Annotated in this window: 55 protein-coding genes and 2 tRNA genes; 15 read left to right on the forward strand and 42 right to left on the reverse strand. The window is 69.5% G+C overall.

Annotated features, from left to right (window positions below; genetic code table 11):
- The first annotated feature begins 27 nt into the window (after positions 1–27).
- The 8 genes from AB3M82_RS11815 (at position 28) to AB3M82_RS11850 (ending at position 8,323) form a co-directional block, all read left to right on the forward strand.
- On the forward strand, positions 28–1,137 hold the full coding sequence (locus tag AB3M82_RS11815; RefSeq protein ID WP_412958140.1) for a Gfo/Idh/MocA family protein: 1,110 nt from the start codon (positions 28–30) through the stop codon (positions 1,135–1,137).
- Entirely contained in the window at positions 1,116–2,651 is a 1,536-nt protein-coding gene (locus AB3M82_RS11820; RefSeq protein WP_412958141.1) for a sugar ABC transporter ATP-binding protein, read from the forward strand. Before AB3M82_RS11815 ends, AB3M82_RS11820 begins: the two co-directional genes overlap by 22 nt.
- Positions 2,648–3,730, forward strand: a complete 1,083-nt coding sequence (locus AB3M82_RS11825) for an ABC transporter permease (RefSeq protein ID WP_412958142.1) — start codon at positions 2,648–2,650, stop codon at positions 3,728–3,730. The genes AB3M82_RS11820 and AB3M82_RS11825 overlap by 4 nt, the downstream gene beginning before the upstream one ends.
- On the forward strand, positions 3,727–4,806 hold the full coding sequence (locus tag AB3M82_RS11830) for an ABC transporter permease (protein WP_412958143.1): 1,080 nt from the start codon (positions 3,727–3,729) through the stop codon (positions 4,804–4,806). The genes AB3M82_RS11825 and AB3M82_RS11830 overlap by 4 nt, the downstream gene beginning before the upstream one ends.
- 2 nt (positions 4,807–4,808) lie before the next feature.
- The gene (locus AB3M82_RS11835; protein ID WP_412958144.1) at positions 4,809–6,017 is read left to right on the forward strand and encodes a substrate-binding domain-containing protein; all 1,209 of its coding nucleotides are present in this window, start codon (positions 4,809–4,811) and stop codon (positions 6,015–6,017) included.
- A gap of 87 nt (positions 6,018–6,104) precedes the next feature.
- The gene (locus AB3M82_RS11840) at positions 6,105–6,956 is read left to right on the forward strand and encodes a sugar phosphate isomerase/epimerase family protein (protein WP_412958145.1); all 852 of its coding nucleotides are present in this window, start codon (positions 6,105–6,107) and stop codon (positions 6,954–6,956) included.
- 36 nt (positions 6,957–6,992) lie between these two features.
- The gene (locus tag AB3M82_RS11845) at positions 6,993–8,000 is read left to right on the forward strand and encodes a sugar phosphate isomerase/epimerase family protein (protein WP_412958146.1); all 1,008 of its coding nucleotides are present in this window, start codon (positions 6,993–6,995) and stop codon (positions 7,998–8,000) included.
- Between the two features lie 14 nt (positions 8,001–8,014).
- Positions 8,015–8,323, forward strand: coding sequence for a Dabb family protein (locus AB3M82_RS11850; protein WP_412958147.1), 309 nt, complete (start codon positions 8,015–8,017; stop codon positions 8,321–8,323).
- Positions 8,324–8,375: 52 nt separating this feature from the next.
- On the opposite strand, the gene rsfS is transcribed toward AB3M82_RS11850, so the two are convergent.
- From rsfS to rplU, 9 genes are all read right to left on the reverse strand, one after another.
- Entirely contained in the window at positions 8,376–8,759 is a 384-nt protein-coding gene (gene rsfS / locus AB3M82_RS11855) for a ribosome silencing factor (RefSeq protein ID WP_412958148.1), read from the reverse strand.
- Complete coding sequence (locus AB3M82_RS11860) at positions 8,759–9,979, reverse strand: hypothetical protein (protein ID WP_412958149.1); 1,221 nt, start codon at positions 9,977–9,979, stop codon at positions 8,759–8,761. Before AB3M82_RS11860 ends, rsfS begins: the two co-directional genes overlap by 1 nt.
- Positions 9,976–10,578: a nicotinate-nucleotide adenylyltransferase gene (gene nadD, locus AB3M82_RS11865; RefSeq protein WP_412958150.1), complete on the reverse strand. Its 603-nt coding sequence runs from the start codon at positions 10,576–10,578 to the stop codon at positions 9,976–9,978. Before nadD ends, AB3M82_RS11860 begins: the two co-directional genes overlap by 4 nt.
- A gap of 6 nt (positions 10,579–10,584) precedes the next feature.
- Positions 10,585–10,809 carry a hypothetical protein gene (locus AB3M82_RS11870; RefSeq protein ID WP_412958151.1) on the reverse strand — a complete coding sequence of 75 codons (225 nt, stop codon included), beginning with the start codon at positions 10,807–10,809 and terminating at the stop codon, positions 10,585–10,587.
- A gap of 51 nt (positions 10,810–10,860) precedes the next feature.
- Positions 10,861–12,114 (reverse strand): glutamate-5-semialdehyde dehydrogenase, encoded by a 1,254-nt coding sequence (locus tag AB3M82_RS11875; protein ID WP_412958152.1) that lies wholly within the window; start codon positions 12,112–12,114, stop codon positions 10,861–10,863.
- A 49-nt stretch (positions 12,115–12,163) separates the two neighbouring features.
- Positions 12,164–12,946, reverse strand: coding sequence for a glutamate 5-kinase (proB, locus tag AB3M82_RS11880; protein WP_412958153.1), 783 nt, complete (start codon positions 12,944–12,946; stop codon positions 12,164–12,166).
- Positions 12,943–14,442 carry a GTPase ObgE gene (obgE, locus tag AB3M82_RS11885; protein ID WP_412958154.1) on the reverse strand — a complete coding sequence of 500 codons (1,500 nt, stop codon included), beginning with the start codon at positions 14,440–14,442 and terminating at the stop codon, positions 12,943–12,945. Before obgE ends, proB begins: the two co-directional genes overlap by 4 nt.
- Positions 14,443–14,552: 110 nt before the next feature.
- A complete protein-coding gene (rpmA, locus tag AB3M82_RS11890; protein WP_314647941.1) occupies positions 14,553–14,810 on the reverse strand; it encodes a 50S ribosomal protein L27 in 258 nt (85 codons plus the stop codon).
- Between the two features lie 18 nt (positions 14,811–14,828).
- On the reverse strand, positions 14,829–15,137 hold the full coding sequence (gene rplU, locus AB3M82_RS11895; protein ID WP_412958155.1) for a 50S ribosomal protein L21: 309 nt from the start codon (positions 15,135–15,137) through the stop codon (positions 14,829–14,831).
- 214 nt (positions 15,138–15,351) lie between these two features.
- Between rplU and AB3M82_RS11900 the strand changes: the two genes are divergently transcribed.
- Positions 15,352–15,618 (forward strand): DUF4031 domain-containing protein, encoded by a 267-nt coding sequence (locus tag AB3M82_RS11900; protein WP_412958156.1) that lies wholly within the window; start codon positions 15,352–15,354, stop codon positions 15,616–15,618.
- Here AB3M82_RS11900 and AB3M82_RS11905 read toward each other — a convergent pair.
- Positions 15,583–18,102: an Rne/Rng family ribonuclease gene (locus AB3M82_RS11905; protein WP_412958157.1), complete on the reverse strand. Its 2,520-nt coding sequence runs from the start codon at positions 18,100–18,102 to the stop codon at positions 15,583–15,585. The two genes, AB3M82_RS11900 and AB3M82_RS11905, sit on opposite strands and share 36 nt — an antisense overlap.
- Positions 18,103–18,383: 281 nt before the next feature.
- On the opposite strand from AB3M82_RS11905, the gene AB3M82_RS11910 reads away from it, so the two are divergent.
- Positions 18,384–18,998: a vitamin K epoxide reductase family protein gene (locus AB3M82_RS11910; protein ID WP_412958158.1), complete on the forward strand. Its 615-nt coding sequence runs from the start codon at positions 18,384–18,386 to the stop codon at positions 18,996–18,998.
- A gap of 84 nt (positions 18,999–19,082) precedes the next feature.
- Here AB3M82_RS11910 and ndk read toward each other — a convergent pair whose 3' ends face one another.
- The 9 genes from ndk to AB3M82_RS11955 all read right to left on the reverse strand — a co-directional run bounded on the left by ndk (position 19,083) and on the right by AB3M82_RS11955 (position 30,805).
- Positions 19,083–19,499: a nucleoside-diphosphate kinase gene (gene ndk, locus AB3M82_RS11915; RefSeq protein WP_067120383.1), complete on the reverse strand. Its 417-nt coding sequence runs from the start codon at positions 19,497–19,499 to the stop codon at positions 19,083–19,085.
- A gap of 1 nt (position 19,500) precedes the next feature.
- Positions 19,501–19,905: a DUF4233 domain-containing protein gene (locus AB3M82_RS11920; RefSeq protein WP_412958159.1), complete on the reverse strand. Its 405-nt coding sequence runs from the start codon at positions 19,903–19,905 to the stop codon at positions 19,501–19,503.
- A complete protein-coding gene (locus AB3M82_RS11925) occupies positions 19,902–21,254 on the reverse strand; it encodes a bifunctional folylpolyglutamate synthase/dihydrofolate synthase (protein WP_412958160.1) in 1,353 nt (450 codons plus the stop codon). The genes AB3M82_RS11920 and AB3M82_RS11925 overlap by 4 nt, the downstream gene beginning before the upstream one ends.
- Positions 21,251–24,565: an isoleucine--tRNA ligase gene (gene ileS, locus AB3M82_RS11930; protein WP_412958161.1), complete on the reverse strand. Its 3,315-nt coding sequence runs from the start codon at positions 24,563–24,565 to the stop codon at positions 21,251–21,253. Before ileS ends, AB3M82_RS11925 begins: the two co-directional genes overlap by 4 nt.
- A gap of 312 nt (positions 24,566–24,877) precedes the next feature.
- Entirely contained in the window at positions 24,878–25,573 is a 696-nt protein-coding gene (locus AB3M82_RS11935) for an endonuclease domain-containing protein (RefSeq protein ID WP_412958162.1), read from the reverse strand.
- A 314-nt stretch (positions 25,574–25,887) separates the two neighbouring features.
- A complete protein-coding gene (locus AB3M82_RS11940; RefSeq protein ID WP_412958163.1) occupies positions 25,888–27,408 on the reverse strand; it encodes an ATP-binding cassette domain-containing protein in 1,521 nt (506 codons plus the stop codon).
- On the reverse strand, positions 27,405–28,217 hold the full coding sequence (locus AB3M82_RS11945) for an ABC transporter permease (RefSeq protein ID WP_412958164.1): 813 nt from the start codon (positions 28,215–28,217) through the stop codon (positions 27,405–27,407). The genes AB3M82_RS11940 and AB3M82_RS11945 overlap by 4 nt, the downstream gene beginning before the upstream one ends.
- On the reverse strand, positions 28,214–29,158 hold the full coding sequence (locus tag AB3M82_RS11950) for an ABC transporter permease (RefSeq protein ID WP_412958165.1): 945 nt from the start codon (positions 29,156–29,158) through the stop codon (positions 28,214–28,216). The genes AB3M82_RS11945 and AB3M82_RS11950 overlap by 4 nt, the downstream gene beginning before the upstream one ends.
- Before the next feature lie 33 nt (positions 29,159–29,191).
- Positions 29,192–30,805 carry an ABC transporter substrate-binding protein gene (locus AB3M82_RS11955; protein ID WP_412958166.1) on the reverse strand — a complete coding sequence of 538 codons (1,614 nt, stop codon included), beginning with the start codon at positions 30,803–30,805 and terminating at the stop codon, positions 29,192–29,194.
- 169 nt (positions 30,806–30,974) lie between these two features.
- On the opposite strand from AB3M82_RS11955, the gene valS reads away from it, so the two are divergent.
- Together valS and AB3M82_RS11965 are read left to right on the forward strand one after the other, a co-directional pair.
- Entirely contained in the window at positions 30,975–33,569 is a 2,595-nt protein-coding gene (gene valS / locus AB3M82_RS11960) for a valine--tRNA ligase (RefSeq protein ID WP_412958167.1), read from the forward strand.
- Positions 33,569–33,784: a hypothetical protein gene (locus AB3M82_RS11965; RefSeq protein ID WP_412958168.1), complete on the forward strand. Its 216-nt coding sequence runs from the start codon at positions 33,569–33,571 to the stop codon at positions 33,782–33,784. Before valS ends, AB3M82_RS11965 begins: the two co-directional genes overlap by 1 nt.
- 67 nt (positions 33,785–33,851) lie before the next feature.
- On the opposite strand, the gene AB3M82_RS11970 is transcribed toward AB3M82_RS11965, so the two are convergent.
- Together AB3M82_RS11970 and tdh are read right to left on the reverse strand one after the other, a co-directional pair.
- Positions 33,852–35,030: a glycine C-acetyltransferase gene (locus AB3M82_RS11970; RefSeq protein WP_412958169.1), complete on the reverse strand. Its 1,179-nt coding sequence runs from the start codon at positions 35,028–35,030 to the stop codon at positions 33,852–33,854.
- Positions 35,030–36,073 (reverse strand): L-threonine 3-dehydrogenase, encoded by a 1,044-nt coding sequence (tdh, locus tag AB3M82_RS11975; protein WP_412958170.1) that lies wholly within the window; start codon positions 36,071–36,073, stop codon positions 35,030–35,032. Before tdh ends, AB3M82_RS11970 begins: the two co-directional genes overlap by 1 nt.
- Positions 36,074–36,161: 88 nt before the next feature.
- Between tdh and AB3M82_RS11980 the strand changes: the two genes are divergently transcribed.
- Positions 36,162–37,067, forward strand: coding sequence for a LysR family transcriptional regulator (locus tag AB3M82_RS11980; protein ID WP_412958171.1), 906 nt, complete (start codon positions 36,162–36,164; stop codon positions 37,065–37,067).
- A 19-nt stretch (positions 37,068–37,086) separates the two neighbouring features.
- Here the strand turns inward: AB3M82_RS11980 and clpX are convergent, their stop codons facing one another.
- From clpX to AB3M82_RS12055, 15 genes are all read right to left on the reverse strand, one after another.
- Positions 37,087–38,355, reverse strand: a complete 1,269-nt coding sequence (gene clpX, locus AB3M82_RS11985) for an ATP-dependent Clp protease ATP-binding subunit ClpX (RefSeq protein WP_412958172.1) — start codon at positions 38,353–38,355, stop codon at positions 37,087–37,089.
- Positions 38,356–38,567: 212 nt separating this feature from the next.
- Positions 38,568–38,798, reverse strand: coding sequence for a hypothetical protein (locus AB3M82_RS11990; protein ID WP_412958173.1), 231 nt, complete (start codon positions 38,796–38,798; stop codon positions 38,568–38,570).
- Positions 38,799–38,824: 26 nt separating this feature from the next.
- Positions 38,825–39,001, reverse strand: coding sequence for a hypothetical protein (locus AB3M82_RS11995; RefSeq protein ID WP_412958174.1), 177 nt, complete (start codon positions 38,999–39,001; stop codon positions 38,825–38,827).
- Entirely contained in the window at positions 38,991–39,410 is a 420-nt protein-coding gene (locus tag AB3M82_RS12000) for a hypothetical protein (RefSeq protein WP_412958175.1), read from the reverse strand. The genes AB3M82_RS11995 and AB3M82_RS12000 overlap by 11 nt, the downstream gene beginning before the upstream one ends.
- Positions 39,411–39,520: 110 nt before the next feature.
- Positions 39,521–40,681: a hypothetical protein gene (locus tag AB3M82_RS12005; protein WP_412958176.1), complete on the reverse strand. Its 1,161-nt coding sequence runs from the start codon at positions 40,679–40,681 to the stop codon at positions 39,521–39,523.
- Positions 40,682–41,309: 628 nt separating this feature from the next.
- Positions 41,310–41,672 (reverse strand): DUF6507 family protein, encoded by a 363-nt coding sequence (locus AB3M82_RS12010; protein WP_412958177.1) that lies wholly within the window; start codon positions 41,670–41,672, stop codon positions 41,310–41,312.
- Positions 41,673–41,808: 136 nt separating this feature from the next.
- On the reverse strand, positions 41,809–42,660 hold the full coding sequence (locus AB3M82_RS12015; RefSeq protein WP_412958178.1) for an aldehyde dehydrogenase family protein: 852 nt from the start codon (positions 42,658–42,660) through the stop codon (positions 41,809–41,811).
- Positions 42,657–44,099, reverse strand: coding sequence for an aldehyde dehydrogenase family protein (locus AB3M82_RS12020; protein ID WP_412958179.1), 1,443 nt, complete (start codon positions 44,097–44,099; stop codon positions 42,657–42,659). The genes AB3M82_RS12015 and AB3M82_RS12020 overlap by 4 nt, the downstream gene beginning before the upstream one ends.
- 13 nt (positions 44,100–44,112) lie before the next feature.
- Positions 44,113–45,114 (reverse strand): deoxyribose-phosphate aldolase, encoded by a 1,002-nt coding sequence (gene deoC / locus AB3M82_RS12025; RefSeq protein WP_412958180.1) that lies wholly within the window; start codon positions 45,112–45,114, stop codon positions 44,113–44,115.
- On the reverse strand, positions 45,111–46,046 hold the full coding sequence (locus AB3M82_RS12030) for a sugar-binding transcriptional regulator (RefSeq protein WP_412958181.1): 936 nt from the start codon (positions 46,044–46,046) through the stop codon (positions 45,111–45,113). The genes deoC and AB3M82_RS12030 overlap by 4 nt, the downstream gene beginning before the upstream one ends.
- A gap of 153 nt (positions 46,047–46,199) precedes the next feature.
- Positions 46,200–46,841, reverse strand: coding sequence for an ATP-dependent Clp protease proteolytic subunit (locus AB3M82_RS12035; RefSeq protein ID WP_412958182.1), 642 nt, complete (start codon positions 46,839–46,841; stop codon positions 46,200–46,202).
- A 20-nt stretch (positions 46,842–46,861) separates the two neighbouring features.
- Entirely contained in the window at positions 46,862–47,452 is a 591-nt protein-coding gene (locus AB3M82_RS12040; RefSeq protein ID WP_412958183.1) for an ATP-dependent Clp protease proteolytic subunit, read from the reverse strand.
- Between the two features lie 81 nt (positions 47,453–47,533).
- Positions 47,534–48,028: a tetratricopeptide repeat protein gene (locus AB3M82_RS12045; RefSeq protein ID WP_412958184.1), complete on the reverse strand. Its 495-nt coding sequence runs from the start codon at positions 48,026–48,028 to the stop codon at positions 47,534–47,536.
- A gap of 70 nt (positions 48,029–48,098) precedes the next feature.
- Entirely contained in the window at positions 48,099–49,559 is a 1,461-nt protein-coding gene (gene tig / locus AB3M82_RS12050; RefSeq protein ID WP_412958185.1) for a trigger factor, read from the reverse strand.
- Between the two features lie 61 nt (positions 49,560–49,620).
- Positions 49,621–49,694 (reverse strand) — tRNA-Pro (locus AB3M82_RS12055).
- 104 nt (positions 49,695–49,798) lie between these two features.
- Here AB3M82_RS12055 and AB3M82_RS12060 point away from each other — a divergent pair.
- Positions 49,799–49,872: transfer RNA gene (locus AB3M82_RS12060), tRNA-Gly, on the forward strand.
- 110 nt (positions 49,873–49,982) lie between these two features.
- Positions 49,983–51,194 (forward strand): hypothetical protein, encoded by a 1,212-nt coding sequence (locus AB3M82_RS12065; RefSeq protein WP_412958186.1) that lies wholly within the window; start codon positions 49,983–49,985, stop codon positions 51,192–51,194.
- Positions 51,195–51,263: 69 nt separating this feature from the next.
- On the opposite strand, the gene AB3M82_RS12070 is transcribed toward AB3M82_RS12065, so the two are convergent.
- From AB3M82_RS12070 to AB3M82_RS12095, 6 genes are all read right to left on the reverse strand, one after another.
- Positions 51,264–51,617 carry an RNA polymerase-binding protein RbpA gene (locus tag AB3M82_RS12070; protein ID WP_412958187.1) on the reverse strand — a complete coding sequence of 118 codons (354 nt, stop codon included), beginning with the start codon at positions 51,615–51,617 and terminating at the stop codon, positions 51,264–51,266.
- The gene (gene secG / locus AB3M82_RS12075) at positions 51,617–51,865 is read right to left on the reverse strand and encodes a preprotein translocase subunit SecG (protein WP_247622132.1); all 249 of its coding nucleotides are present in this window, start codon (positions 51,863–51,865) and stop codon (positions 51,617–51,619) included. The genes AB3M82_RS12070 and secG overlap by 1 nt, the downstream gene beginning before the upstream one ends.
- Positions 51,866–51,946: 81 nt before the next feature.
- Positions 51,947–52,738 (reverse strand): triose-phosphate isomerase, encoded by a 792-nt coding sequence (gene tpiA / locus AB3M82_RS12080; RefSeq protein ID WP_412958188.1) that lies wholly within the window; start codon positions 52,736–52,738, stop codon positions 51,947–51,949.
- Complete coding sequence (locus AB3M82_RS12085; protein WP_412958189.1) at positions 52,729–53,943, reverse strand: phosphoglycerate kinase; 1,215 nt, start codon at positions 53,941–53,943, stop codon at positions 52,729–52,731. Before AB3M82_RS12085 ends, tpiA begins: the two co-directional genes overlap by 10 nt.
- A 10-nt stretch (positions 53,944–53,953) precedes the next feature.
- Positions 53,954–54,958 carry a type I glyceraldehyde-3-phosphate dehydrogenase gene (gap, locus tag AB3M82_RS12090; protein WP_412958190.1) on the reverse strand — a complete coding sequence of 335 codons (1,005 nt, stop codon included), beginning with the start codon at positions 54,956–54,958 and terminating at the stop codon, positions 53,954–53,956.
- Between the two features lie 103 nt (positions 54,959–55,061).
- On the reverse strand, positions 55,062–55,688 hold the full coding sequence (locus tag AB3M82_RS12095) for a superoxide dismutase (RefSeq protein WP_412958191.1): 627 nt from the start codon (positions 55,686–55,688) through the stop codon (positions 55,062–55,064).
- Positions 55,689–55,838: the final 150 nt, after the last annotated feature.

Raw genomic sequence — 55,838 nt, forward strand, 5'->3', positions numbered from 1 at the left:
TTCCGGATGCTGTGTCAGACTCCCCCCATGACAACGGATGTCAGTCACACCGGCCTCGGAACGATCCGAGCCGGCATCCTCGGCGGAGGATTCATGGCGCGGGTGCACCGCACCGCGACCTGCGACGCCGGCGGCGAGCTCGTCGCCGTGGCCACCAGCTCGCCGTCGGGCGGGAGCGTCGCCGCGCGAGCCCTGGGCGCCGCACGTGCCGAGACCGACGCCGATGCCCTGCTCGACGCGCCGGACATCGATGTGGTGCACATCTGCACCCCCAACGCCACGCACGCCGACCTCGCGTTGCGAGCGCTCGCCGCGAACAAGCACGTCGTCTGCGAGAAGCCGCTCGCCACGAGCGCCCGAGACGCGAAGCGTCTGCAGGAGGAGGCGGCCGAGCGAGGGCTCGTCGGCGCGGTCCCCTTCATCTACCGCTATCACCCCATGGTGCGGGAGGCCCGGGCGCGGATGCTCCGCGGCGACATCGGCGAGCTGCTCAGCCTGGACTGCTCGTACCTGCAGGACTGGATGCTCCTGCCCAGCGACGACGACTGGCGCGCCCGGTCGTCGTCCGGCGGCGCCTCCCGGGCGTTCGCCGACATCGGATCGCACCTGTGCGACCTGATCGAGTTCGTGATCGGCCAGCGCATCCACGCGCTCAGCGCTCGCACCCGCCGCGTGTTCCCGGAGCGGGGCGGACGCGCCGTGGATACGGAGGACATCGTGGCCGTGCTCGTGGAGACCGAGTCGGGAGCCCTGGGAACACTGCTGATCTCGCAGATGGCCCCGGGCCGCAAGAACGCCCTCACCCTCGAGCTGCACGGCTCGACGCAGAGCGTGCGCTTCGAGCAGGAGCGGCCGGAGGAGCTCTGGATCGGGGCACGCTCCGAATCCCGCCTGCTGCTGCGGGATCCCGCGACGGCCGAACCGGACTCCGGGCGGCTGCAGCGCGTGCCCGCCGGTCACGCGATGGGCTATCAAGACGCGTTCAACGGCTTCATGGCGGACGTCCATGCCGCCATCGCCGGAGCGGAGCCCGAGGGTCTGCCGACCTTCGCGGACGGATACCGGTCCGCCGTCCTTACCGAGGCCGTGCTGGCTTCGGCCGCGGACGACGGCCGATGGGTGGAGGTGAGCGCGTGAGTACGCAACCCGTCCTCGTCGTCGAAGGGGTGCGCAAGTCGTTCTTCGGCGTGGAGGTGCTGTCGGGCATCGACTTCGATATCCGCCCCGGCGAGGTGCACGGCCTGGTCGGCGAGAACGGAGCGGGCAAGTCGACCCTGATGAAGATCATCGCGGGCGTCCAGCCGGCCGACGAGGGCACGATCCGCTACCGCGGCGAAGAGGTGCACCACACGCACCCCCGCCAGGCGATGGATGCCGGTATCGTCACCGTCTTCCAGGAGTTCACCCTCCTCCCCGAACGCACCGTGGCCCAGAATGTCTGGCTCGGTCGCGAACCGCGACGAGCGGGCTTCGTGGACCGCGCCGCGATGAACGCGCGGACCGCGCAGCTGCTGGACGATCTGGGCGTGTCGTTCATCGAGCCGCAGGCGCGGGTGGGCTCGCTCACCGTCGCCGAACAACAGATCGTCGAGATCGTGAAGGCGCTGTCGTTCGACGCGCAGGTGATCTCCATGGACGAGCCTACCGCCGCTCTGAGCGAGCACGAGGTGGAGCTGCTGTACGCGATCATCCGCAAGCTCACCTCCCGCGGCGTCGCGGTGATCTACGTCTCCCACCGCCTCAAGGAGATCTTCGACCTCTGCGACCGGATCACGATCCTGAAGGACGGCGCGCTGGTCTCGACGGACGACCGGGATGCCCTGCGCCCCGACGAGCTGGTGCGACGGATGGTCGGCCGGTCGATCCAGTCCTACTTCCCCGACCCTGTGGAGGGCACCGTCGTCGGTGAGCCCGTGCTCGCGCTCGAGGAGTGCGGGAACGCCTTCGTCGACGGGGTGTCCCTGACTCTCCGCGCCGGCGAGATCGTCGGGATCGCCGGACTGCAGGGTTCCGGACGCACCGAGCTCGCCGAGGGGGTCTTCGGCATCGACCCCTTCACCCGTGGCACTCTGCGCATCGACGGCGCCCCCGTGCGGATCACCAGCGCCCGCACCGCGGTCCGGCACGGTCTGGCGCTCGTGTCGGAGGACCGCAAGGCGCAGGGACTCGCCCTCCGCCAGTCCGTGCTCGACAATGCGCTGCTGGTCGTGCGCAGCGTCTTCGCCGGCCGCACCGCCGCCTCCCGCCGCGAGGTGCCGGGGGTGCTGAGCACGCTCGAGATCAGCTCCCGCGGACTCGACCAGGAGGTCCGCTTCCTGTCCGGTGGGAACCAGCAGAAGGTCGTGCTCGCCAAGTGGCTGCTGACGCAGCCCCGCATCGTGCTCTTCGACGAGCCCACCCGCGGCATCGACGTGGGCGCCAAGTACGCCGTCTACCAGCTCATGCGCGAACTCGCCGCCTCCGGCAAGGCGGTGCTCATGGTCTCCAGTGAACTACCCGAGGTGATCGGCATGAGTGATCGGATCCTGGTCATGAGCGACGGGGAGCTCGTCGCCGAACTGCCCGCGGGATCGTCCGAACAGGAGATCCTGGGCGCGGCGACCGGCGCGGGCGCCCCGCACTCCGTGCCGATGGACGGAGGTGCGCGATGAAGCGCCTCCGCCTCGACTCGACGATCATCGTCCTCGGCATCCTCCTCCTCGTCCTGATCGTCGGCGCCGTGCTCGTCGCCACCGTCGGACGCAACTTCCTCAGCGCGGGCAACATCCGCGACATCCTCACCGGCATGAGCGTCCTCGGGCTCGTCGCGATCGGACAGACACTCGTCATCCTCGGCGCCTCCCTCGACCTGTCGGTCACCTACGTGATCAGCCTCTCGAGCCTGCTCGCCGCCACCCTCATGAACGGCAACCCCGGCAACATCCCGCTCGCCGTCGTCGTCACCCTCGCCGTCTGCGCCGCGATCGGACTGCTCAACGGCCTCATCGTGACGGTGCTCAAGGTCAACGGCTTCATCGCGACACTCGGCGTCGGCCTCATCCTGCAGGGCATCCTCAACACGAACTTCGAGGGATCCGCCGGCAACGTGCCCTGGGAGTTCCAGGTCATCGGAGCCACCGGCGTCGGTCCGGTGCCGGTGTCGACGATCATCATGATCGCGCTGGCGGTGCTCGTCTGGTTCCTGCTGGATCGCACGCGCACCGGCGCGCACCTCTACGCCGTCGGCGGCGACCCCGAGATCGCCCGACTGTCGGGCGTCCGCACCCGCCCCCCGCTGATCACCGCGCACGTGCTCTGCTCGGTGTTCGCCGGGCTCGCGGGCCTTCTGCTCGCCAGCCGGCTCGGGGTCGGCAGTCCGACGGTGGGTCAGCAGGGCGGATATGCGCTGCTGTCGATCGCGGCGGTCGTGCTCGGCGGCACGCTGCTGCTCGGCGGGCGCGGCTCGATCTGGGGGACGATCGGCGGCGTGGCGATCCTCGCCGTCGTCGACAACGTGATGAGCGTCATGCAGGTCAACCCGTTCCTCAAGGACGTGGTCCGAGGCGTGGTCATCGTCGCCGCAGTGGCGGTCTACAGCCGGCAGGCCATCGTGCGGCGTCGCCCGAGGTTCGGGGCCGGGGGGACCCGGACCGGCGGGGACGCGGCGGCGAAAGCCGCGGAACCCGAGATGGCTGCCGCGACCTCGCAGCTCGCCGAGACCACTCCCGCTCCGGAAGGAGGACGCGCATGAACGCCCTGCGCTCCCTCGTCAGCCCCCGAGGTGCGGTGTTCCTGCTCCTCGTGCTCCTGCTCATCGCGATCACGGTGCTCAACCCGACATTCGCCGAGCCCGGGCAGATCATGCGCTTCATCCAGCGCGTCGCGCCCATCGCCATCGTCGCGATCGGGCAGTACTTCGTCATCATCGCGGGAGAGTTCGACCTCTCGCAGGGCTCGCTGATCACCGCGCAGGTCATCATCGCCGGCAACCTCGTCGGCCAGGACGACTCGCGCACCGTGCCCGTGCTCCTGCTGATGGTCGTCGTCGGCGCCGCGGTCGGACTGGTCAACGGCGTGCTGACCACGCTGCTGAAGGTTCCGTCGTTCATCGTGACCCTCGGCATGATGCTCGCGCTCCTCGGCGGCGTCATGTGGTGGACCGGCGGAGCCGCGACGGGTAACCCCGCCGACAGCTTCCGCGAGATCGGGCGCGGCGGCATCCGCGACGTCCCGCTGCTGGACTTCGTCCCCTGGGCGGTCTTCATCGTCGCGGCCTGGCTCGCTCTCGGGATCTGGATCACCAAGCGCCCCCTCGGCAAGATGCTCATCGCGGTCGGCGACAACGCCCGTGCCGTCGACTACGCCGGCGCCCGCCGGGCGTGGGTCACGACGAGGGCCTTCGTGATCTCCTCCCTCTCCGCCACGCTCGCGGGGGTGCTGCTGGTCGGCTACGCCGGTGTCCATCCCTCGGTCGGGCGCGGCTACGAGTTCGTGGCCATCACGGCCGTCGTGCTCGGCGGCGTGGTCCTCGGCGGCGGACGCGGGTGGATCGTGGCCGCAGCTGCCGGGGCGTTCGCCCTCGAGGCGCTGTTCATGCTGCTGAACATCGCCGGCGTCCCGTCGACGCTCCGCGACGCCGTCCAGGGTGTCATCATCATCGCCGCCGTCGCCTACTCCGCCGTCGCCTTCCGCGCCCGGCGCAAGCGAGGCCCCCGCACTTCTCCCGACCAGGGGAAGGAGCCGGACGCCCCTCGCGGCGACTCGGCTCGACCGTCCGCGTCACCTGCCCTCGTCTCCGAGGGCCACACAGAAACCAGAGGAGATTAGCAATGCGACGATCAATGAGGATCGCCACCGCAGGGGTGGCTCTCTTCGGCCTCATCGCGCTCGCCGGGTGCACGACCGACCCATCCGTGGCGCCGGCCGAGTCCGAAAGCCCTGACGAGTCGGCCGAGACGACCGAGTGGTTCGACCAGGAGCTGTACGACAAGCAGTTCGACGAGCGCGGTGTCGAGCCGCAGGGTCCCGCCGAGGAGCCCTACCTCCAGCACATCAACGCCGAGATGGTCGACACCGCCGAGTTCGCCAGCGAAGGAGCGAAGAAGGCCTGCTTCGCGAACGCGTCGATCTCCAACCCGTGGCGTCAGACCGGCTGGATCACGATGAACGAGCAGCTCAAGGCCCTCCAGGCCGCGGGGGCGATCAGCGAGATGGAGACCCGCGACGCGCAGGACTCCGACGACACGCAGATCGCCGACATCGACTACTTCATCTCGGAGGGTAACTGCGACGTCTTCCTCATCTCGCCGAACAGCACCGCGGCGATGACACCCGCCGTCGAGCGGGCGTGCGACACCGGCAAGCCGGTCATCGTGTTCGACCGCGGCGTGAACACGGACTGCCCCGTCACGTTCATCCACCCGATCGGCGGCTTCGCGTGGGGCATCGACACCGCCGAGTTCCTCATCGACAACCTCGAAGAGGGCGACAAGGTCGTGGCGCTCCGCATCCTCCCGGGTGTCGACGTGCTCGAGCACCGCTGGGCCGCCGCCGAGAAGCTGTTCGACGAGGCCGGTATCGAGGCGGTGGACTACTTCACGGGTGCGGACCCCGCCGAGATCAAGAGCATCATCAGCGACGAGCTCGCCAAGGGCGACGTCCAGGGCATCTGGATGGATGCCGGCGACGGCGCCGTGGCGGCGATCGAGGCGTTCGAGGACGCCGGCGCCGACTACCCGGTCATGACCGGTGAGGACGAGATGAGCTTCCTGCGCAAGTGGAAGGAGACGGGGCTCACGGGTCTCGCCCCCGTCTACTCGAACTTCCAGTGGCGCACCCCGCTGCTCGCGGCGCAGAAGATCTTCGCGGGCGAAGAGGTGCCGAAGGAGTGGGTGCTCCCGCAGAAGCCGATCACCGAGGCGGAGCTGGACGACTACCTCGACGCAAACGAGGGCATGCCCGACGGCCACTACGCCAAGTTCGGCGGCGAGAACCTCCCGGGGTACCCGACCGTCTGGCAGGAGCGGCAGATCCCGTAACCGCTGACGCTCCCGCCCTTCCGCCGCATCCGTGCGGATGGGAGGGTGGGAGCATCCGCGCGTCTCCGGCGGATCGGAAGGAAGACGATGGCCCGTACGCTCGCCGTCAACACCTGGGTGTGGACGTCGCCCCTGACCGACGAGACGCTCGAACCCCTGGCACGCAAGGCCGCAGCGCTGGGATACCAAGCGTTGGAGCTGCCGCTCGAGAACGTCGGCGACTGGGACCCGGCGCGGACGCGCGACGTCCTCGCCGCTCAGGGCCTCGGCGCCGTCGTCATCGGCGCCATGGGCCCCGGTCGCTCCCTCGTGGCGCGTGCGGGCGATGTCGCGGCGACGCAGGGCTACCTGCGGAGCTGCATCGCCGCCGCGGACGTCCTGGGGGCGGGTGTCGTGGCAGGACCCTTCTACGCGCCGACCGGCGAGACGTGGCGCATGGACGCCTCCGAGCGCGCCGATCTCGTCGCGGAGCTGCGCCGGGGCCTCGCGCCGCTGGCCGCGGAGGCGGCCGATCGTGGGATCGTGCTGGCGATCGAGCCGCTCAACCGGTACGAGACGAGCATCCTCAACACGGTCGAGCAGAGCCTCGACGCCCTCGCGCCGCTCGTCGGGTCGGGCGTGGGGCTCGCGCTCGACACCTACCACCTCAACATCGAGGAGAAGCGGCCGGCCGACGCCATCCGCGCCGCCGGCTCGGCGATCGCGCACGTGCAGGTCTGCGGCAGCGACCGCGGCGCCGTCGGCGACGACCACACGGACTGGCCGGAGTTCGCCCGCGCCCTCGATGACGTCGGCTACGAGGGGGCCCTCGGACTCGAGAGCTTCACCGGGGACAACGCCACGATCGCGGTCGCCGCGTCGGTCTGGCGGCCCCTGGCCGCGAGCCAGGACGATCTCGCGGCCCGCAGCATCGCCGCCCTGCACGCTCTCGGCGTGTGACCCCGCATCATCCGACAGACACCAGGAGGAGCATCCATGAGCACCCGCCCCGTGACCCTGTTCACCGGCCAGTGGGCCGACCTGCCCTTCGAGGAGGTGGCCCGTCTCGCCAGCGAGTGGGGCTACGACGGCCTGGAGGTCGCGGCATCCGGCGACCACCTCGACCTGCGTCGCGCGGATGAGGACGACGCCTACCTCGCCTCACGGCGGGAGGTGCTGGATAGATACGGGTTGCAGATCTTCGCCATCTCGAACCACCTCGCCGGGCAGGCGGTGTGCGATGCGCCGATCGACTCCCGGCATCAGGCGATCCTCCGCGACTACGTCTGGGGAGACGGCGAGGCCGAGGGGGTGCGCCGACGTGCGGCCGAGGACATGATGCGGGCGGCCCGGGTGGCGCGGAAGCTCGACATCGACACGGTCGTGGGGTTCACGGGCTCGTCGATCTGGCCCTACGTCGCGATGTTCCCTCCGGTTCCGGCGGAGGTCATCGAGGGCGGGTTCGAGGACTTCGCCGCCCGATGGAACCCGATCCTGGACGTGTTCGACGGCGAGGGCGTCCGCTTCGCCCACGAGGTGCACCCGGGCGAGATCGCCTACGACTACTGGTCGTCGGTCCGGGCCCTCGACGCGATCGATCACCGCGGCGCTTTCGGGTTCAACTGGGATCCCTCGCACATGATGTGGCAGAACATCGACCCCGTGGGCTTCATCATCGACTTCGCGGACCGGATCTACCACGTGGACTGCAAGGACACGCGGATGCGCCCGCACAACGGCCGTGCCGGCGTGCTCGGGTCCCACCTCCCGTGGGGCGACCCGCGACGCGGGTGGGACTTCGTCTCCACCGGCCACGGCGACGTGCCCTGGGAGGACGCCTTCCGGGCCCTCGACGCGATCGGGTACTCCGGTCCCATCTCCATCGAGTGGGAGGATGCCGGCATGGACCGGCTGCACGGAGCGGCCGAGGCGGTCGGCTTCGTCCGCTCCCTCCTGTGGCCCGAGCCCGCCGCCGCGTTCGACGCGGCGTTCCGCAACCAGTGAGCGAGCCGCAGCGCATGCCCATCCGGCACACCGTGGTCTTCCGCCTGATCCATGCGGAGGACTCGGCTCAGGAGCGTCGGTTCCTCGCCGACGCTCGCACGGCGCTCACGTCGATCCCGGGGGTGCAGGACTTCCGCATCACCCGTCAGGTCAGCGCGAAGAGTCCGCTGACCCATCAGTTCTCGATGCGCTTCGCCGACCAGGCGGCCTACGACGCCTACGACGCGCACCCGGTGCACCGCGCGTTCGTCGCGGAGCGCTGGGTGCCGGAGGTCGCCGAGTTCCAGGAGTACGACTTCGTCGACGTCGACGCGCTCCGCTGACGCGTTCGCATGACCGCGTCTGGGGCCGCCGTCTCCCCCGGCGAGCGGGGGTCTACTCCCCCGCGACCGGCTCAGGCTCCGGGAGATCGATCGGGACGACCGGGCAGTCCTTCCAGAGGCGCTCCAGGCCGTAGTAGACCCGCTCCTCCTGGTGGAAGACGTGCACGATCAGGTCGCCGAAGTCGAGGAGTACCCAACGGGCCTCCGCGCGTCCTTCGCGGCGGACGCGCTTGTGCCCCGCCTCGATCAGACGATCCTCGATCTCGTCGGCGATGGCGGCGACGTTGCGCTCGCTGTTGCCGGTCACGAGCAGGAAGATGTCGACGAGCGGAAGGGGCTCGGAGACGTTGAGCGCGACGAGATCCTCGCCGCCCTTCGAGACGGCGGCGGCAGCGGCGAGCTGCAGCATGGCCTCAGCGGTTTCAGGTGATTGCATCAGAAGACATTCGTGGTGAAGGCGAAGACCAGGGCGACGCCCAGGGCGAGGGCGAGGCCGCCCGCGACGATCGCCAGGATGAGCATGAGCTTGTTGCCCTTCTCCGGAGCAGGAGGCCGGATGACCTCGCCGGCGGGCTTGATGGTGCTGACGGCGGAGCTGGCCGCGATCGGCGTGGGCGAGGATGCCGGGGGCAGCTCGCCGTCGATCAGCACGGCGTCGACGTCCTTGCCGTCGGCCGCGCCGTGCGCGTGTCCCTGCGATCCGATCCCCCGCGGCAGCTCGTACGAGCCCGTGATGAGGATCTCGCCGGTCGACGCGACCGGACCCGACAGGGATCCCTCGCCCGCCGACGGCGTGAAGATGAGCGCATTGGAGGCGCCGTGCTGCGAGCCGCCGGAGTCGCCGACCGAGAGGAGGTCGTCGAACGAGGGGGCGAACGGCTTCGAGGAGTCTTTCAGCACCCCCTGACCGAACGCGGGGTTGACGGTCGGGCGCTCGCCCTCGGCGGTCGCCTCGTCCTCGGACCCGACATCGGCGAGCACGTCGTCGGGGCGGTCGTCGGCGTCGTCCACGCCGAGCACGTCGCGCAGGTCGTCCGACTCATCGCCCTTCTCGTCGACGACCTCAAGGGGAACCTCCCCGACCGACTGCGCGGCGCCGGCGGCACTGACCGGAGCGACCTGCACCTCGTCGTCGACGTCGTCCTCGTCGCGCACCTCGGCGGAGGGGAAGTCCGGCACGCCCGACACGATGCCCGACGATTCCGCCGCGGGAGCCACCGGCTCCGCGTCTTCCTCGGGCTCCGCCTCGGCCACGGGCTCGACGACCGCCTCGGCTTCCTCGACGGGCGCCGCCTGGTCCGCGGCGTCGGCGACCGGCTGCGCCTCGAGCACCAGCTCCCGCTCCTCGACGGTTGGGCCGTCCTCCGGCGACTCGGGAGCGGCCGCAACTGCCTCCTCGGGCGTGACGACCGGGACGGATGCCGTGCGCACGCGCTCCTGGGCCCGGGCCTGCCGACGCGTCAGCGGGGCGGCATCGAGATCGACCTGCTCGGCCGTCGGGGCGGACTCGGCCGGTGTCTCGACCGGCGCGGGCGGCGGCGGCACCGGGGGCGCGGCGGGCGCGGCATCCTCCGTGATGATCGGCGTGGAACCGGTCAGGCGCAGCTCTCGCAGCTGCTTGCGCGTCAGCGGACCCTGCTGATCCGATGTAGTCATGCCTTGCTCCGATACAGGTGATGCTTCGCGATGTACTGAACGACCCCGTCGGGAACGAGGTACCAGACCGGCTCGTCGTCGCGGACCCGCTCGCGGCACGCCGTCGATGAGATCGACAGCGCCGGCACCTCGAGCTGGCTGACGTTGTCGCTCGGGAGGCCGTCCGTGCTCAGGACGTGGCCTGGGCGGGAGACCGCGACGAAGTGGGCCAGCTCCCACAACTCATCATGGTCCCTCCAACTGAGAATTTGCGCCACGGCGTCGGCTCCCGAGATGAAGAAGAGCTCGGCGTCCGGTCGCTCTTGCTTGAGGTCGCGGAGCGTGTCGATCGTGTAGGTGGGCCCCGCGCGGTCGACGTCGACCCGGCTGACCGTGAACTGCGGGTTGGATGCCGTGGCGATGACCGTCATCAGGTAGCGGTGCTCGCTGGGCGTGACGTCGGACTTCTGCCACGGGTGACCGGTGGGTACGAAGACGACCTCGTCGAGGTCGAACGAATGCGCGACCTCGCTCGCCGCGACCAGGTGCCCATGGTGGATCGGGTCGAAGGTTCCGCCCATCACACCGATGCGCGGAGCTCGCGTGGTCGCGGTCTCCATGACGCCTTAGTGGCCGTGCCCCGTCTCGTGGCCGTCCTTGCCGTGCTTCGCGGCCCATGCCTCGGCCTTCGCCGAGTGACGGTTGGCGACATGCCGGTACGACAGGGTGACGAAACCGAGGAACGCGAACACGATCGCCGCGATGACGCCGAAGATCAGCGTCTCGAGGGCCACGTTGCCGTGGTGCTCGGTTTCGGCGGCGGCCATCGCGATCTGTGCGACGAGGTTCATCGTGTCTCCGTTTCGTGACCTGAGTCGGTGCAGCGCCTTCCAGTCTAGTCCTCAGCCGCGCGTCTGCCCGGACCCACGCGCCAGCCACTTGGTGCTGGTGAGCTCCGTCAGCCCCATCGGGCCGCGCGTATGCAGCTTCTGGGTCGAGATCCCGACCTCCGCACCGAAGCCGAACTCGCCGCCATCGGTGAACCGGGTCGACGTGTTCGCCATGACCACCGCCGAGTCCACCTCGGCGAGGAAGCGCTCCGCGTTGCGCGCGTCGGTCGTGACGATCGACTCCGTGTGCCCGGTGCTGTAGCGGCGGATGTGGGCGAGCGCGTCGTCGAGGGAGTCGACGACCTTCATGGCGATGTCAAGGCTCAGGTACTCGGTCTCCCAGTCCTCCTCGGTGGCCGGGATGACCTGGGTGACGAGCCCCGCGACGATGTCGTCGCCGTGGATCGCGACGCCCTCGCTCTGCAGCGCGCTGGCCACGAGCGGGATGAGGCGCGGGGCCGCCTGGCGGTGCACCAGCACGGTCTCGACCGCGTTGCAGACGCTGGGCCGCTGCACCTTGGCGTTGACGACGATGTCGCGCGCCCAGTCGTCGGGCGCCGACTCGTCGAGCACGATGTGCACGTTGCCCGCACCGGTCTCGATGACCGGCACGGTCGACTCGGTGACGACGGTCTCGATCAGCGCCGCGCTCCCCCGCGGCACGAGCACGTCGATGTAGCCGCGCCCGTGCATGAGCGCCTTCGCGCCGTCGCGGCCGAAGTCGTCGACGGTCTGGACGGCCTCCGCCGTCACACCGGCGCCCGCCAGCGCCTCGCGCATCACCTCGACGAGCACGGTGTTGCTCTCGCGCGCCGCGCTGCCGCCCCGGAGCACCACGGCGTTGCCCGACCGCAGCGCGAGCGCGGCGATGTCGACGGTCACGTTCGGACGCGCCTCGTAGATCGCCCCCACGACGCCGAAGGGCACGCGCACCTGCTCGAGGGAGACGCCGTTGGGCATCCGATGCCCGCCCACGACCTGACCGACGGGATCCGGGAGCGCCGCGACCTGGCGGACCGCCGCGGCGAGAGCCTGTACGCGCTTCGCGTCGAGGGTCAGCCGGTCGATCAGCGAGTCGCCGATGCCGTCCTCGCGCCCGCGCTCGATGTCCCGCCGGTTGGCCTCGATGATGCGGTCCGCGTGCGTCTCGAGGGCGCGGGCGATGGCCTCGAGGGCGCGGCCCTTGTCGTCGCTCGTGAGCGCGGCGGTGGCGCGGGACGCCTCCTTGGCGCGTTCCAGACGCACCTGCGGGGTCTGCTCGGTCATCCGCCCAGTCTAGGGGCGCGACCGCGGCGCGGAGGAGATGTGACCGCGCTCAGAGCGCGGGTTCGAACCAGGTTCCGATGGGCGCGCCGGTGAGTGCCTGATCCACCAGGTCGGCACTGGTCACGAGCACGCCGATCCCGGATGCCGCGGCGAGCCGCGCCGCCGACACCTTGGTCGCCGCTCCCCCGGTGCCGACGCTGTTCACGACGCTCGACCCGAACTCCAATCCGCTGAGGTCGGCGTCCGCCGCCACCGTGTCGATCGGCTCCGCGCCGGGGATCGACGGCGGCTTCGTGTAGAGCGACTCCACGTCGCTGAGCAGCACGAGCGCGTCGGCCTCGATGAGCTGCGCCACGAGGGCTCCGAGCCGATCGTTGTCGCCGAAGCGGATCTCCTGCGTCGCGACGGTGTCGTTCTCGTTGACGATGGGGAGGATGCGGAGGCCGAGCAGGCGCTCCATCGCGCGGCGCGCATTGGAGCGGGAGGTCGGATGCTCCAGGTCGCCCGTGGTGAGCAGCACCTGTCCCGCCACGATGTCGAACGGTCGCAGCGCCTCCTGGTAGCGGTAGACGAGCACGTTCTGCCCGACCGCCGCCGCGGCCTGCTGCGTCGCGAGATCGGTGGGGCGCGCGTCCAGACGCAGGAACGGGATGCCGGTCGCGATCGCTCCGGACGAGACCAGGACCACCTCGGCTCCGCGCGCGTGCGCGGCCGCCAGCGCCTCGACCAGCACCGGGATCCGCCACGAGGACTCCCCGCTGATCGAGGACGACCCCACCTTCACGACGATGCGCGAGGCCGTGGCGAGATCGGCGCGGGAACGAGCCGTCACTCCTCGCCCTCACGGTAGGCAGCGAGCCGCTGGGCCTCGACCTCGGCGCGCGCCTCGGCCTTGGCATCCATCCGCTCGTAGTACTGCTCCCGCCGTTCGGACGTGGTGCGCCGCGTGTTCGGCGCCAGTCGCGGATCGGTGCCGCGCGGTGCCGTCATCAGCTCGGCGGCCGAGGTCATGGTGGGTTCCCAGTCGAAGACGATGCTGTCGCCTTCGCCGATGACGACCGTGGAGCCCTGCACCGCGCCCAGGCGGAACAGCTCGTCCTCGACGCCCAGCTTCTCGAGCCGGTCCGCGAGGAAGCCGACCGCCTCTTCGTTCTGGAAGTCGGTCTGCTGCACCCAGCGCACCGGCTTCTCGCCGATGATGCGGTAGACATTGCCGTAGGTGCCGCCCTCGACCCGGATGGTGAACTCCTTCTTGGAGCCCTTGGGCCGGATGACGACGCGCTCGCGCGGCGTCTCGACGACCGCCTCGGCCCGGTGCTTCACGACGATCTCGCCCAGCGCGAAGGTGAGCGCACGGAGCCCCTCGTGCGACACCGTCGAGATCTCGAACACGCGGTAGCCCCGGGCCTCGAGCTCGGGTCGCACCAGGTCGGCGAGGTCGCGTGCTTCGGGGACGTCGATCTTGTTGAGCGCGACGAGGTGCGGACGCTCGAGGAGCGGGGTCTGCCCCTCGGGCACCTCGTAGGCGGCGAGCTCGGCGAGGATGACGTCGAGGTCGGAGATCGGGTCGCGTCCCGGTTCCAGGGTCGCGCAGTCGAGCACGTGCAGCAGGGCGGAGCAGCGCTCGACGTGGCGCAGGAAGTCGAGCCCGAGTCCGCGGCCTTCGCTCGCGCCCTCGATGAGCCCGGGAACATCGGCGACCGTGTACCGTGCATCTCCGGCCTGGACGACGCCGAGGTTCGGATGCAGGGTCGTGAACGGGTAGTCGGCGATCTTGGGCCGAGCCGCCGAGATGGCCCCGATGAGGCTCGACTTGCCGGCGGACGGGTACCCGACCAGCGCCACATCGGCGACAGTCTTGAGCTCGAGGACCACGTCGCCCTCGAAGCCCGGCGTGCCGAGGAGCGCGAAGCCGGGAGCCTTGCGCTTGGGAGTCGCGAGCGCGGCGTTGCCGAGACCGCCCTGGCCGCCCTTGGCGACCACGAAACGCTCGCCGGGGATGACCATGTCGATCAGCACGTCGCCGTCGGGCGACTTGACCACGGTGCCGACGGGCACGGGCAGCTCGACGGTTTCACCGGCGTACCCCGCGCGGTGGTCGCCCATGCCGAACCCGCCGTTGGGCGAGGTGCGGTGCGGCGAGTGGTGGTACGACAGCAGCGTGCCGGTCTGCGGGTCTGCGACCAGCACGATGTCTCCGCCGTCGCCGCCGTTGCCGCCGTCGGGTCCGCCGAGGGGCTTGAACTTCTCGCGGTGCACCGAGACACAGCCGTTGCCGCCCTTGCCCGCGCGCAGGTGCAGCGTCACGGTGTCGACGAACGTGACCATGGATCGGTCTCCTTGCTTGAGTTCTGCAGCCCGCCGCGATCGGAGGGCAGATACACGGACGGGGCGAGCCGAAGCCCGCCCCGAACCGGATGTCGTTTACTGTGCGGCGATCACTCGCCTGCAGCGACGATGTTGACGACCTTGCGGCCGCCCTTCGCACCGAACTGCACCGCGCCCGCGGCCAGGGCGAACAGCGTGTCGTCGCCGCCACGGCCGACGTTCACGCCGGGGTGGAAGTGGGTGCCGCGCTGGCGGACGATGATCTCGCCGGCGTTGACCTGCTGGCCGCCGAAGCGCTTGACGCCCAGTCGCTGTGCGTTGGAGTCACGACCGTTACGGGTGGAGCTTGCGCCCTTTTTGTGTGCCATGTCCTGGTCTCCTCGGTCTTACTTGATGCCGGTGATCTTGACGCGCGTGAGCTCCTGGCGGTGGCCCTGACGCTTCTTGTAGCCGGTCTTGTTCTTGTACTTCTGGATGACGATCTTCGGGCCGCGGAGGTTGCCGATGACCTCGGCCGTGACCTTGACCTTCGCCAGCTGGTCGGCGTCGGTGGTCACCGTAGAGCCGTCGACGAGCAGCACTGCGGGCAGCTCGATGTTCTCGCCCTGGGCAGCCTGCACACGGTCGAGCTGAACGATCGTGCCGACCTCGACCTTCTCCTGCCGTCCACCGGCGCGCACTACTGCGTAAACCACTTCATACCTGTTTCGTTGGGGAGCACGGGGCTCCGAGAATCTCACGGGAAGACTGTTGCTTGCATGCGCCGCGGTGCGACGGGTGCGAATGCAAGGCTCTCCGCTCCGGCCGACGAGGACGACGCGGCTCACGCACCAAGGGACTACTTTACCGGATGCCGGAGCCAGTCGCAAAGTCGACGGGCCGTCACCTCGCCGCGCCTAGGCTAGCGGGATGACCGTACTCGTCGACGACCCGCTCTGGCCCGCCCACGGACGGCTCTGGGCGCACCTCGTGAGCGACGAGAGCCTGGACGAGCTGCACGCCTTCGCGCGACGGCACGACCTGCCCGCGCGCGCCTTCGACCGGGACCACTACGACGTCCCGGCCGATGCGGTGCCTCGCCTCGTCGCCGGGGGCGCGGAGCACGTCGGCGGCAAGGAGCTGGTCCGCCGCCTGATCGCCTCAGGCCTGCGGATCCCCGCCCGCGACCGGCGCTGAGCCCTCGGCGTTCACCGCGACCGGGGTGCCGGTCAGAGCTGCGGTGCTGACGCGGCGGCGACCCCTCCCCTGGCCCGGAGCCTTCGGCTCGGGCAGGGCGTCGAGCACCGAGTCGAGCAGCTGCTCGGCCGGGCTCTTGGGGGCCTTGCGATCGGAACCGCGCTTCTTGCGCGCCTTCTTCGGACGCTCCGCCTGTTCGGCGGGCACGACCTCCGGAAGCGGCGCCTCCGACGCTCCGTCGGCCGCCGCGGAGATCGTCGACGCGGCGATCTGGGCGAGCGCCGACTTCGTGCCCTCGGTGATGCTGTGGGTCACGACCGGCGCGGCGGTGGCGTTCTGCCCGTTGCCGTTACCCCCGTTGCCGTTGCCGCCGCGCTGACGTCGTCCGTTGCCGCCGCCGTTGCCGTTGCCGCCGGCACGGTGCTTGACCACGGGGTCGTGGTGGACGATCACTCCGCGGCCGGCGCACACCTCGCAGGCCTCGCTGAACGTCTCGAGCAGGCCGAGACCGAGCTTCTTCCGCGTCATCTGCACGAGCCCGAGCGACGTGACCTCGGCGACCTGGTGCTTCGTCCGGTCGCGGCTGAGGCACTCGATCAGACGTCGCAGCACGAGGTCGCGGTTCGACTCGAGCACCATGTCGATGAAGTCGACGACGATGATGCCGCCGATGTCTCGCAGGCGCAGCTGGCGGACGATCTCCTCGGCGGCCTCGAGGTTGTTCTTGGTGACCGTCTCCTCGAGGTTGCCGCCGGAACCGACGAACTTGCCCGTGTTGACGTCGACGACGGTCATCGCCTCGGTGCGGTCGATGACCAGCGAGCCGCCGGACGGCAGCCACACCTTGCGGTCCAGGGCCTTCTCGATCTGCTCGGTGATCCGGAACGCGTCGAAGGGGTCGGTCTCGTCCTCGTACGCCTCGACCCGCTCGAGCAGATCGGGCGCCACGCTCTCCAGGTAGGCACGGATGGTGCGCTGCGCGTCCTCGCCCTCGATCAGCATCTTCGTGAAGTCCTCGTTGAAGACGTCGCGGACGATCTTGACGAGGAGGTCGGGCTCGGCGTGCAGGAGAGCCGGAGCCTGCTGGCTCTCGACCTGCTTCTGGATGTGCTCCCACTGCGCCGTGAGGCGCTGCACGTCGCGCGTCAGCTGCTCCTCGGTCGCACCCTCGGCGGCCGTGCGGACGATGACACCCGACGACTCGGGCAGCACCTCCTTGAGGATGCGCTTCAGTCGGGCGCGCTCGTTGTCGGGCAGCTTGCGGCTGATGCCGTTCATGGAGCCGCCGGGCACGTAGACCAGGTAACGGCCGGGGAGCGAGATCTGGCTGGTCAGGCGGGCGCCCTTGTGTCCGACCGGATCCTTGGTGACCTGCACGAGCACGCGGTCACCGGGCTTGAGCGCAAGCTCGATGCGGCGGGGCTGGTTGCCGGTCTCGACACCGTCCCAGTCCACCTCGCCGGAGTACAGCACGGCGTTGCGTCCGCGACCGATGTCGACGAACGCCGCCTCCATGCTGGGGAGCACGTTCTGCACACGGCCCAGGTAGACGTTGCCGATGAGCGAGGCGTCCTGGTTGCGGGCGACGTAGTGCTCGACGAGCACGCCGTCCTCGAGCACGCCGATCTGGGTGCGTCCGTTCTTCGACCGCACGACCATCTTGCGGTCGACCGACTCGCGGCGGGCGAGGAACTCGGCCTCGGTGACAACGGGGCGACGGCGTCCGGCGTCGCGGCCGTCGCGCCGGCGCTGCTTCTTGGCCTCGAGACGGGTCGATCCCTTGATGGCCTTGGGCTCGGTGATGTACTCCACGACCCGTTGGCGCTGGCGCGGGGACTCGCGCTGCTCCTCGGCATCCGATCCGCCGCGGCGCCGACGTCCGCGTCGTCCGCCGTCGGCGTCGTCGTCGCGGTCGGCGGGGGCGCGATCGGGGCGCGCGGGCAGCGGAATGATCTCGGGCGCGTAGAAGTGCAGCTGCGTCGAGACCTGCGACACGAAGACCTCGGGGAGGAGCCCCAGCGACACGGCGGTCGGCGCCTGCGGCTCGGCGGGGGCCTCCGGCTCCGCGGGGGTCTTCTCCTCCTCGGCGGGCGACGCCTCCTCCGGAGCCTGCTCCGGAGCCTGCTCCGGGGCCGATGCGGCCTCTTCGGCTGGCTCGTCGGCGACGGTCTCGTCGGGGACGGTCTCATCGATGACGGGCTCGTCGGCGACGGTCTCGACCGTGGTCTCGTCGGCGACGGTCTCGACCGCAGCGGGTTCGCCGGCGGCGGGCTCGTCGGCGACGGACTCCACGGCAGCGGACTCTGCGGGAGCCTCGCCGACGGACTCGGGCTCACCGGCGGGCTCCACGCCCCCGTCGACGGTTCCCTCTTCGACCGGCGCCGAGGGCTGCGCCTCGGGGGCCGTCGACTCCGTCAGCGGAGTCTCGGCGTCAGCCGGGAAGTCAAGAGTAGGGGCGTTGTTGTCATTGTTGTCATCGGCCATCTCTGGCGTACTCCCTGCGCGGGGCACTCGTGCTCCGCGAAATCTCATGCAGCACCCGCAGGTGCCGCGAACTCATTCGGTGTGCGACCGGCTTCGCGCTCTGATCGCGTGGGGCATGGGGCCCCGAAGTCTGCGGCGACGTGCATCGCGGCGGGGCCGCTCGTCACGTCACAGGCCATTATCGCACCAACTGCCCCCGATCACGGCATCCGATGTCACGGCACGTTTTCCCCGGCGCGGTTCTCGTCCGATCCATAGCCCGCTGCTGAGATAATCCCAGGATGAGCGAGCAGCGCACACGCCCCGTCGTCTACGCCGTCTGGCTGATCATCGCGAGCGTCGTCGGGTGGTTCGCGGCGTTCCAGCTGACGGTCGAGAAGTTCCTGCTGCTTCAGGATCCGGATGCCGCGCTCTCCTGCGACCTGAGCGCCTTCATCCAGTGCGGCAAGAACCTCGAGTCGTGGCAGGGGTCGGTGTTCGGCTTCCCCAACCCGATCCTGGGGCTCACGGGCTGGATGGCGCCCATGGTCGTCGGCGTCGCGATCCTGGCCGGCGCGCGGTTCCCTCGCTGGTTCTGGGCGCTGTTCGGCGTCGGCATCACGTTCGCCTTCGGGTTCGTGTGCTGGCTGATCTCGCAGAGCATCTACGACCTCATCGTCCTGTGCCCCTGGTGCATGGTCACGTGGGCGGTCACCATCCCGACGTTCTTCGCCACGCTGATCCACCTGCTCCGCAACGGGACCCTCACGTCGTCGGCGAAGGTCCGCGCACGCGCCGACCGGCTCATGGCGTGGGTTCCCCTCGCGACCGTGCTCGCCTACGCCGTCATCGTGATCATGGCCCAGGTGAAGGGCATCGACTTCCTCGGCGGGATGGTGCGCATCCTCTTCGGCTGAGCCGACGTCGACGGCCTACGACGAAGGCCCTCCCGGCAATGGGGAGGGCCTTCGTCGTGTGCGCGGGGCGTCGTGCGGCAGGGCTCAGTCGAACCAGATACCCAGCTCGCGCGCCGCAGACTCGGGGCTGTCCGAGCCGTGGACCAGGTTCTGCTGGACCTTGAGGCCCCAGTCCCGGCCGAAGTCGCCGCGGATGGTGCCCGGCGCGGCCGTCGTCGGATCGGTGGTGCCGGCGAGCGAACGGAAGCCCTCGATCACGCGGTTGCCGGCCAGGCGGATCGCCACCGACGGACCCGAGAGCATGAACTCGAGGAGGGGCTCGTAGAAGGGCTTGCCCTCGTGCTCGGCGTAGTGCGCGGCGAGCAGGTCGCGATCGGGCTCCACGAGGCGGATGTCGACGAGCGCGTAGCCCTTCGCCTCGATGCGCGCGAGGATCGCACCGGTCAGTCCTCGGGCGACGCCGTCCGGCTTGACGAGGACGAGTGTTTCTTCGGTGGCCATGTCATTCACTCTCTGTCTGAGTCTCGGTCGAGGGTCCGGCCGGGCGTCGTGCGTCCAAGCGGGCCCCCATGATCGTCGCATACCCCCACATGCCGCCGAAAATCAGGACGACGAGGAGGATCGCGGGCACCAGGATCGCCGAGACCGCCACGATCACCTGGATCACCCACCCCGCGCTGATCGCCCACGGCCGGGTGATCATGCCCGAGATGGCGATGCAGGCCAGGGCGACCACGGCGCCGCCGACGATGCCCCACCACTGAGGGATGCCCTCCGGCAGCGTCCGGAGCCCGAAGATCGTGAGGCCCGCCAGGAAGATGACGATGGCTTCGAACCCCAGCACCACCGGCGCGAGCTTCTGCACGAGCGTGCGCGGGGCGCGGCGCGGCGCGGGCGTGTCGCTCACGCTCTCCACCCCGACTTCCAGTCCTCATCCTCGGCGAGGGCGATGGCCTCACCGGCGAGCACCACAGACCCGGCGATCACGACGGCGCGTCGATCGCTCGACGAGGCCCACTCGCGAGCGGCGTCCGCGGCATCCGCGAGGGACGGGTGCACGGTCGCCCGCTGGCCCGTCTGCTCGACGAGATCGGCAATCGCATCGGCGTCGCTGGCTCGGTCGGACTCCGGAGCGGTCGCGAACACGTGCGCGGCGGCGGGCGCCAGCTGCGCGACGATCCCGGCGGCGTCCTTGTCGGCGAGCACGCCCAGCACCACGCCCCATTCGTCGAAGTCGAAGCTGTCGTCCAGCGCCTGCGCGAGAGCCTTCGCGCCGTGCGGGTTGTGCGCGGCGTCGACGACGACGGTGGGCGCGATCCCCAGGAGCTGCAGCCGCCCGGGCGAAGTCGCCCCCTGGAGCCCCTCCGAGACGATGTCCTCGGCGATCCGCTGCCGGGCGCCCCCGATCAGCGACTCGACGGCGGCCACGGCCAGGGCCGCGTTGTGCCCCTGGTGGGCGCCGTAGAGCGGGAGGTACTCCTCGACGTACTCCCCCGCCAGTCCCCGCACCGTCAGCAGCTGACCGCCGACGGCGAGCTTCTGGTCCGCGAGCCCGAAGTCCTCGCCCTCGAAGGCGATGGTCGCGTCGTGCGCGGCCGCCGCCCGGCGGAGCACCTCGGCGGCCTCCGGCTGCTGCTGGGCGGAGACGACGGCGGCGCCGTCCTTGATGATGCCGGCCTTGACCTGCGCGATCTCCGCGATGGTGCCGCCCAGACGGTCGGCGTGGTCGATGTCGATCGGCGCGAAGACCGCGACGTCGCCGTCGGCGGTGTTCGTCGAGTCCCACTCGCCGCCCATCCCGACCTCCAGCACCAGCACATCGACGGGGGCGTCCGCGACCGCCACGAACGCGAGCACCGTCAGGAGCTCGAAGAAGGTCAGCGGCTCCTCGCCGGCCGCCTCGAGCTCGGCGTCGACGATCGCGACGAAGGGCTCGATCTCGTCCCACGCGTCGGCGACCGCGGCATCCGCGATCGGCTCGCCGTCGATGAGGATGCGCTCGGTGAAGCGCTCCAGGTGCGGGCTCGTGAAGAGACCGGTGCGCAGCCCGTGCGCGCGCAGCAGGCTCTCGATGATCCGCGCGGTCGACGTCTTCCCGTTGGTGCCCGTGATGTGCACGACCCGGTAGGTCTTCTGCGGATCGTCGAGGAACGCCAGGATGCGCGCGGTGCGCTCCTTGCGCGGCTGCACCCAGCGCTCTCCCGCGCGGGAGAGCAGGGTCTCGTAGACGGCGTCCGCCCGATCGCGCGCGCTCACGCCGCACCGCCGATCCGCGAGACGGCGATCGCGAAGTCGTCGCGGTTGGCGTACGTGCCCTTGGCGATCTCGGCCGTGAACTCCGCCTCCGGCAGCTCCGCGTCCCCGCGGTGCAGCGCGTGCTCCAGGGCGAGGGTCTCCCCCGCCACATCGGCGACCTCGAGCGCGGCGGCCACGGCATCCGCGTCGTCGTCGCTGGCGAACCGCAGATCCAGACGGATGCGATCGCTCACGTCGAAGCCCGCGTTCTTGCGGGTCTCCTGCACGGCGCGGATGACGTCGCGCGCCAGACCCTCCGCCTCCAGCTCCGGCGTCGTCCGGGTGTCGAGCAGCACGAAGCCGCCGGACGGCACGATCGCGAGCGCCTCGCCCTCGGGACGCCCCGTCGTCTCGAGCACGAGCTCGTACTCCGCGGGCTCCAGGGCGATGCCGCCGGCCGTCACCACGCCGTCCACCTCGGACCAGTCGCCCGAGCGCGCGGCCTGGATGGCCTTCTGCACGTCTTTGCCCAGACGCGGACCGGCCGCGCGGGCGTTCACGCTCAGCCGGTGGTCGATGCCGTACTCCGCGGCAGTGCCCTCGGCGAGCGCGACCAGCTCCACCGACTTGACGTTCAGCTCCTCGCGCAGGATGTCCTCGAACTGCCCGAGGGCGGATGCCAGCGGCGACACCACCGTGAGACGTGCGAGCGGCAGACGCACCCGCAGCTTCTCCTTCTTGCGCAGGGCGTTGCCCACGCTGGACAGCTCGCGGACGGCATCCATCGCGTCGCGGATCTCGTCGGCGGCCGGGAAGGCCTCGGCGTCGGGCCAGTCCTGCAGATGCACACTGCGTCCGCCGGTGAGCCCCTGCCAGACGCGCTCGCTGACGAGCGGGACGAGGGGGGCGGCCACACGGCAGAGGGTCTCGAGCACCGTGTACAGGGTGTCGAAGGCCTCCCGGCTCCGGGGATCGTCCGTGACGCCCACCCAGAAGCGGTCCCTGGACCGGCGGATGTACCAGTTCGTCAGCACCTCGGCGAAGTCGCGCAGCCGAGCGGATGCCGTGGTGGAGTCGAGTCCTTCGAGGTCGGCGCGCACCTCGCGGACGAGGTCGCCGAGCCGGGCGAGGATGTACCGGTCCAGGACATCGGTGGAGTCGGTGCGCCAGGAGGCCTCGTAGCCGTCCGCGCCCGAGGCGTTCGCGTACGTGGCGAAGAAGTACCACGAGTTCCACAGCGGGAGCAGGAACTCACGCACCCCGGAGCGGATGCCCTCCTCGGTGACGGCCAGGTTGCCGCCGCGCAGCACCGAGCTCGACATGAGGAACCAGCGCATCGCGTCGGAGCCGTCGCGGTCGAGCACCTCCGAGACGTCGGGGTAGTTGCGCAGCGACTTCGACATCTTGTACCCGTCGCTGCCCAGCACGATCCCATGGCAGCTCACCCCGGTGAACGCCGGCCGGTCGAACAGCGCCGTCGACAGGACGTGCATGACGTAGAACCAGCCGCGCGTCTGCCCGATGTACTCGACGATGAAGTCGGCGGGGGCGTGCGTGTCGAACCACTCCTGGTTCTCGAACGGATAGTGCACCTGCGCGTACGGCATGGAGCCCGAGTCGAACCACACGTCGAAGACGTCCTCGATGCGCCGCATGGTGCTCTTGCCCGTGGGGTCGTCGGGGTTCGGCCGGGTGAGGGCGTCGATGTAGGGGCGGTGCAGGTCGACCTCGCCCTCGGGGTTGCGGGGCAGCGTGCCGAAGTCCCGTTCCAGCTCCTCCAGCGAGCCGTAGGCGTCGACGCGCGGGTACTCCGGGTCGTCGCTCTTCCAGATCGGGATGGGCGAGCCCCAGTACCGGTTGCGGCTGATCGACCAGTCGCGGGCACCCTCGAGCCACTTGCCGAACTGGCCGTGCTTGACGTTCTCGGGAACCCAGGTGATCTGCTCGTTGTTCGCGAGCATCCGGTCCTTGATGTCGGTGACCCGCACGAACCAGCTCGAGACCGCCTTGTAGATCAGGGGATTCCGGCAGCGCCAACAGTGCGGGTAGGAGTGCTCGTAGCTCTGCAGGCGCAGCAGCCGGCCGCGCTCGCGCAGCAGCCGCACGAGCGGTGTGTTCGCCTCCATCCACAGCATCCCGGCCACGTCGGTGACGTTCGGGAGGAAGCGTCCGCCGTCGTCCAGGGACAGGATCGTGGGGATGCCGGCGGCTTCGCCGACGCGCTGGTCGTCCTCGCCGTAGGCGGGCGCCTGGTGGACGACGCCGGTGCCGTCGCTCGTGGTGACGTAGTCGTCGACGAGGATGCGCCAGGCATTCTGGGTCCCGTACGTCTCCGCGTCGGCGTAGTAGTCGAACAGGCGCTCGTAGGCGAGCCCGCCGAGCTCGCTCCCGCGGACGGTCCGGGAGACCGCCTCGGCCGCAGCGGAGGCATCCTCGTAGCCCAGGTCCTTCGCGTAGCCGCCCAGCAGGTCGCGGGCGAGCAGGAAGCCCGCCGTCGACCCGTCCGCCGCGCCGTCCGGGCCGACGGGCACGACGACGTACTCGATCTCCGGTCCCACGGCGAGCGCCATGTTGGTGGGGAGCGTCCAGGGGGTCGTGGTCCACGCGAGCACGCGCACGCCCTCGAGACCCTTCGCCGCGGCATCCTCCCCGATCAGCGGGAAGGAGACCGTCACCGACGGGTCCTGACGCATCTGATAGACGTCGTCGTCCATGCGCAGCTCGTGGGCGCTGAGCGGCGTCTCGTCGCGCCAGCAGTAGGGCAGCACGCGGTAGCCCTCGTAGGCCAGCCCCTTGTCGTACAGGGTCTTGAACGCCCAGAGGACGCTCTCCATGTACCCGAGATCGAGCGTCTTGTAGCCGCGCTCGAAGTCGACCCAGCGGGCCTGGCGGGTGACGTAGTCCTCCCACTCCCGCGTGTAGGCGAGCACCGAGCTCTTCGCCTTGTCGTTGAAGACGTCGATGCCCATGGCCTCGATCTCGCTCTTCTCGGTGATGCCGAGCTGCTTCATCGCCTCCAGCTCGGCCGGGAGCCCGTGCGTGTCCCACCCGAACACGCGGTCGACCTTGTGGCCGGTCATCGTCTGGAAGCGCGGGAACACGTCCTTCGCGTACCCCGTCAGGAGGTGTCCGTAGTGCGGCAGGCCGTTGGCGAACGGCGGGCCGTCGTAGAACACCCACTCGGGCGAGCCCTCGCGCTGCTCGATCGAGGCGCGGAAGGTGTCGTCCGTCTTCCAGAAGTCGAGCACCTCCTCCTCGATCTGCGGGAAGCGCGGGCTGGGCGCGACGGAGGCGTCGGCGGCGGGTCCGAAGGAGGAACGCGGATAGGTCATCGTGTCTCGCAGTGATCGTCGTGGCGGATGCTGCTGCGAGGACGATCCGTCAGGACCGCGGTACCACCCCGCGTGCGCTCCCTCCCCTTCCGGTTCGGTCACGCCACTCTCACTGCGGCTGTGACGGGCCTGCCCCGCTCGGTTCTACTGGGCCCGTCGCCGGGCTGTTCTTCCGAGAGCTCCCCGGTGATGGCCGGATCGATGCTCGTACCCTCCAGTGTACGCGCCTCGCGGCCCGGCCAGACCTCGCAGATCTGCCGCATCTCGCACGGATCCGCGCCGAAGCCTGCGAGATTCTGCAGAAGTGCGGGATCAGGGCGCGTCACGGTGCAGTCCCTGGGCCACAGCACGCATGATCAGGTCTTGCACGACGTGCCACCTCTCCATCACCTGTCGATACCCGACGCGGATGACGTGGTACCCGAGCAGCTTCAGCGCGGAGTCATGGCGGATGTCCTCGCTTCGTTGCTCCCCGACATGGGTGGCGCCGTCGATCTGCAGCACGAGCCGATCGCCGATGAGCGCATCGACACGGTGGCCGGCGATCCACGGCTGGAAGCAGAGCGGAAGACGGAGCCACCGCAACCGCGGGCGGAGATACGTCTCCAGCCCGGCATCCGCGAACGGCCACGCGTCGTCGAGCAGCCGCCGTGCCGCTCTCTTCAACGGCAGCCGGGCCAGGGCCTCCCGTTCGACCAGCCCCTTGTTGAGCGCGGAATCCCAAGTCGCCAGTGCCTGTTCGTACGGCTCGCAGTCGGCGACGAGTGCGAGGACGTTCTCGATCGGATCGGTCAACGCGTCGGGATGGCGCGGCAGGAGCGGCATCGCCCAGTGGACATGCACACCGGGCCTCCTGCGCACCGCGCTTCCGGGGGTTGCTCCGACGTGGACGAGCGGACGTTCGTCGTGAACCCACAGTCCGAGTCTCCGGGCTTGGGTCACGCACGTGAGCACGGCGCCCTGCTTCGCGGCGTCGACCAGCAGGCGTTCGGCGTTCGGCAGCGCCACCCATCCCTGTCGCACTCTCATCACGCTGCCCGCGCGCACCGCGGTCGCCACGGCATGGCGGGTCACCCCGCGCGCGTGCAGCGTCGCGCTCCTGCCCACTCCCCCCAGGCGCCCGAGCTCGTAAACGATGTCCCTCATGCTGCCGACCATCCCTCGACTGTGCCCGCTCCCGCGCACGACCGTCGCCTCTCACCCGCGTTCCGCGCACATCCCGGCAGGTCCTAGAGGTGTGCAGGAAAGATCGCGCTTCGCAGATCTGCCGCATCTCGAGGGATCCGCGCCGAAGCCTGCGAGATTTTGCAGAAGTGCGGGATTCAGCTCTGGCCATCGAGTCCGCCCGCGGCGAGCAGCTCCCGGGTGAACGGATGCTGCGGCGCGGCGAAGACCTCGGCAACCGGTCCCTGCTCGACGATCCGCCCGTCCTGCATGACCAGCACGTCGTCGGCGACCGCGCCGACGACGTGGAGGTCGTGGGAGACCAGCACCATCGTCAGACGTCGTTCGCTCTGCACGCGCCCGAGAAGTCGCAGCACGCGCTCGCGCACGGACGGGTCGAGCGCCGAGACGGGTTCGTCGAGCACGAGCACGTCGGGATCCGCCGCGAGGGCGCGCGCGATCGCCGCACGCTGCCGCTGCCCACCCGAGAGCTCCGCGGGTCGGCGTGCGGCGAGTGCGGCGTCGAGGTCGACCTCGGCGAGGAGTTCGGCGACACGCGTCCGGCGCTCCGCCCGGGGCACGCCACCGGCGGCGAGGGCCTCCCGGAGCGAACGGCCGATCGTCCAGCGGGGATCGAAGGCGCCGAGCGGGTTCTGGTGCACGAACTGCACGCGGCGTGATCCGTGGCGACGCACCACGCCGGCATCCGGCGCCTCGACACCCAGGAGGACCCGGGCGAGCGTCGTCTTCCCCGACCCGGACTCGCCGACGATGCCGAGCGTGCGACCCTCTCGGACCTCGAAGGAGGCGTCGACCACCGCTGCCGTGCTCCCGAACGCCTTCGACACGGCATCCGCCGTCAGCACCGGCTCGGCCCCGGATGCGGTCGAGAGGCGCGGCTCGTGGATCGTCGCCGCGATGAGCTGGCGGGTGTACGGATGCTGAGGATCGTTGAGGATCCGCGCCACGGATCCCTGTTCGACGATCCTCCCTCCGCGCATGACCAGCACCCGGTCGGCGAGGCGGCGGACGGCGGCGAAGTCGTGACTGATGAACAGCACCGCCGTTCCCGAGTCCGCGATCTCTCGCAGCAGGTCGAGGATCCGCGCCTGCACCGTCGCGTCGAGCGCGGTCGTGGGCTCGTCGGCGATCAGCAGCGCGGGGTCGGCGGCGAGCGCGGAGGCGATCAGCGCGCGCTGCCGCAGGCCGCCGGAGAGCTCGTGCGGATGCTGCCGCGCACGGCGTTCGGGATCGGGCATCCACACCCGGCGCAGCAGGGCGGTGACACGATCCGCGAGGGGCAGCCCGCCCTGCGGCGGGTGCAGCCGCAGCGGCTCCGCGATCTCGGCGCCGATGCGCTGCAGCGGATCGAGGGCCACGAGCGCATCCTGCGCGACCAGACCGACCCGGGCTCCGCGCAGCCGCCGCCAGCCCCGCTCCGTCAGCCGCGTCGCGTCGACTCCGTCGATGCGCAGCCCATCGAGCGTGACGTTCGCGGCGGTCGGCGCGAGGCCGAGCAGCGCCCGGGCCGTGAGACTCTTGCCGGCGCCCGACTCCCCCACGATCGCGACGCACTCACCGGGCGCCAGAGCGAGGGAGACGTCGTCCACGACGAGGGTCCCGTCGATCCGGATGCGGAGTCCCCGCACGTCGAGGACGTGAGGATCCGTCGCCGTCATGCCGGCCTCCCGTCGGCTCGGGCGCGCAGCAACCGCCCGACGATCGTCGCCGCGACCACCGTGAGCGTGATGGCGATTCCCGGGAAGACGGAGATCCACCACGCCTGCCCCAGCACGTTGCGGCCCCCGGCGAGCATGAGTCCCCATTCGGGGGTCGGCTCGGCAGGGCCGAGGCCGAGGAAGCTGAGACCCGAGGCGGCGAGGATGCTGGAGCCGATGCCGATGGTGGCGAGCACGCTCAGCGTCCCCAGGACGCCGGGGAGCACGTGCCGCCCGAAGGCGAGGGCGCGGGGCACGCCGAGGATGCGCGCGGCCTCGACGTGCTCCGCGGCCCGCAGCGTGCGCGTCTGCACGCGGGCGAGTCGCACGTAGACGGGGATCGCTGCCAGAGTGACGGCCACGGCGATGTTGACCGGACCGGGGCCCAGCACCGCGACGACGACGAGGGCGACGAGGAACTCGGGGAAGGCCATGAGCACGTCGTTGACGCGCATCGCCGCCGCATCGGCCCATCGCGGGGCGCTTCCCGCCAGCGCACCGACGGCCAGCCCGACCACCAGCGCGATCCCCGTGGCGAGCAGACCGATGCCCACCGAGCGTCCGGCGCCGAACACCACGCGCGAGTACACGTCGCGCCCGCTCTGGTCGGTGCCGAACAGATGCTCGGGACCGGGCGGCCGCAAGGCGCCGCGCACGTCGGTCTGCAGGGGGTCGTGCGTCGCGAGCACACCGGGGAAGGCGGCGGCGAACGCGATCACCGCCAGCACGGCGAGCGCGGTCACGAGCAGGACCCACCGGGCGCGGGTCATCGCCGCGCCTCCGGACCTGCGACGCGGAGGCGCGGGTCGATGAGCGGATGCACCAGCTCGACGAGTACGTTCACGACGACGAAGACCAGCGCGCTGAGCAGGATGATCCCGGTGATCACGGGGAGATCCCGGTCGCTGATCGCGGCGAGGGTGACGCGTCCGAGGCCGGGGCGGGCGAAAACCGTCTCGACGAGCACCGCTCCTCCCAGCACGGACCCCGTCAGGTACGCGGTGAGGGTGATGGCCCCTGCGGCACTGTGCCGCAGGCCGTGGCGCACGGTAAACCAGGTGTCGCTGGCGCCGCGTGCGCGCACGGTCTCGGCGAACGGCATCCGCTCGGCCTGCACGAGGCCGTCGCGCAGCACCTGACCGAGCAACGCGGCGACGGGGAGCGCGAGCGTCACCGCCGGGAGGACGAGGGTGGCGGGGTTCCGCGCCCCCGACACCGGGAACCAGCCCAGGCCGAAGGCGAACACGCTGAGCAGCACGAGGCCGATCCAGAACACCGGCGACGAGAGGATCACGAGTTCCACCGCACCGACCACCGCACGCGCGGTGCCTCTCCGCGTGAAGAGCGCGACCGCGAGGGCCAGCACCACCGCGATCACCAGCGCGAGCACCGACAGCTGCACCGTGGCGCCCAGCTGACGGCCGATGACCTCGGTCACCGGCATCCGGAGCTGATACGACTCCCCGAGGTCTCCGCGCAGCAGTCCTCCCAGATACGAGAGGTACTGCTCGACAGGCGGTCGATCGAGGCCCAGCTCGACGCGGATGCCGTCTTTCACCGCCTCGCTCACCTGGGCCTGCGGTCCGAGCATCACCGAGACGGGATCCCCGGGGATCACGCGGAACGCCAGGAACGCGAGCGTCGCAGCGCCCCACAGGACGATGACGACCGAGGCGGCGAGACCGGCGATCTTCGCGAGGGCAGCCTTCACCGCTCTCCTCTCACGTCACCGGACGGGGACCGGTCAGCCGACCGTCACATCGTAGAACAGCGGACGACCGTACAGATCGTAGGCGAGTCCGTCGACACGGTCGCCCACGGCGGTGATCGCCGAGGGGCTGTAGAGCGGCACGATCGCCGTGTACTGCGCGTTCCACTCCTGGAGCTGCGTGTAGATGTCGTCGCGCTCGCTCTGGTCGCTCGTCGCGACGGCGGTCTCGAGGAGCGCGTCGATCTCGGGGTCGGTCACCTGGGAGGCGTTCTGGAACCCCTCCGTGTGCAGGTGCGCCCGCAGGAAGTCGGGGTCGACGCCCGAGAATCCCCAGTCGGTGAGGTCGAACGTCTTCGGCTCGTACTGCTCGTTGTACGCCCCGGGCTCGAGCACCTCGCGCTGCACCTCGAAGCCGATCTGCTTCAGGTCGGACTGGATCGCGTTCGCGAGCGCCGCGCGGTCGTCGGGCACGGGCGTCCAGGCGATCCACCGGGCCGAGAGCCGCTGACCGTCCTTGAGGCGGATGCCGTCGGCGTCGCGCTCGGTCCACCCCGCCTCGTCGAGGAGCCGGTTCGCCTCGTCGGCGTCGAACGCCCAGGTGCCCTCGAGGGCGGCGTCGTAGCCCGGGGTCGTCGAGCTGAGCACGCTCCAGGCCCGGGGGAACTGTCCGAAGAAGATCTCCTCGACGGCGGCGTCGATGTCGATGCCGCGGGCGAACGCCTGGCGCACCTTCTCGTCCGCGAACACGCCGTGCTTCTCGTTGAGGTACAGCGAGTACGGCAGACCCGGGTACTCGATGGAGTCGACGGTGATGCCGTCGCCGAGGTCCTCGGCGAGGTTCGGCGGGATGTTGCTGGCGAGGTCGGCTTCGCCGCTCGTCACGACGCCGGTCCGCACCGACGCCTCCGGCTGGATCTCGACCCGCAGGGTCTCGAATGCGGGAGCCTCCTCGCCGTGCGGCCCCCATGCGTAGTCGTCGTTGCGGGTGTAGACGATCTCCTGGTCGGGGGTGTACTCCGTGAGCTCGAGGGGACCCGTGCCCACCGTGATGCCGGGGCCGCCGGCCTTGAGCTGATCCGCGGACTCCTCGAGCACGGCCGGCGAGTAGAAGCCGAGCTGCGGAGTGCTGGCGGCCTGCAGGAACGGCGCGTAGGGCTGCGTGAAGCGCACCGTGACGGTGTGGTCGTCGACGACCTCGGTGCCGGCGTAGAAGTCGGCGCCGAGCATGCTCGCTGCCTGCGCCGACGCGGTCTCGGGGTCGACGATGCGGTCGAAGTTCGCCTTGACCGCGGCGGCGTCGAACGCCTCGCCGTCGGTGAACGTGACGTCGTCGCGGAGGGTGAAGGTGTACTCGGTGCTGTCGTCCGACACGCTCCACTCGGTGGCGAGCCACGGCGAGAACGAGCCGTCGTCCTCCTGGAACACCAGCGAGTCGAGCACGGCGCGCTGCACCATCCCCGAGACGTCGAGCTGGCTGACCTGGGGGTCCATGTGCCCGGCAGAGAGGTTGGCGCCCTCGATCGACCAGACCACCTCACCTCCGCCCTCGGCGTCGCCGCCCGAGGCGGTGCAGGCGCTGAGCGCCAGCGCGGTGACGGCGGCGAGTGACGCGACGGGGAGTAGGCGGCGCGCGGATGCTGCGGGCATGACGATTCCTCAGAACGACCGGGTGGGGGTGATCCCAGTCTAGAGCGGATTGTTGGACTCGGTCGATCTGTCCCGGCATCCGTCCTCGGACCCGGTCGCTAGACTGGTGCGCACACCCACACTCAGGCACGCTCACACAGTGCCGCACACATCGCTCGAGGAGACCTCCATGTCCGTGATTCCCGACAAGCCCGCACTCGAAGGTCTCGAAGCGAAGTGGGACGCCGCGTGGACCGAGCAGGGGACCTACCTGTTCGACCGGATCCGCGCCGCCCAGTCCGGCCGTGAGGGCGTGTACTCGATCGACACCCCGCCGCCCACGGCATCCGGCAGCCTGCACATCGGGCACGTGTTCTCCTACACCCACACCGACGTCAAGGCGCGGTTCGAGCGCATGCGGGGCAAGACGGTGTTCTACCCGATGGGCTGGGACGACAACGGCCTGCCCACCGAGCGGCGCGTCCAGAACTACTACGGCGTGCGCTGCGATCCGTCGCTCCCGTACGAGCCGGACTTCACTCCCCCGTTCGAGGGCGGAGACAACAAGTCGAGCCGGGCCGCCGATCAGAAGCCCATCAGCCGCCGCAACTTCATCGAGCTCTGCGAGCGCCTCACGATCGAGGACGAGAAGCAGTTCGAGGCGCTGTTCCGTCAGCTCGGCCTCAGCGTCGACTGGTCCCAGACGTACCGCACGATCTCCGACGACACGATCCGCCAGAGCCAGCTCGCGTTCCTCCGCAATCTCGAGCGCGGCGAGGCGTATCAGGCCCTGGCGCCCACCCTGTGGGACATCGACTTCCGCTCCGCGATCGCCCAGGCGGAGCTCGAAGACCGCGAGCAGCAGGCTGCTTACCACACCATCGAGTTCCCCTTCGCCGACGGCTCCGGCTCGATCGCCATCGACACCACGCGCCCCGAGCTCCTGCCGGCCTGCGTCGCGATCGTCACGCACCCGGAGGGCCCGCACAAGCACCTCATCGGCACCAAGGTGCGCACGCCCTTCTTCGGCGCCGAGATCGAGATCCACGGCCACCACCTCGCGCAGCCCGACAAGGGCACCGGCGCGGCCATGGTCTGCACCTTCGGCGACGTGACCGACATCATCTGGTGGCGCGAGCTGCGCACCACGCACGACGAATCGCTCCCCAACATGACGACCATCGGCCTCGACGGCCGCTTCCTCCCCACGGCGCCCGCGTCCGTCGCGAGTGCGGAAGCCGTCGCCTGGTATGGCGAGGAGCTGGCGGGCAAGACCGTGTTCAGCGCGCGCAAGGCCCTCGTCGAGAAGCTGCAGGAGACCGGCGACATGACCGCTGTCGGCAAGCCCTTCAGCCACGCCGTGAAGTTCTTCGAGAAGGGCGACCGCCCGCTCGAGATCGTCTCGACCCGCCAGTGGTACATCCGCAACGGGGCACGCGACGCCGAGCTGCGCGAGCAGCTGCTCGCCCACGGCTCCGAGCTGCAGTGGCACCCCGACTTCATGCGGGTGCGCTACGAGAACTGGGTCGGCGGGCTGACCGGCGACTGGCTCGTGTCTCGCCAGCGCTTCTTCGGCGTGCCGATCCCGCTCTGGTACGGCCTCGACGAGAACGGCGAGCGCGACTACGACCGCGTGATCGTGCCCGATGCGGCGTCGCTGCCGATCGACCCGACCACCGACGTTCCCGCCGGGTACACCGAGGAGCAGCGCGGCGTCGCCGGCGGCTTCGACGCGGAGGCCGACATCTTCGACACGTGGGCGACCTCGTCGCTCACCCCGCAGCTGGCCGGCGGGTGGGAGCGCGACGAGGAGCTGTGGAACCTCACCGCCCCGTTCGACCTGCGACCGCAGGGGCAGGACATCATTCGCACCTGGCTCTTCTCGACCATGCTGCGCTCGACGCTCGAAGACCGACGCTCGCCGTGGCGCAACGCCGCCATCAGCGGCTTCATCGTCGACCCGGATCGCAAGAAGATGTCGAAGTCGAAGGGCAACGTCGTCACGCCCGCCGACATCCTCGACGCCCACGGATCGGATGCCGTGCGCTACTGGTCCGCCTCGAGCCGACTCGGCATGGACGCCGCCTTCGACCCGCAGAACCCCACGCAGGTGAAGATCGGGCGCCGTCTGGCGATCAAGGTGCTCAACGCCGCGAAGTTCGTGCTGTCGTTCCCCGTGCCCGACGGCGCCCAGGTCACCCACGCGCTCGACGCCTCGATGCTCGCCGCCCTCGACCGGGTGATCGCCGATGCGACCGCTGCCTTCGAGAACTACGACCAGGCGCGCGCGCTCGAGATCACCGAGGCGTTCTTCTGGACCTTCTGCGACGACTACCTGGAGCTCGTCAAGGAGCGCGCATACGACCGGAGCGACGTCGGGCAGGCCTCGGCCGCTCTCGCGCTGCGCCTCGCGCTGTCGACGCTGCTGCGGCTGCTCGCCCCCGTGCTCTCGTTCGCGACCGAGGAGGCGTGGTCGTGGTTCGAGGAGGGCTCGGTGCACACCGCGTCATGGCCGGAGCCGCTCGGGATCGAGGGCGACACGGCCGTGCTCTCGGCGGCGAGCGAGGCGCTGATCGGCATCCGTCGGGCGAAGACGGAGGCCAAGGCCTCCCAGAAGACGCCGGTGTCGCGAGCGGCGATCTCCGCGCCGTCCGCCAAGCTCGAGGCTCTGCGCGCGGCCGCCGACGATCTCCGGGCCGTGGGCCGCATCGCCGAGCTCGAGTTCGCGGAGGCCGAGGAGTTCGCGGTCACGGCGATCGAGCTGGCGCCGGTGGAGGCGTCCTGATGCAGCTGGGCACCCGGTGGGCCGCCGGCTCGGAGCCGCCCGCGTCCGTCCCCGCCGCGCTGCGCCCGTCGATCGCGCAGGTCGAGGCCGCCGGACACGGTGGCCACTGGACCCTGACCTGGCTCGAGGGCCGCGCGATCGCCGAGCTCGACTCCGGCTGGGAGGTCCTGCAGACCGCGCGAGGCGAGGTCGTCGCCCGTCCGTTCCAGGACTGAGCCCGGCGCTCGCCTTCTGACACCACGAGACCCCGACCGGAGCATCGGCCGGGGTCTCGTGCGTCGGTCAGGCGACGGCGGCTCGCGCGGCCACGAAGGCCGCGACACAGCGCTCGATCTGCTCCGGGGAATGAGCCGCCGAGAGCTGCACGCGGATGCGCGCCCGGTCTCGGGGAACGACCGGGAAGCTGAACGCGGTGACGTAGACGCCCTGCTCCTGCATCTGCTGCGCGATGCGGGCGGTCAGGGCGGCGTCGCCGAACATGACGGGGACGATCGGGTGCTCGCCGGGGAGCAGCTCGAACCCCTCGTCCGTCATCCGCGCGCGGAAGTGCTCCGCGTTCTCGCGGAGGCGGGCGCGCAGATCCGCCGACCCCTCGACCAGGTCCAGGGCGGTGAGGGTCCCGGCGACGATCGTCGGAGCGAGCGTGTTCGAGAACAGGTAGGGGCGGGAGCGCTGCCGCAGGAGCGCCACCATGTCGGCGTGCGAGGCCACGTACCCACCCGACGCTCCTCCGAGGGCCTTGCCGAACGTGCCGGTGTAGATGTCGACGCGGTCGGCGACGCCGCAGAACTCGGGCGTTCCTCGCCCGTTCTCGCCGACGAATCCGACCGCGTGCGAGTCGTCCACGAAGACGAGGGCGTCGTACCGGTCGGCCAGGTCGCAGATCTCCCGCAGGGGGGCGATGTACCCGTCCATCGAGAAGACGCCGTCGGTCACGATCACCCGGAATCGGGCATCCGATGCGTCGGCCAGCTGAGCCTCGAGGTCCTCCATGTCACGGTTGCGGTAGCGCAGCCGACGCGCCTTCGACAGGCGGATGCCGTCGATGATCGAGGCGTGGTTCAGCTCGTCCGAGATGATCGCGTCCTCGGCGCCGAACAGCGTCTCGAAGACGCCGCCGTTCGCGTCGAAGCAGGAGGAGTAGAGGATGGCGTCATCGGTGCCGAGGAAGGCGGCGAGCCGGCGCTCGAGCTCCAGATGCTGCTCCTGGGTGCCGCAGATGAACCGTACGCTGGCGAGACCGTAGCCCCAGTCGCGGAGCGCTGTCGAGGCCGCCTCGACCAGGCGCGGATCGTCGGCGAGGCCCAGGTAGTTGTTCGCGCAGAAGTTGAGCACCTCCGCGCCATCCGCGACGATCTCGGCTCTCTGCGGGCCGCGGATGCCCCGCTCGTGCTTCGTGAGACCGGCTGCGTCGATCGCCGCGAGCTCGCTCTCCAGGTGCCTCTGGAATGTCCCGTACATCACAGCTCCGTCCAATCGAGGATGATCTTTCCCGTGCCGGCGGACTCCGCCGCGGCGAAACCCCGCTCCCAGTCCCGCGCAGGGAGCACGTCGGCGACGACGCGGCCGATGGCATCGCGGAGCGTCGCGCTCGTCTGGAGCATGGCGCCCATCGCGTTCCAGGTCTCGAACATCTCCCGTCCGTAGACCCCGCGGATCGTGAGCATGTGCGTGACGAGCTTGCCCCAGTCGATCGCGAACCCGGTGCTCGGCAGCCCGAGCATGGCGATGCGCCCGCCGTGGTTCATGTTGTCGATCATCGTGGGCAGCGCCGTCGCGGCTCCGCTCATCTCGAATCCGACGTCGAATCCCTCGCGCATCCCGAGCTTCCGCTGCGCGTCGCTCACCTGGGCCTGCGACACGTCGACGATCTCGTTCGCTCCCATCCGGCGCGCCATCTCCAGGCGCGGCGCGCTGATGTCGGTGGCGGTGATGAAGCGGGCCCCGGCGTGACGCGCGACGGCGATGGCCATGAGACCGATGGGACCGCAGCCCGTCACCAGGACGTCCTCCCCCACCAGCGGGAACATAAGGGCGGTGTGGACCGCGTTGCCCAGCGGGTCGAAGATCGCTCCCAGCTCCGGCGGGACGTCCGCATGATGCACCCACACGTTGGTGGCGGGCAGCGACAAGTACTCGGCGAACGCGCCGTCGCGCTGCAGCCCGAGCCCGATGGTGCGGATGCACATCTGACGGCGCCCGGCACGGCAGTTCCGGCAGGTCCCGCACACGATGTGTCCCTCGCCCGAGACGCGGTCGCCGATCTCGATGTCGTGGACGAGCGGCCCCACCTCCACGACCTCTCCGTAGAACTCGTGCCCGGGGATCAGCGGTGCGGCGATCGCCGAGTCGGCCCAATCGTCCCAGCGCCGAATGTGCAGGTCGGTGCCGCAGATGCCGGTGCGGAGCACGCGGATGACGACCTCGTCGGGCCCGGCCACGGGGTCGGGACGCTCCACCATCTCGAGTCCGGGACCCGGTGCTGCTTTGAACAGTGCCCTCATACTTCGATGACACTCCGAGCGCCGCTGTAGATCAAGATCGATCTCCTGCATCATTCGTTTAGCGATCGCTTCATCTAGGCTCGACGGGGTGGAACTTCATCAGTTGCAGATTCTGCGCGAACTCGGCGCCCTCGGGAGCGTGACCGCGGTCGCCGACGCGCTTCGCGTCACCCCGTCGGCCGTGTCCCAGCACCTCGCGGCCCTTCAGCGAGGCTTCCGCACGCCGCTGACCCGGCGCGCGGGCCGGAACCTGGTGCTCACCGCCGCGGGCGAGGTGCTCGCTTCCGCCGGCGCGGAGGCGATCGACGCGATGGCCGCAGCGCGGACGGCGGTGGAGGACTTCGAGGATGCCGAGACCGGCGCCGTCTCCCTCAGCGGCTTCCATAGCGCCGGGCAGGCCCTGTTCGGTTCGCTGCTGCACGAGCTCCGGGGCGGCAGCGCGCCGCAGGTGCTCCTGACGGACGAGGACGTGGCGCAGAGCGAGTTCCCCGCGTTGACCTCCCGCTACGACCTGGTGCTCGCTCACCGGATGGAGCACTCGTCGCCGTGGCCGGTCGACGGCGTGCGCGTCCTGCCGCTGATTCGGGAGCCGTTGGATGTGGCGGTCGCGACCTCGCATCCGCTCGCCGGCCGCGCGTCCGTTCAGCCGCAGGACGTCGCGGGCGAACGGTGGGTCACCAGCAGGGTCGGCTACTCCCCCGACGACGTCCTGCGAGCGATCGCCGCGGTCGCCCACCGTCCGGTCGACGTCCGGCACCGTATCAACGACTACGGCGCGGTGTCGGCCGTGATCGCCGACGGCGAGGCCGTCGGCATGCTCCCGCGTTACACGGCGCGCAGTGCGGACGACGAGCGAATCGTCCGCATCCCGCTCGAGGGTGTGAGCACACACCGGATGATCGATGTGCTCGCCCGTCCGGAGAACCTGCGGCGCAGGTCCGTACGCACGGTCGTCGATTCCCTCCGGAGGGTCCTGTCGGCACTGGCGTCGTGATTCGGCCCAGCGCCGTCGATCAGGCGCTCTTGCGCTTGCGCTCCATGACGATGGTGGGCGCCGCTCCCTCGTCGACCGCAGCGCGGGTGATGACGACCTTCGCGACGTCTTCGGCCGAGGGGATCTCGAACATGACCGGCCCGAGCACATCTTCGAGGATGGCGCGGAGTCCGCGGGCCCCCGTCTTGCGCTCGACGGCGAGGTCGGCGATCGAGCGCAGGGCGTCTTCCTCGAACTCGAGCTGGACGCCGTCGAGCTCGAACATGCGCTGGTACTGCTTCACCAGGGCGTTGCGCGGACCGGTGAGGATGTCGATGAGGGCGTCCTGGTCGAGGGGCGAGACCGAGGCGATCACCGGCAGACGACCGATGAACTCGGGGATCAGACCGAACTTGTGGAGGTCCTCCGGGAGCACCTCGCTGAAGAGGTCGAGATCCTTGCCCTTGTCATGCAGGGGGGCGCCGAAGCCGATGCCGTGCTTGCCGACGCGGGCGGAGACGATGTCCTCCAGCCCGGCGAACGCACCCGCCACGATGAACAGCACGTTCGTGGTGTCGATCTGGAGGAACTCCTGGTGCGGGTGCTTGCGACCGCCCTGCGGCGGAACGGAGGCGACCGTGCCCTCGAGGATCTTCAGGAGCGCCTGCTGCACACCCTCGCCCGAGACGTCGCGCGTGATGGAGGGGTTCTCGGCCTTGCGCGCGACCTTGTCGACCTCGTCGATGTAGATGATGCCCTGCTCGGCGCGCTTGACGTCGTAGTCCGCCGCCTGGATCAGCTTGAGGAGGATGTTCTCGACGTCCTCGCCGACGTACCCCGCTTCGGTGAGCGCGGTGGCGTCGGCGACGGCGAACGGCACGTTCAGGCGCTTGGCCAGGGTCTGCGCGAGGTACGTCTTTCCGCACCCGGTCGGACCGATGAGCATGATGTTGCTCTTCGCGATCTCGACCTGGTCCGCCTTCTGCTCGGCGGGCTGCAGGGTGCCGTGCGCGCGGATGCGCTTGTAGTGGTTGTAGACCGCGACGGCGAGGGCCTTCTTGGCGGGCTCCTGTCCGACGACGTACTCCTCGAGGAAGGAGAAGATCTCGCGCGGCTTGGGGAGGTCGAAGTCGGTCACGCCCTCTGCGGACGACTCGGCCATCCGCTCCTCGATGATCTCGTTGCACAGCTCGACGCACTCGTCGCAGATGTACACACCGGGGCCAGCGATGAGCTGCTGCACCTGCTTCTGGCTCTTTCCGCAGAACGAGCACTTGAACAGGTCAGCGCTTTCACCGATACGGGCCATGCGCGTCCTCCTAGGGGGATCCAGAGATCGTCCTCTGAGCCTAACCTCTGCATCCGACACCGGGACGTATTGGCACGACCTCGTGTCCAGCGCCTTCAGAAAGCCCCGCGCGTCCAGGTTCCCTCCGGCCTGAATCGACGGGACGATCGGATCGATCTCCGTCCCCCTCCACCACCGTCACCGTCGTCGCGCCCTTCCACCGCCACTCCGTCTCACTGCACGAGAACAACGTCCCCTTCGGCGTCTGATCCACCGACACCACCACCCCCTGCTGGCACCAACCGCGCCATCTCCCACTCCATCGCCTGAGCCTGCGCCTTCGCCTCCTCCAACGACACCCGCGACACCACCACAGGACCCTCCGTTTCCTCAACCGTGATCTTCGGAACCTCGGCCGACCCGCAGGCAGTCGTTAGCAACGCCACCGAACCCGCGAAGACCATCGCAACAGCCTTTCCCGGACGCGCCCTCATGGCGTCACCATCCCGCGAAGATCTTCCAGCACCTCGTCGTTGTCTGCCACATCTTGCGTGATGAGGTTGTGGTTGTCACTGAGCCCACCGAAATCGGCCTTGGTGAACTCGCCGTCGTCGAGCACCGCATCGTCGGGTCCGCGATAGAAGTCACCATGGTCATCAGAACTCACCTCTTGGCCATGTCCCCTCCGGAAGCGTGAAACAGGCGGACCCAGATGCAATGCGAACCTGATTCGGTTCGGAGCCCTCCGCGATAATGTAGTTCTCCGCCGTTTCGGCCGACACCATCTGAAGCTGGAAGTGCCCGAGGATGTCGACATCAGTGACGAGGTCGAATCTGCTGCCCTCGTAGTGCGCCTGAATTTCTCGGACAATCTGATCGACATCGGTGCCTTCAACCACGGTTACGGTTATCGCACCATTCCACGACCATTCGGTCTCGCTACAACTGAGGAGGGTGCCGTGAGCGTTTTGGTTCAGCGCCACGACGACCGCTGCGGGCACCACCCCCGCAATCTCCAACTCCATCGCCTGCGTTTCAGCCTTCGCCAACTCCCACGTCAAGTCAGAGTGCAGCATCGTCGGTTCCTCCGTTTCGGCCAGACCTCTCCCATCACTTCCTCGCGCGTCACAACCTCCTAGGAGCATCGCCACTACGGCGAGCCACACCGCTCCCGCCAAACGCCGCCTCATCGCGTCACCAGATCGATCAATGCCTCGAGTACCTTTTTGTTGCCTGCCACATCCTGCGTGATGAGGTTGTGGTTGTCGCTGAGCACACCGAGATCGGCCTGTGTGAACTCGCCGTCGTCGAGCACCGCATCGTCGGGCCCGCGATAGAAGTCGCCGTAGCGAAACGCGGGGTCCACTCGTGGGTAGCGCCCGTCCCATACGACACCCCCATCCTGAGCCCGCTGCAGCAGATCGCGGTACGAAAGATCGGTGTAGACGGTCTGGGGATTCGCCCTCCACTCCTCGAGCATGCCGGCACCCGCAAGGGAGATCACCTGGTCGTACGTGACGCCTGCGACCTCGGATCCAATGACGTGCACGAGTCCCCAGCTGTGTCCGATCGCGATCTGCTCCGCGCCCCCGAGCAGTCGATCCGCGCGCATACCCGCCTCGAACAGGGCCAGCTCCCTCCCCGCCGCTCTCGCGCGCTCGGGGTCATTCGCCTCTATGACCCGCGGGAGGTTAATGCCTCCTTCGTCGACGTTCTCGCCGGGGAAGACCGTCTCCTTCACGACGAATGCGACTGTGCCCGGCGTGTTCTCGACGAGGTAGTCGGCGATCTGTTGGACTCCGCCCGAGTAGAAGTCGTTCATGCTGGTGAAGGTGCCGGGTGAGTATGTGATGACGTTCGAGGTCTCCGGCGACGGCGTACCGACCATCTCCACGATCCGCGACGCGTCGCGATCGTACACGTAGAGCTGGACCTCTCCCGTGCTCGCCCGTTCGAGGTAGGCGATCTCGTTCAGGAGGAACGCTCGGGCTGCCGCATCCAGATCAGGCTTCGTCAATTCCTCCCTCGCCTCCGCGATCCTGTCGGGTGCTGCTGCACGGTTGGCCGCCACCCGGTCGATCGCAGGCACGCCGTTGAGCGAGCCGATGAGGGCGGGCGCCGCCGCGAGGAACGATGCCGCCGGCCCTGCGGTCCACGCCCCTGGAATCCCCTCCGAGCGCGCCACCACGCCTGCCCACCATTCCGCGACCACCGCGGGATCGACAGTCTCGACATTGCCCCAGAAGTCGGGGTTCACGTCCAGCCACTCCTTTACCCGGGCGTCCGAAACGGTCAGCGTCCAATCCAGGCGATCCGTGACCGACTCGGCGATCAGGCGCTCGAGCACGTCGATGGCTGATCCGGGGCTCCCCCGAAACGGGCCATTGCGTGATCCTGTCGGTGACCGGTCTGCCGTCCAGGTCGGGGAGGACGTCGTCGACTGGAACTCGCGCGAGATCGGAGGCGAAGGTGTGTTCCGCGACTTCGAGACCCGAGTGGAACCGTGCGATGTCGTCGACCAGGACGTCTGCTGTCGCCTGTGCCGTGAGCAGATCGGACTCGGCGACCATCCCGAACTCCGGCGAGACCTGCGAGCTCGCAGACGCCTGCTCGGCCGCCGCCAGACGCGTCTGCACCTCAGAGACTCTCTCGACGAGCCTGTCGCGGCGTCGCTGCAAGAGTTCGTACTCGTCGGCGAGATAGTCGAGAGCCTGTCGTCCGTTTTCGACGCTGCCCTGGAACAGTTCCGCCGTCAGCTGCGGGCCCAGCATCGCGAGGCCGATGGTGTCGGCCCCGCTCACCGAGAAGACAACGCCCAGGCTCGCCCAGGCGTCTTTGATACGCGTCACCGCTTCGAGGAGCCCGGATGCACGTGCCGTGAGACGATCGCAGGCCTCGCGCACGACATCGGCACTCGGCACCTCCGCGATATCCCAGCCCGCGCTCGTGAAGGTGCTCCGTGTTGCACTCATCGATCAGCCCTTCCGTCCCGCGCGCTGCACGGCGTCGTCCAGGGACCAGAACGACGCCATCTCCGCTGCTCGCGAATCGAGAGCCATGGTCGTGTCTCCGTCGTCGATCGCCGCAGTCGCCGCGCTCAGCGCCTCGCAGGCGCCGGCGATGAAGGCCAGCAGATTCTCGGATATCTGCAGCCGGCCGTCGAAGTAGTTCGTGAGAGAAGAAGCAGCAGTTCTGCGATCCGCCCGGGTGAGCTCCGTGACCGCCTGCTCGACGGCCGCAGACAGCCCATCGCCCTCTGTGTCGATGTCGATCGCATCCTGATCGATCAACCGCAGCAGATCGCGCACCCCGATGACGTCGACCGTCCAGCCGTCCATGCCTTACCGTCCCCTCGCTCTGACGGCGGACAGCATAGGCGGAAGATGACGAACATCGGAGAAGTTATCCACAGTTCCGATATGACGAAGGGCCGGCCCGCGCGATGCGGACCGGCCCTTCGATGACGCGATGGCGTCAGACCATGCTCTTGGTGTGCCACACCGTCTTCACCTCGGTGAAGGCGGCGATCCGCTCCGGCGAGGCCACGACCGGACCGGGAGCGACCACGCGCTTGAGCGTGTCTGCGGCGGCGATCTGCAGGTCGATCCAGTCCAGGGCTCCCGCACCCGACAGGTCGAGCGCGTTCACGTCCTGGTGCGAGGCGAGCCAGGGAGCGACCTCGGCCGGCGAACCGGTGAGCACGTTCACGACACCACCGGGCAGGTCGCTGGTCGCGAGCACCTCGGCGAGGCTGATCGCCGACAGCGGATGCTGCTGGCTGGCCACCACGACGACGGTGTTGCCCGCGACGAGCGCCGGGGCCACGACCGAGACCAGCCCGAGCAGCGCGGAGTCCTGCGGCGCGATGATCGCGACGACTCCGGTGGGCTCCGGCACCGTGATGTTGAAGTACGGCCCGGACACGGGGTTCGCGTTGCCCGCGACCTGGGCGTACTTGTCGCACCAGCCGGCGTACCAGACCCAGAGGTCGATCGCCTCGTCGACCTGCGCGGCGGCGGCCCCGGTAGAGCCGCCCTCCTGCGCCACGATCTCGTCGATGAACTGCGCACGGCGCCCCTCGAGCACCTCGGCGACGCGGTACAGCACCTGGCCGCGGTTGTACGCGGTGGCGCCCGACCAGCCCTTCACCGCGGCGCGCGCGGCGACGACGGCATCCCTGGCATCCTTGCGCGACGCCAGGGCGGCGTTCGCCAGGAACGCTCCCTTCGGCGTGACGACCTCGTAGGTGCGGCCCGACTCGCTGCGGGGGAACGCTCCGCCGATGGCGAGCTTGTACGTCTTCGGCACGGTCAGTCGCTTGCTCATGCTGCCGCTCCCTTCAGGTAGGCGGTGAGACCCTGCCGGCCGCCTTCGCGACCGTAACCGGACTCCTTGTATCCGCCGAACGGGCTCGACGGATCGAAACGGTTGAACGTGTTCGCCCAGACGACGCCCGCGCGCAGGCGGTCGGCGACGGCGAGGATGCGCGAGCCCTTGTCCGACCAGATGCCGGCGGAGAGCCCGTAGGGGGTGTTGTTGGCCTTGGCGATCGCCTCGGCCGGCGTGCGGAAGGTCAGCACCGACAGCACGGGGCCGAAGACCTCGTCCCGTGCGATGCGGTGCGACGCCTCGACCCCGGTGAAGATGGTCGGAGCGAACCAGAACCCCTTCTCCGGGATGACGCAGTCGGCCGTCCAGCGCTCGGCGCCCTCGGCCTCGCCGATGTCGCTCAGCTCGCGGATGCGGGCGAGCTGCGCCGCCGAGTTGACGGCGCCGATGTCGGTGTTCTTGTCGAGCGGGTCGCCGAGGCGCAGCGTCGACAGGCGGGTCTTCAGCCGGTCGATGACCTCGTCGTGGATCGACTCCTGCACGAGCAGTCGGCTCCCGGCGCAGCACACGTGCCCCTGGTTGAAGAAGATGCCGTTGACGATGCCCTCGACCGCCTGGTCGATGGGGGCGTCGTCGAAGACGATGTTCGCCGCCTTGCCGCCCAGCTCGAGCGTCAGCTTCTTGTTCGTCCCGGCGACGGCGCGTGCGATGTCGCGCCCCACGCCGGTCGAGCCCGTGAAGGCGACCTTGTCGACGCCGGGGTGGCGCACGAGGGCGGCGCCGGTCGAGCCGGCACCCGTGACGATGTTCACCACGCCCGCCGGAAGGTCGGCCTGCTGCAGGATCTCGGCGAAGATCAGCGCCGTGAGGGGCGTGGTCTCGGCCGGCTTGAGCACGACGGTGTTGCCGGCCGCCAGTGCCGGGGCGAGCTTCCACGCCAGCATGAGCAGCGGGAAGTTCCACGGGATGACCTGTCCTGCCACGCCCAGGGCGCGGGGGTTCGCGCCGAGGCCCGCGTAGTCGAGCTTGTCGGCCCAGCCCGCGTAGTAGAAGAACCAGGAGGCGACGAGAGGCACGTCGACGTCGCGGCTCTCCTTGATCGGCTTGCCGTTGTCGAGGCTCTCGGCGACGGCGAGCTCGCGGGCCCGCTCCTGCACGAGGCGCGCGATGCGGAAGAGGTACTTGCCGCGATCCCGCCCGCTCATGCGCGACCAGGTCTTCTCGTACGCGCGGCGGGCGGCGGCGACCGCACGGTCGACATCCTCATCGCTGGCCGAGGCGATCTCGGCGATGCGCTGCTCGCTGGCCGGCGAGATGGTGGTGAAGCTCGGGCCCGAGCCGTCGACGAACTGGCCGTCGATGAACAGGCCGTAACTGTCCTTGAGGTTCAGGATCGCCGTGGACTCCGGCGCGGGAGCGTATTTCAGAAATGACATTTCAGTATCCCAGTCAGTCGATGGTGACGTAGTCGGGGCCGGAGTAGTGGCCGGTGGTGAGCTTCTGGCGCTGCAGGAGCACGTCGTTGAGCAGGCTCGATGCGCCGAAGCGGAAGAGGTGCGGCACCAGCCACTCCTCCCCCACGGTCTCGGCGACCGTCACCAGGTACTTGATCGCATCCTTCGATGAGCGGATGCCGCCGGCGGGCTTCACGCCGATCCTCTCGCCCGTCGCCCGGTGCCAGTCGCGCACGGTCTCCAGCATGAGCAGGGTCGTCGGCAGCGTCGCGGCGGGCTGCACCTTGCCGGTGGAGGTCTTGATGAAGTCGCCGCCGGCGAGGATGCCGAGCCACGAGGCGCGCTTGATGTTGTCGTAGGTCGTGAGCTCGCCGGTCTCAAGGATCACCTTGAGGGACGCGTATGTCCCGTCCTCGCGACGGCACGCCTCCTTCACGCGCGCGATCTGCTCGAACACCAGACCGTAGCGGCCGGCGAGGAACGCGCCGCGATCGATGACCATGTCGATCTCATCGGCGCCTGCGGCGACGGCCGCCGCGGTGTCGGCGAGCTTGATCTCGAGCGACGAGCGGCCGCTCGGGAAGGCCGTCGCGACGGCCGCGACCGAGATGAGTCCGTCGTCCGGGTCGCCGTGCATCGCGCCGAGGGCGCTCACGGCGTCTCCCACCATGTCTCCGTACACGCAGACGGCGGCGACCTTCGGCGTGCTGGGGTCGGCCGCATCCGGGTTCTTCGCCTTCGCCACCAGCGAGCGCACCTTGCCCGGGGTGTCCGAGCCCTCCAGCGTGGTGAGGTCGATCAGGCGGATGATCGTGTCGAGAGCCCAGGCCTTCGACGTCGTCTTGATCGAACGCGTGCCGAGGCCGGCCGCGCGCTGCTCGAGCCCGACCGCGTCGACACCGGGAAGGCCATGCAGGAAACGGCGCAGCGTGGCGTCGTCGGGGTCACCCCCGAGAACGTCCACCGCCGTCCGGCGGGCGAGTTGATTGGTCGTCATCGTTCCTCCAACAATGCTCGTGCTGTGGTCTCATCTGTCACCAGTACCCCGCAGAGGCCACTCGTGACCACGGTGCGGGCGATGTCGTGCTTGGCGGGTCCGGCCGTGACGAAGATCGCCTTCTCGGCTCCGCGCAGGTGGTCGAGGTGGACGCCGACCGTTCGGGCGTCGAGCTCGGAATCCACGATGTTGCCCTCGGCGTCGACGTAGCGTCCGAGCACGTCCCCGACCGCTCCGCGCCGGGCCAGCTCCTCGACGTCCTCGGCGCTGAGGTAGCCGTTCTCGACATGCGCCGAGGAGGCGTCGCAGGGCCCCGCCGTGAAGAGGAAGGCCTGCGCGGCCGCAGCCTCTTCGAGGACGGCGGCCACCGTGCGATCCGCCTCGATGGCCCGCTTGGTCTCGACGCGTTCGAGGATGGCCGGGCTGGGCAGCAGGGAGACCTGTCCAGACGCGCGTTGGGCGATCGTCACGGCGAGACCGGCGGCGCCCCCGGAGCGCCGGTTCAGGCTCACGCCTCCGTTGAGCTGCACCACGGTGACCCCGCTCGCCCATCCGTCCGGCAGCGCCTCGGCGACGGCGCGGAGCGTCCGTCCCCAGCTGACGCCGAGCGTGCGCGGCACCGGCCGGAGAGCGGTCAGCAGGTCTGCGGCGGCCTGGGCCACCCGCTCGAGGGTTCCGTCGTCGCCGTCCGGAGCGGGTACGACGACGGCGTCCGACAACCCGAAGCGCTCGACCAGCTGGCGCTCCAGCCCGAGTCGACGGGCGCGGGGATGGATGATCTCGATGCGCACGATCCCGCGCTCGCGAGCCTGGGTGAGCAGTCGCCCGACCTTCCAGCGGGAGATCTTGAGGAGGCCGCCGATCTCGTCCTGCGTCTTGTCCTCGTCGTAGTACAGCTCGGCGACGCGGACCATCAGCAACTCGTCTTCCACGGCAACCTCCTCTCCCTGTCCAGCGTACGGCTGTTCCCGCGTTGGCGCACGTTGCTGCTCATATGAGCGAAGCGGCCGTCCGGCGTGCAACATCTGCCGGGTACGAGGAAGGGGCGGTGACCTTATGGCCACCGCCCCTTCGATCGAACAGGATCAGACGCGCTTGCGTGTCGTGAGCACCTGGTCGACGATGCCGTACTCGAGCGCCTCGCTCGCCGAGAGGATGTTGTCGCGATCGATGTCGCGGTTCACCTCTTCGACCGACTTCTTGGTGTGCGATGCGAGCGTCTCTTCGAGCCAGGTGCGCATGCGGAGGATCTCCGCGGCCTGGATCTCGATGTCGGACGCCTGGCCGTGCCCCGCCTCGCCCATCGCGGGCTGGTGGATCAGCACGCGAGCGTTCGGCAGGGCGAGACGCTTGCCGGGTGCACCCGCCGCGAGCAGCACGGCGGCCGCCGAGGCGGCCTGACCGAGCACCACCGTCTGGATCTGCGGGGCGACGTACTGCATCGTGTCGTAGATCGCGGTCATGGCGGTGAACGAGCCACCGGGCGAGTTGATGTACATCGTGATGTCGCGCTCGGAGTCCTGGCTCTCCAGGACGAGCAGCTGTGCCATCACGTCATCGGCGGAGGCGTCGTCGACCTGGACCCCGAGGAAGATCACACGGTCCTCGAACAGCTTGTTGTACGGGTCCTGACGCTTGAAGCCGTAGGCCGTGCGCTCCTCGAACTGCGGGAGGACGTAGCGGCTCGAAGGCAGGTTGCCGGCGGACTGGAAGGTGGGTGTGTACATGCGTGGTCCTCTCGAATCCGTCACTCGGCTGCCGTGCCGCCGCCGCCGGTGACATCACTGGCGTGCTCGCGGATGTGGTCGACGAAGCCGTACTCGAGGGCCTCTTCCGCCGTGAACCAGCGGTCCCGGTCGCCGTCGGCGTTGATCTGCTCGACCGGCTTGCCGGTCTGTCCTGCCGTGATCTCGGCGAGACGCTTCTTCATCGAGAGGATCAGCTGCGCCTGCGTCTGGATGTCGCTCGCCGTGCCGCCGAAGCCGCCGTGCGGCTGGTGCAGCAGCACGCGCGCGTTGGGCGTGATGTACCGCTTGCCCTTCGTGCCGCTGGTCAGCAGCAGCTGACCCATCGACGCGGCCATGCCGATCCCCACGGTGACGATGTCGTTCGGGACGAACTGCATCGTGTCGTAGATCGCCATGCCGGCCGTGATCGAGCCGCCGGGCGAGTTGATGTAGAGGTAGATGTCCTTCTCGGAGTCCTCTGCGGCGAGAAGTAGGATCTTCGCGCAGATCTCGTTGGCGTTCTCGTCGCGCACCTCCGACCCGAGCCAGATGATGCGATCCTTGAGCAGCCTGTCGAAGACGCTCGTCGCGAGGAGGGGTTCTGCAGCCATGTCAGCTCCTGATTCCGTGTTTCCGTGCTTCGAATCTACCGGCGCCGACGCAGCGGCCAGGCCGTGTTCGCCGTGGGCATATCAGGTGTCGAGATCCGCGATTTCGAGGGCGTACGCGGTCATCGACCGGTGATAGCGCGGCAGATGCGGGACCAGCGCGAGGAGGGCGACCGACAGGCCGTGCGCCGGGCGACCGGAGCTCGCCAGGACGAGCGCCTCCACGGTGGCGATCGCGTCGCGGTACCGCCCGTCCGGATGGGCCTCCTGCTCGGCGCGGATGACGTCCAGCGCGGCTTCGTGCTCTCCGACGTTGCGCAGGGAGCTCGCCAGCTGCACGACGCACTGCGGACGATGCTCCTCGTCGAGTCCCAGCTGCATCGCGCGTCGATAGAGCTCGATCGCCTCCTCGGGCCGTCCCGCCGAGTCGCGCGCGCCCGCCCTCTCGAACTCCGCCCGTGCGTCGTCCCGGCCCCGCTCCTCGGCGAGGGCGTCGATCCGCGCGATGACGTCGTCGTCGTCGAGGTCGCCGGCGGCATCCGCCCAGACGTCGTCGATGCGTTCGTCCCAGCTCTTCATCACTCTCCGCTTCCCGATGAGAAAGGGGCGGATGCCGCAGCATCCGCCCCTCTCGTCGATCGTCGTGCGATCACTCGGCCTTGTCGGCCGCCTTCTTCTTGGCGGGAGCCTTCTTGGCAGGCTTCTCGGCGGGAGCCTCCTCGGCGGCCGCGTCGTCCTTCTTGGCGGCCGTCTTCTTGGCGGCGGGCTTCTTGGCAGCCGTCTTCTTGGCCGGCTTCTCCTCGGCCTCTGCCGTCTCGGCGGCCTCGTCCTCGTCGGTCACGACGAAGTCGGACAGATCGACGGTCTTGCCGTTGGTGTCGACGACCTTGACCTTGCCGAGGGCGATCGCGAGCGCCTTGTTGCGCGCGACCTCGCCGACGAGGGCGGGGAGCTGGTTCGACGACTGCAGCGCCTCGACGAACTCCTGCGGCGCCATGCCGTACTGCGCGGCGGACTGGATCAGGTACTGGCTGAGCTCTTCCTGCGAGACCTGCACATCGGCCTGCTCGGCGATGGTGTCGAGCAGCACCTGCGTGCGGAACTGCTTCTCGCTCGCCTCGGTGACCTCGGCACGGTGGACGTCGTCCTCGAGCCGGCCCTCGCCCTCGAGGTGGTTGTGCACCTCGTCCTCGATGAGCTGCGGCGGCACCGGGATCTCGATCTGCTCGAGCAGCGTCTCGACGAGCTTGTCGCGGGCGGCGGAGCCCTGCGTGAAGACACCCTGCTGAGCGACGCGCTCGGCGAGGCTGGCGCGCAGCTCGGCGATCGTGTCGAACTCGCTGGCGATCTGCGCGAAGTCGTCGTCGGCCTCGGGGAGCTCGCGCTCCTTGACAGCCTTGACGGTCACGGAGACCTCGGCCTCGGAACCGGCGTGGTCACCGCCGACCAGGGCGGAACGGAACGTGGTGTCCTCCCCCGCGGTGAGCGACTCGATGGCGTCGTCGATGCCCTCGAGCAGCTCGCCCGAGCCGACCTCGTAGGAGACGCCTTCGGCGCGGTCGATCTCGGCGCCGTCGATGGTCGCGACCAGGTCGAGCTCCACGAAGTCGCCCTTGGCTGCGGGACGGTCGACCGGGACGAGCGTGCCGAAACGGGCGCGCATGTTCTCGAGCTCCGCGTCCAGCGCGGCCTCGTCGGCCTCGACCGCGTCGACGGTGAGGGTGATGCCGTCGTACGCGGGGATCTCGATCTCGGGGCGCACATCGACCTCGATGTCGACGAGGAGGTCGCCGGAGAAGTCCTTCTCGCTCGGCCACTGCGTGATGTCGGCGGCCGGACGGCCGACGATGCGCAGCTTGTGCTCGGCGGTCGCGTCGCGGAAGAACTTGTCGAGCCCCTCGTTGACGGCGTGCTCGATGACGGCGCCGCGGCCGACGCGCTGGTCGATGATCGGCGCGGGCACCTTACCCTTGCGGAAGCCGGGGATCTGGACGTCCTGCGCGATGTGCTCGTAGGCGTGAGCGATGCTCGGCTTGAGGTCGTCCGGGGTGACCGTGATGGTGAGCTTGACCCGGGTCGGGGTCAGCTTCTCGACGGTGCTGTTCGCCATGCTGGTGTGTTCTCCTTGTGATTTCCGCGGTGCACCGCGGCGGTGAGCCGGTGGGGCCGTGTCGGGGCGACAGGAGTTGAACCTGCGACCTCCCGCTCCCAAAGCGGGCGCTCTACCAAGCTGAGCTACGCCCCGGGGAATCCGCGCGCAGATTCAGCCCCACCGAGTCTAACGGACGGGAGCATGCTCGACCGTCCGCTATGATCGTTGAGTCGGTCCGGCCCGTGAGGGCTCGTTCCGGGGGTGTAGCTCAATGGTAGAGTCTCAGTCTTCCAAACTGATTGCGCGGGTTCGATTCCCGTCACCCCCTCCATCTTCGAAGGCCTCGCCCACGGCGGGGCCTTCTGCGTCTCGCCACGGATGCGGCGGTTCTCCTAGAATCGAGGCGTTGTCGGCGCGTCGGCGCCGACAGAGGGGGACGCCATGAGCGACGCAGACCGGGCGCACGGCGCGCCGCCGATCCAGCCCGGGTGGCACCAGTTGCCCGCCCGATTCTCCGGCGGGGACGGCATCCGGCGCCGCCGACGTCGTCGGCCCGGCCTCGTGCTCGGCATCCTCGGCGTCGTCCTCGCGGTGCTCGCCGTCGCCGGCGTCCAGCTCGGGGCCAACCTGCGCTTCGATGCGGCAGCCGAGGCACATGACACGGCACGAGCGGACGCCGTCTCCGCGCAGCGCGGCCTCGAGACCGAGACCGCCGATCTGCAGGCGACGACCGCGGCGGCGGACCGGCTTCTGGCCAACAACACCGGGCTTCTGATGGACGGCGTTCCGCTCGACGATCTCACGGCCGCCGTGGACGAGGCGAAGACCGCCACCGGCGCCGCGGAGGAGCTCGTCGGTGAGACCATCCCCTCTGCCGGGGAGAAGCCCGGATGGTTCTGGGAGCTGTTCGGCGCCGCCGACGGGCTGGACGCGGAATCGGCCGACGCGGACGAGCTCCGTTCCGACATCTCCGGGCAGTCGCCGACCCTTGCGGACGCCGAGGAATCCCTCACCGAGGCGGGCGTGACCGTGCTCTCCTCTGCTGCTGCAGCCGCCCCGGCCTTCGAGGCGGCGCACATCTCGGCCAAGAACCTCGATGTCATCGACCTCCGCTACGCCGCGGAAGACGCCACGGCCGTCGAGACGTTCGACGAGGACGCCGTGGACCGGTTCACCTCTCTCCAGACCGCGGCAGCGCAGGTCGCCGCGTCGCAGGATGCGGAGATGGCCGAGAAGCAGGGGCCGCTGCTCAACGCGCGCCTCGAGGTCGAGGCGTTCGCGCGGTCGCTCGCACCCGGCGTGCTGCTGGAGTTCGACTGGGCGCCGATCGTCAACGGCTACGGCGGAAGCGACAGCATGGGCGGCTACACGACCTGGTGGTGGGAAGAGCCGGACCGCGCGGTCATCCTGCTCTCGGATTCGGTGGCCGAGCAGTGGCCTCAGCCATGGAGCAAGGCCCTCGTGGCCCACGAGGTGGGTCACGCCATCAGCGTCAAGTGCGAGGACATGTACGACTCCTCCACCCAGGAGAGCATCGAGGCGTGGGCGACGGCCTGGGCGATCAGCATGGGCTTCTCGGACGACGCGAACGGCACCTGGGCGTACGGCGCGCCGCCGCAGAGCTACATCGACGCCGCCGCCGGCTGCCGCTGACGGGTACGAGAAGGGCCGCCACGATGCCGTGGCGGCCCTTCTCGTCGGAGTTGCTGGTTGACCCGAGTGCTACTGGCCGCGGCGTTCGCGCAGCTGGGTGAGAGCGTCCTCGAGCAGCTGCACGGCCTCTTCGTCCGTCCGACGCTCCTTCACGTAGGCAAGATGCGTCTTGTACGGCTCGTTCTTGGCCAGCGCGGGAGGGTTCTCCTTGTCGCGGCCGGCCGGCAGACCGGACTGCGGGTGGTCGATGATCTCGGGGATCTCGTCGTCGGGCAGCCCCGCAGCGAAATAGCGGACCGTCTCGTTGCCGAGACCGTCCCAGTACGACACCGCGATGCGGTCGGCGTGGTAGCCGTGGTCCTGCTCCCCCATCGGGCCGGAGCCGACGCGGGTGCCGCGGATAGCGTTGCCACCGGTAGCCATCAGATCACCTCGAACTTCGTGATGAGGCCGAGAGCGACGATCGCCACGAACCACGCCAGCGCCAGGACGACGGTGAAGCGGTTGAGGTTGCGCTCGGCAAGCCCCGAAGAGCCCACGGCGGACGACATGCCGCCGCCGAACATGTCGGAGAGGCCGCCACCGCGACCCTTGTGGAGCAGGATGAGAAGAGTCAGCAGGACGCTGGTGATACCCAGCACCACCTGCAGGACGAACTCGAGAATTGCCACGAGGAAAAGCCTTTCGCTGGGGCAGGAGCGCCCCCGTAACGGTCAAGTATACGGTGCAGCGGGGCCGGAACCCCGCTGCACTCACACGCCGACGTGCTTCTCGAAGCGGATGATCGCGGCGAACTCGTCGACGACGAGGCTCGCCCCGCCGACCAGAGCGCCGTCCACATCGGGCTCGCGCATGAAGCTGGCGATGTTCGCCGCCTTCACCGAGCCGCCGTAGAGGATGCGCGTGCGGGCGGCCGCCTCGTCGCCGAGGACCTCGGCGACCACGGCACGCAGGGCGGCGCACACGTCCTGCGCCTGCTGCGGCGTCGCCGCCTGGCCGGAGCCGATCGCCCAGACCGGCTCGTACGCGACCACGATGTCCGCGGTGCTTGGCAGACCCTGCAGAGCGGTCTTGAGCTGACCCGCGGGAACGGCGCTCGCGCCGAACTCCTCGAGGTCCTCCGCGGTCTCTCCGACGCAGATGACGGGGACGAGGCCGTGCGTGAGCGACGCCTTCACCTTGGCCGCGACGATCTCGTCGGTCTCGGAGTGGTACTCCCGACGCTCCGAGTGGCCGATGATGACGTACTTCGCATCGAGCTTCGCCAGGAAGGCGCCCGAGATCTCCCCGGTGTACGCGCCCGAGTCGTGCGCCGACACGTCCTGCGCGCCCAGCGCGAAGGGGATCTTGTCGGCGTCGATCAGCGTCTGCACGCTGCGGATGTCGGTGAACGGCGGGAAGACCGCAACCTCCACCGATCCGTCCTCGTGCTTGGCGTCCTTCAACGTCCAGTGCAGCTTCTGCACGAACGCGACCGCCTGCAGGTGGTCGAGGTTCATCTTCCAGTTGCCCGCGATCAGCGGGGTACGGGCGTTCAGGCCCATCCGAGCACCTCCAGGCCGGGTAGTTTCTTGCCCTCGAGGAACTCGAGGCTGGCGCCGCCGCCGGTCGAGATGTGACCGAACCGCTCATCGTCGAAGCCGAGCTGACGCACGGCTGCCGCAGAATCCCCGCCGCCGACGACGCTCAGGCCGTCAACCTCGGTGAGTGCCTGCGCGACGGCACGGGTGCCGTTGGCGAAGGCCGGGAACTCGAACACGCCCATCGGACCGTTCCAGAACACCGTCTTCGATCCGCGGATGACCTCGGCGAATCGGGCCGCGGTCTCCGGACCGATGTCCAGTCCGATGCCGGATGCACCGAAGGCGGTCGACTCGATCGCGTCGGCGGCGACGACCTCGTGGTCGGCGTCCGCGCTGAACGATGCGGCGACCACCACGTCGGTCGGGAGCACGAGCTCCACGCCGCGCTCCTCGGCCTCGCGGATGTAGCCGCGGACCGTGTCGAGCTGATCCTCCTCGAGCAGGCTGGACGCCACGTCGTGGCCCTGGGCCTTGAGGAAGGTGAACAGCATCCCGCCGCCGACGAGCAGCCGGTCGACCCGCGGCAGAAGGTGGGAGATGACGCCGAGCTTGTCGCTGACCTTCGACCCTCCGAGCACCACCGCGTAGGGGCGCTCCGGGTTCTCGGTCAGCCGGTCGAGCACCTCGAGCTCGGTCGCGATGAGCAGACCGGCGGCCGACGGCAGCAGCTGAGCGAGGTCGTACACGCTCGCCTGCTTGCGGTGCACCACTCCGAACCCGTCCGAGACCAGCACGTCGCCGAGCTTCGCGAGCTTCTCGGCGAAGGAGGCGCGCGTCGCGTCGTCCTTCGACGTCTCGCCCGCGTTGAAGCGGAGGTTCTCCAGCACGACCACCTCACCGTCGCCGAGGGAGCCCACGGCTTCCGCGGCCGACTCCCCCACGGTGTCGCGTGCGAAGGCGACGGGCTTGCCGAGCAGCTCCGACAGGCGCTGGGCGACCGGCTCGAGGCTGTATCGGGGATCGGGCGCCCCTTCGGGGCGGCCGAGGTGCGAGCAGACGACGACGCGCGCGCCGGCGTTGATCAGGGCGTTGAGGGTCGGCAGCGAGGCGCGTACACGGCCATCGTCCGTTATGACCCCGTCCCGCAGGGGGACGTTCAGGTCACAACGGACGATGACGCGCTTGCCCTCGAGCGAACCCAGGGAATCCAGGGTGCGCAGAGTCATGACGCGAGTCTCAGAGACGCTCTGCCACGTACTCGGTCAGGTCGACGAGACGGTTGGAGTAGCCCCACTCGTTGTCGTACCAGCTGGAGAGCTTGACCTGGTTGCCGATGACGCGGAGCAGGCCGGCGTCGAAGATCGACGAGTGCGGGTCGGTGACGATGTCGCTGGAGACGATCTCGTCCTCGGTGTACTTGAGGATGCCCTTGAGGGGTCCCTCGGCTGCGGCCTTGTACGCGGCCTTGATCTCGTCGATCGTGACCGGCGTCGCGGTGGTGATCGTCAGGTCGGTGATCGAGCCGGTGGGAACGGGAACGCGGAGCGCGAAGCCATCGAGCTTGCCCTTGAGCTCCGGCAGGACCAGGCCGATGGCCTTCGCCGCGCCGGTCGAGGTCGGGACGATGTTGATCGCTGCGGCGCGAGCGCGGCGGAGGTCGCCGTGCGGGCCGTCCTGCAGGTTCTGATCGGCGGTGTACGCGTGGACCGTCGTCATGAGACCCGTCTCGATGCCGAACGCGTCGTTGAACACCTTCGCGAGCGGCGCGAGGCAGTTGGTGGTGCACGAGGCGTTGGAGATGATGTGATCCGTCTCCGGGTTGTAGGTGTCCTCGTTCACGCCCATGACGATGGTCGCGTCGTCACCGGTGGCGGGTGCCGAGATCAGCACCTTCTTGGCACCGGCCTCGAGGTGCTTCTTGGCCAGCTCGGCCTTGGTGAAGAAGCCGGTGGACTCGATGACGATGTCGACGCCCAGCTCGCCCCACGGAAGGTTGGCGGGGTCGCGCTCCGCGAACGCCTTGATCTCGTTGCCGTTGACGGTGATGCTGTTCTCGTCGTAGCTCACCTCGGCGTCGAGACGCCCGGTGATCGAGTCGTACTTCAGCAGGTGCGCCAGGGTCTTGTTGTCGGTGAGGTCGTTGACCGCGACGATTTCGATGTCCGCTCCCTGCGCGAGAGCCGCGCGGAAGTAGTTGCGTCCGATACGGCCGAAGCCGTTGATACCGATCTTGACAGACACTCAGGTCTCCTGATTTCTCATGCGCGGATGCGCGGTTTCTGCGGGAGAAGCATGGACGACGGCGTCCCGACGGATCACGCGTCCGTCGGGACGCCCGTCTTGTTTACGACAGTACCAGCAGGCCTGCGGTCTGCTCGCGGGCGACCTGGAACCGCTGGGCGACGTTCTCCCAGTTGGCGATGTTCCACGCGGCCTTGACGTAGTCGGCCTTGACGTTCAGGTAGTCGAGGTAGAAGGCGTGCTCCCACATGTCGAGCTGGAACAGCGGCACGGTGCCCTGGGCCGTGTTCGACTGCTGGTCGAACAGCTGCTGGATGATCAGGCGGGCGCCGATCGGGTCCCAGCTGAGGACGGCCCAGCCGGAGCCCTGGATGCCGGTGGCTGCGGCCGTGAAGTGGGCCTGGAACTTCTCGAACGAGCCGAAGAACTCGTCGATCGCTGCGCTCAGCTCGCCCTCGGGCTGCCCGCCGCCGTTCGGCGAGAGGTTGGTCCAGAAGATCGAGTGGTTGACGTGGCCGCCGAGGTTGAAGGCGAGGTCCTTCTCGAGCTTGTTCACGTTCGCCAGGTTGCCGGAGTCGCGCGCCTCGGCGAGCTGCTCGAGCGCCGTGTTCGCGCCCGTCACGTAGGTCTGGTGGTGCTTGTCGTGGTGCAGCTCCATGATCTTGCCGCTGATGTGCGGCTCGAGGGCTGCGAAGTCGTAGGGGAGGTCGGGGAGCGTGTAGGTCGCCATATCGCTTTCATCCAATCCGCGCCGCGCCGCGGCGCTTGCCGATCCTCCGCGCCACCGAAGTGCGGCGTGGAGCAGACGTGTTTCTCATCCTACTGACGACAACGCGGGGCGGGACCCGATCCTTCCGCGGTGACGAAGAAAGCCGACCCC

Source organism: Microbacterium californiense, from assembly GCF_047246625.1.
GTDB lineage: Bacteria > Actinomycetota > Actinomycetes > Actinomycetales > Microbacteriaceae > Microbacterium.

What these genes read in the sequence shown, in the direction of transcription:
- tpiA (WP_412958188.1), bottom strand. Translation starts at nt 52,738, where the DNA reads ATGGGCCTGAACGCCCGTACCCCGCTGATCGCGGGCAACTGGAAGATG.
- AB3M82_RS11830 (WP_412958143.1), top strand. Translation starts at nt 3,727, where the DNA reads ATGAACGCCCTGCGCTCCCTCGTCAGCCCCCGAGGTGCGGTGTTCCTG.
- obgE (WP_412958154.1), bottom strand. Translation starts at nt 14,442, where the DNA reads ATGGTCACGTTCGTCGACACCGTGACGCTGCACCTGCGCGCGGGCAAG.
- ileS (WP_412958161.1), bottom strand. Translation starts at nt 24,565, where the DNA reads ATGACCTATCCGCGTTCCTCCTTCGGACCCGCCGCCGACGCCTCCGTC.
- AB3M82_RS11945 (WP_412958164.1), bottom strand. Translation starts at nt 28,217, where the DNA reads ATGACCCGCGCCCGGTGGGTCCTGCTCGTGACCGCGCTCGCCGTGCTG.
- AB3M82_RS11825 (WP_412958142.1), top strand. Translation starts at nt 2,648, where the DNA reads ATGAAGCGCCTCCGCCTCGACTCGACGATCATCGTCCTCGGCATCCTC.
- AB3M82_RS11970 (WP_412958169.1), bottom strand. Translation starts at nt 35,030, where the DNA reads ATGTACGGGACATTCCAGAGGCACCTGGAGAGCGAGCTCGCGGCGATC.
- AB3M82_RS12070 (WP_412958187.1), bottom strand. Translation starts at nt 51,617, where the DNA reads ATGGCTACCGGTGGCAACGCTATCCGCGGCACCCGCGTCGGCTCCGGC.
- AB3M82_RS12040 (WP_412958183.1), bottom strand. Translation starts at nt 47,452, where the DNA reads ATGGCTGCAGAACCCCTCCTCGCGACGAGCGTCTTCGACAGGCTGCTC.
- AB3M82_RS11940 (WP_412958163.1), bottom strand. Translation starts at nt 27,408, where the DNA reads ATGACGGCGACGGATCCTCACGTCCTCGACGTGCGGGGACTCCGCATC.
- AB3M82_RS11845 (WP_412958146.1), top strand. Translation starts at nt 6,993, where the DNA reads ATGAGCACCCGCCCCGTGACCCTGTTCACCGGCCAGTGGGCCGACCTG.
- AB3M82_RS12020 (WP_412958179.1), bottom strand. Translation starts at nt 44,099, where the DNA reads ATGTCATTTCTGAAATACGCTCCCGCGCCGGAGTCCACGGCGATCCTG.
- AB3M82_RS12085 (WP_412958189.1), bottom strand. Translation starts at nt 53,943, where the DNA reads ATGACTCTGCGCACCCTGGATTCCCTGGGTTCGCTCGAGGGCAAGCGC.
- AB3M82_RS12010 (WP_412958177.1), bottom strand. Translation starts at nt 41,672, where the DNA reads ATGGACGGCTGGACGGTCGACGTCATCGGGGTGCGCGATCTGCTGCGG.
- valS (WP_412958167.1), top strand. Translation starts at nt 30,975, where the DNA reads ATGTCCGTGATTCCCGACAAGCCCGCACTCGAAGGTCTCGAAGCGAAG.
- AB3M82_RS12015 (WP_412958178.1), bottom strand. Translation starts at nt 42,660, where the DNA reads ATGAGCAAGCGACTGACCGTGCCGAAGACGTACAAGCTCGCCATCGGC.
- AB3M82_RS11850 (WP_412958147.1), top strand. Translation starts at nt 8,015, where the DNA reads ATGCCCATCCGGCACACCGTGGTCTTCCGCCTGATCCATGCGGAGGAC.
- deoC (WP_412958180.1), bottom strand. Translation starts at nt 45,114, where the DNA reads ATGACGACCAATCAACTCGCCCGCCGGACGGCGGTGGACGTTCTCGGG.
- AB3M82_RS11955 (WP_412958166.1), bottom strand. Translation starts at nt 30,805, where the DNA reads ATGCCCGCAGCATCCGCGCGCCGCCTACTCCCCGTCGCGTCACTCGCC.
- tdh (WP_412958170.1), bottom strand. Translation starts at nt 36,073, where the DNA reads ATGAGGGCACTGTTCAAAGCAGCACCGGGTCCCGGACTCGAGATGGTG.
- AB3M82_RS11910 (WP_412958158.1), top strand. Translation starts at nt 18,384, where the DNA reads ATGAGCGAGCAGCGCACACGCCCCGTCGTCTACGCCGTCTGGCTGATC.
- AB3M82_RS11820 (WP_412958141.1), top strand. Translation starts at nt 1,116, where the DNA reads ATGGGTGGAGGTGAGCGCGTGAGTACGCAACCCGTCCTCGTCGTCGAA.
- tig (WP_412958185.1), bottom strand. Translation starts at nt 49,559, where the DNA reads ATGGCGAACAGCACCGTCGAGAAGCTGACCCCGACCCGGGTCAAGCTC.
- AB3M82_RS11815 (WP_412958140.1), top strand. Translation starts at nt 28, where the DNA reads ATGACAACGGATGTCAGTCACACCGGCCTCGGAACGATCCGAGCCGGC.
- ndk (WP_067120383.1), bottom strand. Translation starts at nt 19,499, where the DNA reads ATGGCCACCGAAGAAACACTCGTCCTCGTCAAGCCGGACGGCGTCGCC.
- clpX (WP_412958172.1), bottom strand. Translation starts at nt 38,355, where the DNA reads ATGGCCCGTATCGGTGAAAGCGCTGACCTGTTCAAGTGCTCGTTCTGC.
- AB3M82_RS11870 (WP_412958151.1), bottom strand. Translation starts at nt 10,809, where the DNA reads ATGAACCTCGTCGCACAGATCGCGATGGCCGCCGCCGAAACCGAGCAC.
- AB3M82_RS12065 (WP_412958186.1), top strand. Translation starts at nt 49,983, where the DNA reads ATGAGCGACGCAGACCGGGCGCACGGCGCGCCGCCGATCCAGCCCGGG.
- AB3M82_RS11990 (WP_412958173.1), bottom strand. Translation starts at nt 38,798, where the DNA reads ATGGTCTTCGCGGGTTCGGTGGCGTTGCTAACGACTGCCTGCGGGTCG.
- AB3M82_RS11905 (WP_412958157.1), bottom strand. Translation starts at nt 18,102, where the DNA reads ATGGCCGATGACAACAATGACAACAACGCCCCTACTCTTGACTTCCCG.
- AB3M82_RS12045 (WP_412958184.1), bottom strand. Translation starts at nt 48,028, where the DNA reads ATGAAGAGCTGGGACGAACGCATCGACGACGTCTGGGCGGATGCCGCC.
- AB3M82_RS11875 (WP_412958152.1), bottom strand. Translation starts at nt 12,114, where the DNA reads ATGACCGAGCAGACCCCGCAGGTGCGTCTGGAACGCGCCAAGGAGGCG.
- rsfS (WP_412958148.1), bottom strand. Translation starts at nt 8,759, where the DNA reads ATGCAATCACCTGAAACCGCTGAGGCCATGCTGCAGCTCGCCGCTGCC.
- AB3M82_RS11965 (WP_412958168.1), top strand. Translation starts at nt 33,569, where the DNA reads ATGCAGCTGGGCACCCGGTGGGCCGCCGGCTCGGAGCCGCCCGCGTCC.
- AB3M82_RS12000 (WP_412958175.1), bottom strand. Translation starts at nt 39,410, where the DNA reads ATGCTGCACTCTGACTTGACGTGGGAGTTGGCGAAGGCTGAAACGCAG.
- AB3M82_RS11900 (WP_412958156.1), top strand. Translation starts at nt 15,352, where the DNA reads ATGACCGTACTCGTCGACGACCCGCTCTGGCCCGCCCACGGACGGCTC.
- AB3M82_RS11835 (WP_412958144.1), top strand. Translation starts at nt 4,809, where the DNA reads ATGCGACGATCAATGAGGATCGCCACCGCAGGGGTGGCTCTCTTCGGC.
- AB3M82_RS12095 (WP_412958191.1), bottom strand. Translation starts at nt 55,688, where the DNA reads ATGGCGACCTACACGCTCCCCGACCTCCCCTACGACTTCGCAGCCCTC.
- AB3M82_RS12035 (WP_412958182.1), bottom strand. Translation starts at nt 46,841, where the DNA reads ATGTACACACCCACCTTCCAGTCCGCCGGCAACCTGCCTTCGAGCCGC.
- AB3M82_RS11840 (WP_412958145.1), top strand. Translation starts at nt 6,105, where the DNA reads ATGGCCCGTACGCTCGCCGTCAACACCTGGGTGTGGACGTCGCCCCTG.
- AB3M82_RS11860 (WP_412958149.1), bottom strand. Translation starts at nt 9,979, where the DNA reads ATGACTACATCGGATCAGCAGGGTCCGCTGACGCGCAAGCAGCTGCGA.
- rpmA (WP_314647941.1), bottom strand. Translation starts at nt 14,810, where the DNA reads ATGGCACACAAAAAGGGCGCAAGCTCCACCCGTAACGGTCGTGACTCC.
- nadD (WP_412958150.1), bottom strand. Translation starts at nt 10,578, where the DNA reads ATGGAGACCGCGACCACGCGAGCTCCGCGCATCGGTGTGATGGGCGGA.